At 58.6% G+C, this 56755-nt stretch carries 53 protein-coding genes, 1 other RNA gene and 1 riboswitch (1 of these 55 cut by a window edge); of the genes, 37 read left to right on the top strand and 17 right to left on the bottom strand.

Going from position 1 to position 56755, the window contains the following annotated elements; translation table 11 throughout:
- Positions 1-583: the 3' portion of a ribonuclease T2 family protein gene (locus ACR0AD_RS18485; protein WP_480488860.1), read on the top strand. The gene continues 47 nt to the left of window position 1, outside the view; only the last 583 of its 630 coding nucleotides appear in the window; the start codon falls outside the window, past its left edge; its stop codon occupies positions 581-583.
- Here the strand turns inward: ACR0AD_RS18485 and ACR0AD_RS18480 are convergent.
- The 5 genes from ACR0AD_RS18480 to ACR0AD_RS18460 all read right to left on the bottom strand — a co-directional run bounded on the left by ACR0AD_RS18480 (position 580) and on the right by ACR0AD_RS18460 (position 4811).
- Positions 580-1068, bottom strand: a complete 489-nt coding sequence (locus tag ACR0AD_RS18480; protein WP_480488861.1) for a hypothetical protein — start codon at positions 1066-1068, stop codon at positions 580-582. The genes ACR0AD_RS18485 and ACR0AD_RS18480 overlap by 4 nt on opposite strands.
- A 137-nt stretch (positions 1069-1205) precedes the next feature.
- Positions 1206-1745, bottom strand: a complete 540-nt coding sequence (locus ACR0AD_RS18475; protein ID WP_480484703.1) for a histidine phosphatase family protein — start codon at positions 1743-1745, stop codon at positions 1206-1208.
- Positions 1746-1849: 104 nt separating this feature from the next.
- Positions 1850-2443 (bottom strand): recombination mediator RecR, encoded by a 594-nt coding sequence (gene recR, locus ACR0AD_RS18470; RefSeq protein WP_209598291.1) that lies wholly within the window; start codon positions 2441-2443, stop codon positions 1850-1852.
- A gap of 61 nt (positions 2444-2504) precedes the next feature.
- Positions 2505-2858 (bottom strand): YbaB/EbfC family nucleoid-associated protein, encoded by a 354-nt coding sequence (locus tag ACR0AD_RS18465; protein WP_209507712.1) that lies wholly within the window; start codon positions 2856-2858, stop codon positions 2505-2507.
- 189 nt (positions 2859-3047) lie between these two features.
- Positions 3048-4811 (bottom strand): DNA polymerase III subunit gamma/tau, encoded by a 1764-nt coding sequence (locus tag ACR0AD_RS18460; protein ID WP_480484673.1) that lies wholly within the window; start codon positions 4809-4811, stop codon positions 3048-3050.
- 172 nt (positions 4812-4983) lie between these two features.
- On the opposite strand from ACR0AD_RS18460, the gene ACR0AD_RS18455 reads away from it, so the two are divergent.
- The gene (locus ACR0AD_RS18455) at positions 4984-5496 is read left to right on the top strand and encodes a protein-tyrosine phosphatase family protein (RefSeq protein WP_480488864.1); all 513 of its coding nucleotides are present in this window, start codon (positions 4984-4986) and stop codon (positions 5494-5496) included.
- Here the strand turns inward: ACR0AD_RS18455 and ACR0AD_RS18450 are convergent.
- Complete coding sequence (locus ACR0AD_RS18450) at positions 5488-5895, bottom strand: hypothetical protein (RefSeq protein ID WP_480484675.1); 408 nt, start codon at positions 5893-5895, stop codon at positions 5488-5490. The two genes, ACR0AD_RS18455 and ACR0AD_RS18450, sit on opposite strands and share 9 nt — an antisense overlap.
- 90 nt (positions 5896-5985) lie before the next feature.
- Positions 5986-6204: riboswitch (cobalamin riboswitch) on the bottom strand.
- Positions 6205-6336: 132 nt separating this feature from the next.
- Here ACR0AD_RS18450 and ACR0AD_RS18445 point away from each other — a divergent pair.
- A complete protein-coding gene (locus ACR0AD_RS18445; RefSeq protein ID WP_480488866.1) occupies positions 6337-7194 on the top strand; it encodes an alpha/beta hydrolase family protein in 858 nt (285 codons plus the stop codon).
- Between the two features lie 35 nt (positions 7195-7229).
- Here the strand turns inward: ACR0AD_RS18445 and rsgA are convergent, their stop codons facing one another.
- From rsgA to ACR0AD_RS18430, 3 genes are all read right to left on the bottom strand, one after another.
- Complete coding sequence (gene rsgA, locus ACR0AD_RS18440; protein ID WP_480488868.1) at positions 7230-8258, bottom strand: ribosome small subunit-dependent GTPase A; 1029 nt, start codon at positions 8256-8258, stop codon at positions 7230-7232.
- Between the two features lie 158 nt (positions 8259-8416).
- An RNA gene (gene ffs, locus ACR0AD_RS18435) (signal recognition particle sRNA small type) lies at positions 8417-8515 on the bottom strand.
- Between the two features lie 40 nt (positions 8516-8555).
- Entirely contained in the window at positions 8556-10424 is a 1869-nt protein-coding gene (locus tag ACR0AD_RS18430) for a bifunctional 2',3'-cyclic-nucleotide 2'-phosphodiesterase/3'-nucleotidase (protein ID WP_480488869.1), read from the bottom strand.
- Between the two features lie 183 nt (positions 10425-10607).
- Here ACR0AD_RS18430 and nudC point away from each other — a divergent pair, with 183 nt between their 5' ends.
- The 3 genes from nudC to ACR0AD_RS18415 are packed head-to-tail and all read left to right on the top strand — an operon-like array spanning position 10608 to position 12602.
- Positions 10608-11591, top strand: a complete 984-nt coding sequence (gene nudC / locus ACR0AD_RS18425) for an NAD(+) diphosphatase (RefSeq protein ID WP_480488871.1) — start codon at positions 10608-10610, stop codon at positions 11589-11591.
- 38 nt (positions 11592-11629) lie between these two features.
- Positions 11630-12097: an SRPBCC family protein gene (locus ACR0AD_RS18420; protein WP_267363541.1), complete on the top strand. Its 468-nt coding sequence runs from the start codon at positions 11630-11632 to the stop codon at positions 12095-12097.
- On the top strand, positions 12087-12602 hold the full coding sequence (locus tag ACR0AD_RS18415; RefSeq protein ID WP_480488873.1) for an N-acetyltransferase family protein: 516 nt from the start codon (positions 12087-12089) through the stop codon (positions 12600-12602). Before ACR0AD_RS18420 ends, ACR0AD_RS18415 begins: the two co-directional genes overlap by 11 nt.
- A 118-nt stretch (positions 12603-12720) precedes the next feature.
- On the opposite strand, the gene ACR0AD_RS18410 is transcribed toward ACR0AD_RS18415, so the two are convergent.
- Positions 12721-13554: a prephenate dehydratase gene (locus ACR0AD_RS18410; protein ID WP_209507731.1), complete on the bottom strand. Its 834-nt coding sequence runs from the start codon at positions 13552-13554 to the stop codon at positions 12721-12723.
- Positions 13555-13674: 120 nt separating this feature from the next.
- Between ACR0AD_RS18410 and ACR0AD_RS18405 the strand changes: the two genes are divergently transcribed.
- The 5 genes from ACR0AD_RS18405 (at position 13675) to ACR0AD_RS18385 (ending at position 20039) form a co-directional block, all read left to right on the top strand.
- Positions 13675-14187, top strand: a complete 513-nt coding sequence (locus tag ACR0AD_RS18405; RefSeq protein ID WP_209507801.1) for a c-type cytochrome — start codon at positions 13675-13677, stop codon at positions 14185-14187.
- Positions 14188-14357: 170 nt separating this feature from the next.
- On the top strand, positions 14358-16262 hold the full coding sequence (locus ACR0AD_RS18400; RefSeq protein ID WP_480488875.1) for an extracellular solute-binding protein: 1905 nt from the start codon (positions 14358-14360) through the stop codon (positions 16260-16262).
- Between the two features lies 1 nt (position 16263).
- Positions 16264-17358: a microcin C ABC transporter permease YejB gene (locus tag ACR0AD_RS18395; RefSeq protein ID WP_267363536.1), complete on the top strand. Its 1095-nt coding sequence runs from the start codon at positions 16264-16266 to the stop codon at positions 17356-17358.
- Entirely contained in the window at positions 17359-18465 is a 1107-nt protein-coding gene (locus ACR0AD_RS18390; RefSeq protein WP_480488877.1) for an ABC transporter permease, read from the top strand.
- Positions 18462-20039 (top strand): ABC transporter ATP-binding protein, encoded by a 1578-nt coding sequence (locus tag ACR0AD_RS18385; protein ID WP_480488879.1) that lies wholly within the window; start codon positions 18462-18464, stop codon positions 20037-20039. Before ACR0AD_RS18390 ends, ACR0AD_RS18385 begins: the two co-directional genes overlap by 4 nt.
- A gap of 24 nt (positions 20040-20063) precedes the next feature.
- On the opposite strand, the gene ACR0AD_RS18380 is transcribed toward ACR0AD_RS18385, so the two are convergent.
- Both ACR0AD_RS18380 and hemN read right to left on the bottom strand, forming a co-directional pair.
- Positions 20064-21992, bottom strand: coding sequence for an elongation factor G (locus ACR0AD_RS18380; RefSeq protein WP_480488881.1), 1929 nt, complete (start codon positions 21990-21992; stop codon positions 20064-20066).
- A gap of 213 nt (positions 21993-22205) precedes the next feature.
- Complete coding sequence (gene hemN, locus ACR0AD_RS18375; protein ID WP_480488883.1) at positions 22206-23561, bottom strand: oxygen-independent coproporphyrinogen III oxidase; 1356 nt, start codon at positions 23559-23561, stop codon at positions 22206-22208.
- A 61-nt stretch (positions 23562-23622) separates the two neighbouring features.
- Here hemN and fnrL point away from each other — a divergent pair, with 61 nt between their 5' ends.
- Together fnrL and ACR0AD_RS18365 are read left to right on the top strand one after the other, a co-directional pair.
- The gene (fnrL, locus tag ACR0AD_RS18370; RefSeq protein ID WP_267363531.1) at positions 23623-24366 is read left to right on the top strand and encodes a transcriptional regulator FnrL; all 744 of its coding nucleotides are present in this window, start codon (positions 23623-23625) and stop codon (positions 24364-24366) included.
- A gap of 73 nt (positions 24367-24439) precedes the next feature.
- Positions 24440-24694 carry a GlsB/YeaQ/YmgE family stress response membrane protein gene (locus ACR0AD_RS18365; protein WP_209598278.1) on the top strand — a complete coding sequence of 85 codons (255 nt, stop codon included), beginning with the start codon at positions 24440-24442 and terminating at the stop codon, positions 24692-24694.
- A gap of 39 nt (positions 24695-24733) precedes the next feature.
- Here ACR0AD_RS18365 and ACR0AD_RS18360 read toward each other — a convergent pair whose 3' ends face one another.
- Positions 24734-25573: a universal stress protein gene (locus ACR0AD_RS18360; protein WP_480488885.1), complete on the bottom strand. Its 840-nt coding sequence runs from the start codon at positions 25571-25573 to the stop codon at positions 24734-24736.
- A gap of 201 nt (positions 25574-25774) precedes the next feature.
- On the opposite strand from ACR0AD_RS18360, the gene ccoN reads away from it, so the two are divergent.
- From ccoN to ccoP, 4 genes are read left to right on the top strand one after another with little or no spacing between them, the layout of a single operon-like run.
- Positions 25775-27382 (top strand): cytochrome-c oxidase, cbb3-type subunit I, encoded by a 1608-nt coding sequence (gene ccoN, locus ACR0AD_RS18355; RefSeq protein ID WP_480488886.1) that lies wholly within the window; start codon positions 25775-25777, stop codon positions 27380-27382.
- 16 nt (positions 27383-27398) lie between these two features.
- Positions 27399-28127: a cytochrome-c oxidase, cbb3-type subunit II gene (ccoO, locus tag ACR0AD_RS18350; RefSeq protein WP_209507754.1), complete on the top strand. Its 729-nt coding sequence runs from the start codon at positions 27399-27401 to the stop codon at positions 28125-28127.
- 12 nt (positions 28128-28139) lie between these two features.
- Entirely contained in the window at positions 28140-28325 is a 186-nt protein-coding gene (locus ACR0AD_RS18345; protein WP_209507756.1) for a cbb3-type cytochrome c oxidase subunit 3, read from the top strand.
- Positions 28322-29185: a cytochrome-c oxidase, cbb3-type subunit III gene (gene ccoP, locus ACR0AD_RS18340; protein WP_480488888.1), complete on the top strand. Its 864-nt coding sequence runs from the start codon at positions 28322-28324 to the stop codon at positions 29183-29185. The genes ACR0AD_RS18345 and ccoP overlap by 4 nt, the downstream gene beginning before the upstream one ends.
- 152 nt (positions 29186-29337) lie before the next feature.
- Here the strand turns inward: ccoP and ACR0AD_RS18335 are convergent, their stop codons facing one another.
- The gene (locus ACR0AD_RS18335) at positions 29338-29496 is read right to left on the bottom strand and encodes a hypothetical protein (protein WP_480488890.1); all 159 of its coding nucleotides are present in this window, start codon (positions 29494-29496) and stop codon (positions 29338-29340) included.
- Between the two features lie 100 nt (positions 29497-29596).
- On the opposite strand from ACR0AD_RS18335, the gene ACR0AD_RS18330 reads away from it, so the two are divergent.
- The 8 genes from ACR0AD_RS18330 (at position 29597) to ACR0AD_RS18295 (ending at position 37100) form a co-directional block, all read left to right on the top strand.
- Positions 29597-30472: a LysR family transcriptional regulator gene (locus ACR0AD_RS18330; protein WP_480488892.1), complete on the top strand. Its 876-nt coding sequence runs from the start codon at positions 29597-29599 to the stop codon at positions 30470-30472.
- Between the two features lie 102 nt (positions 30473-30574).
- Positions 30575-32002, top strand: a complete 1428-nt coding sequence (gene ccoG / locus ACR0AD_RS18325) for a cytochrome c oxidase accessory protein CcoG (protein WP_480484692.1) — start codon at positions 30575-30577, stop codon at positions 32000-32002.
- 2 nt (positions 32003-32004) lie between these two features.
- Positions 32005-32463 carry a FixH family protein gene (locus tag ACR0AD_RS18320; protein ID WP_209507766.1) on the top strand — a complete coding sequence of 153 codons (459 nt, stop codon included), beginning with the start codon at positions 32005-32007 and terminating at the stop codon, positions 32461-32463.
- Positions 32464-32466: 3 nt separating this feature from the next.
- Positions 32467-34644 carry a heavy metal translocating P-type ATPase gene (locus ACR0AD_RS18315; protein ID WP_480488894.1) on the top strand — a complete coding sequence of 726 codons (2178 nt, stop codon included), beginning with the start codon at positions 32467-32469 and terminating at the stop codon, positions 34642-34644.
- Positions 34645-34649: 5 nt separating this feature from the next.
- Complete coding sequence (gene ccoS / locus ACR0AD_RS18310; protein ID WP_209507770.1) at positions 34650-34808, top strand: cbb3-type cytochrome oxidase assembly protein CcoS; 159 nt, start codon at positions 34650-34652, stop codon at positions 34806-34808.
- Positions 34809-34907: 99 nt separating this feature from the next.
- Entirely contained in the window at positions 34908-35105 is a 198-nt protein-coding gene (secE, locus tag ACR0AD_RS18305; RefSeq protein WP_170427365.1) for a preprotein translocase subunit SecE, read from the top strand.
- A gap of 195 nt (positions 35106-35300) precedes the next feature.
- Positions 35301-35834 carry a transcription termination/antitermination protein NusG gene (gene nusG, locus ACR0AD_RS18300; protein ID WP_209507773.1) on the top strand — a complete coding sequence of 178 codons (534 nt, stop codon included), beginning with the start codon at positions 35301-35303 and terminating at the stop codon, positions 35832-35834.
- Positions 35835-35990: 156 nt separating this feature from the next.
- Positions 35991-37100: a sugar-transfer associated ATP-grasp domain-containing protein gene (locus tag ACR0AD_RS18295; protein ID WP_480484694.1), complete on the top strand. Its 1110-nt coding sequence runs from the start codon at positions 35991-35993 to the stop codon at positions 37098-37100.
- 281 nt (positions 37101-37381) lie between these two features.
- Here ACR0AD_RS18295 and ACR0AD_RS18290 read toward each other — a convergent pair whose 3' ends face one another.
- Positions 37382-38593 carry a peptidoglycan-binding domain-containing protein gene (locus ACR0AD_RS18290; RefSeq protein WP_480484695.1) on the bottom strand — a complete coding sequence of 404 codons (1212 nt, stop codon included), beginning with the start codon at positions 38591-38593 and terminating at the stop codon, positions 37382-37384.
- Between the two features lie 97 nt (positions 38594-38690).
- On the bottom strand, positions 38691-38903 hold the full coding sequence (locus ACR0AD_RS18285; RefSeq protein WP_480484696.1) for a hypothetical protein: 213 nt from the start codon (positions 38901-38903) through the stop codon (positions 38691-38693).
- 137 nt (positions 38904-39040) lie between these two features.
- Here ACR0AD_RS18285 and rplK point away from each other — a divergent pair, with 137 nt between their 5' ends.
- Positions 39041-39490, top strand: a complete 450-nt coding sequence (rplK, locus tag ACR0AD_RS18280; RefSeq protein WP_010440985.1) for a 50S ribosomal protein L11 — start codon at positions 39041-39043, stop codon at positions 39488-39490.
- Position 39491: 1 nt separating this feature from the next.
- Entirely contained in the window at positions 39492-40190 is a 699-nt protein-coding gene (rplA, locus tag ACR0AD_RS18275; RefSeq protein ID WP_209507781.1) for a 50S ribosomal protein L1, read from the top strand.
- Positions 40191-40247: 57 nt separating this feature from the next.
- On the opposite strand, the gene ACR0AD_RS18270 is transcribed toward rplA, so the two are convergent.
- Positions 40248-41018, bottom strand: coding sequence for a class II glutamine amidotransferase (locus tag ACR0AD_RS18270; RefSeq protein WP_480488896.1), 771 nt, complete (start codon positions 41016-41018; stop codon positions 40248-40250).
- 447 nt (positions 41019-41465) lie between these two features.
- Between ACR0AD_RS18270 and rplJ the strand changes: the two genes are divergently transcribed.
- From rplJ to ACR0AD_RS18220, 10 genes are all read left to right on the top strand, one after another.
- Positions 41466-41984 carry a 50S ribosomal protein L10 gene (gene rplJ / locus ACR0AD_RS18265; protein ID WP_209507785.1) on the top strand — a complete coding sequence of 173 codons (519 nt, stop codon included), beginning with the start codon at positions 41466-41468 and terminating at the stop codon, positions 41982-41984.
- Positions 41985-42063: 79 nt separating this feature from the next.
- The gene (gene rplL / locus ACR0AD_RS18260) at positions 42064-42441 is read left to right on the top strand and encodes a 50S ribosomal protein L7/L12 (protein WP_209507787.1); all 378 of its coding nucleotides are present in this window, start codon (positions 42064-42066) and stop codon (positions 42439-42441) included.
- Between the two features lie 250 nt (positions 42442-42691).
- Positions 42692-46828: a DNA-directed RNA polymerase subunit beta gene (rpoB, locus tag ACR0AD_RS18255; protein ID WP_480488898.1), complete on the top strand. Its 4137-nt coding sequence runs from the start codon at positions 42692-42694 to the stop codon at positions 46826-46828.
- A gap of 106 nt (positions 46829-46934) precedes the next feature.
- The gene (rpoC, locus tag ACR0AD_RS18250) at positions 46935-51176 is read left to right on the top strand and encodes a DNA-directed RNA polymerase subunit beta' (RefSeq protein WP_480488900.1); all 4242 of its coding nucleotides are present in this window, start codon (positions 46935-46937) and stop codon (positions 51174-51176) included.
- 211 nt (positions 51177-51387) lie between these two features.
- Entirely contained in the window at positions 51388-52167 is a 780-nt protein-coding gene (locus ACR0AD_RS18245) for a hypothetical protein (RefSeq protein WP_480488901.1), read from the top strand.
- A gap of 138 nt (positions 52168-52305) precedes the next feature.
- Positions 52306-53175, top strand: coding sequence for a DMT family transporter (locus ACR0AD_RS18240; protein WP_209598266.1), 870 nt, complete (start codon positions 52306-52308; stop codon positions 53173-53175).
- A gap of 435 nt (positions 53176-53610) precedes the next feature.
- A complete protein-coding gene (gene rpsL, locus ACR0AD_RS18235; RefSeq protein WP_005621086.1) occupies positions 53611-53982 on the top strand; it encodes a 30S ribosomal protein S12 in 372 nt (123 codons plus the stop codon).
- 15 nt (positions 53983-53997) lie between these two features.
- Positions 53998-54468: a 30S ribosomal protein S7 gene (gene rpsG / locus ACR0AD_RS18230; RefSeq protein WP_039529242.1), complete on the top strand. Its 471-nt coding sequence runs from the start codon at positions 53998-54000 to the stop codon at positions 54466-54468.
- Positions 54469-54486: 18 nt separating this feature from the next.
- Positions 54487-56604, top strand: a complete 2118-nt coding sequence (gene fusA / locus ACR0AD_RS18225) for an elongation factor G (RefSeq protein WP_480484702.1) — start codon at positions 54487-54489, stop codon at positions 56602-56604.
- 60 nt (positions 56605-56664) lie between these two features.
- The coding region (locus tag ACR0AD_RS18220; protein ID WP_215675807.1) for a GTP-binding protein at positions 56665-56755 on the top strand (91 nt) is incomplete at its 3' end.

Raw genomic sequence — 56755 nt, 5'->3', positions numbered from 1 at the left:
CGAAGGTGAAAAAGCAGGTGAGTTCGACTATTACGTCCTGTCGCTTAGCTGGTCGCCCAACTGGTGCGCCCGTGAAGGGGACGCGCGCGGGTCAGACCAATGTGACGACCGGCACGACCACGGATGGATCCTGCACGGGCTCTGGCCGCAATTTCATCAGGGCTGGCCATCCTTCTGCCGCTCGCCCGAGGCGCCGCCAACACGCCGCATGACGCGGGAAATGGAAGATATTCAGGGTAGTGCGGGCCTTGCATGGCATCAGTGGAAGAAACACGGCACCTGTTCGGGGCTTTCTGCGCCCGACTATTTCGCCCTGTCCCGGCGTGCCTATGACGCTGTCGAACGCCCGCAGGTCTTCCGCAAGCTGGACGCATCCGTCAAACTGCCGGCTTCGGTGGTCGAGGATGCGTTTTTGAAAGCCAATCCGGAACTGGAGCGCGATATGATCACGGTCACCTGCAAACAGGGCTATATCGAAGAGGTCCGCCTATGCCTGTCGCGCGACCTTGATCCGGTGCCATGCGGCCGCGATGTAATTCGCGACTGCACCGCCAAGGACGCGCTGTTCGATCCGATTCGTTAAAGCTTTTTGTTCTGGCAGTCCCGCGCATAGTCCAGCGCCTTGGCGGTGCCTTTCAGATCAATCGCCATCACCACCTCGCCTGCGGGATTGTAAACTGTCATCGTCTTGTTCTGGGCAATCGCGGTGACGAAATTCCGGTCGGTAAAAAACACCGTCGCACCGGGCACTTTGCGTTCATTGAACCCGATAGCGGTGGCATCAAAGCTCTTGCCGTCCAGTTCGAACCGGATGGGATAGCTCTCACCTTGCTTAATGTCGCCCCAGGCTTTGTTGTACACGGCGAAATACCCGCGATTGCCCAACGCGTCGTAACCCAGCCTGACCACCGAGAGATCCTGATACACCGTCTGGATCAGACACCCGTTCCCAAGCGCGGGGTCCATCATAATGTTCCAGCCTTCGACGAAGCCCTTGTCGACGAGTTCCTGCGACAGGGCAGCGGTTGCGGTGAAGGCGGCGACGGTAATGGCGAGAAGGCGGGTCATGGGCGGCTCCAAAATAATCGCTGAGTTTACCTATCCTTAGAGTAGTTCCATGGTCATCCAAAGTCGCTTTTTTGTCACCGCGACTGTTCTGACAACGATGATGAGTACAACATGAGTTTCGAGCCCAAGCAATTTGTTCAGGTCACTATGGTTTCAACTCCGTTTGAAAGATGAAACACGCAACCCTGAGTTCGGGGTAGCTGTAGCAACTTGTCCAGATCGAGACCCAACCAAAGCCCTCTCAGCACCAAGGACGTGACGCCGTGGGTTACTATGATCGCAGGTTCATCTTGTTCCTTCAGAAATGAGTCTACTCTACCGCAGATGTCATCAAAGCTTTCCCCACCCGGGCTGCGGAAGAACCAATGATAGCTTTCATAGGAACAATCGATTTGCTCTCGGATGAAATCACGCGTTGCGCCTTCCCATTGCCCAAACGCGATTTCCATAAGCCGTTCATCATGTATCAACTCATGATGAGGCGTCGTTGCCAAGCGGGCGGTATGCATTGCTCTCTTTTGCGGGCTGACGAAAACGCGCAAAGGTGCATTCGGTATTCGCCTGAGTATCTCATTTTGTTTCCGGGCCTGAGACTTGCCAATTTCCGTCAACGGCGAATTCTTGCGCCCTTGGAACTTCCCCAGTGTGTTCCATTCGGTTTCGCCATGTCGCAGCACAAAAAGATCTGGATACTTGTTCAAGATGTGTACCTGAATTGAATACCGTTTGAGGTGCCGTTCTTGTTGCCTCTTTTTAAGGACGCTGATTTATAGATGCTGACCTAAATTTCCTTGCGCGCCCGGAGCGCCGCCGTGATCGTCCCGTCATCCAGATAATCCAACTCTCCACCGATGGGCACGCCTTGCGCCAGTGAGGTCAGGCGCACCTGGCCTTCCAGCTGATCCGCGATGTAATGGGCGGTGGTCTGGCCGTCGACGGTGGCGTTCAGGGCAAGGATCACTTCGGTGATCCCTTCGGCCAGGACCCGATCCCTGAGGCGGGGAATGCGCAGCTCGTCCGGGCCGACCCCGTCCAGTGCAGACAGCGTGCCACCCAGCACGTGATAGCGGCCTTTGAAGACCCCTGACCGCTCCATCGCCCAGAGGTCGGCGACGTCTTCGACCACGCAGAGTTCGCCGGTCGCTCGGGCCTCGCTATTGCATATGTCACAGATATCCGTGGTGCCCACATTGCCGCAATTCAGGCATTCGCGGGCGGTGACGGCCACTTGCTGCATGGCGTCTGACAGGGGCGTCAGCAGCAGAGCGCGTTTGCGGATCAGGTGCAGCACCGCGCGGCGGGCCGAGCGCGGGCCCAGCCCCGGCAGTTTGGCCATCAGATCGATCAGATTGTCGATTTCGCTGTTCGTTCCCATGGCCTGTCCTGCTTTGCACCGGAGGAAGCCTCCGGCGGGAGTATTTGGGAAAAGATGAAGCTCAGAACGGTAGCTTGATGTCTTTGGGCAGGCCCATGCTTTCGGTCAGCTTGCCCATCTCTTCCTGTGAACGTTCGGCAGCTTTGGCCTGAGCGTCTTTGATGGCGGCCAGGATCAGGTCTTCGACCACTTCCTTGTCGTCGCCGTTGAAGATGGACGGGTCGATGTCCAGCCCCTTGAGTTCACCCTTGGCTGTGGCCGTTGCCTTGACCAGCCCTGCACCGGATTCGCCGACAACCATCATGTTGTTCAGCTCTTCCTGCATTTCGGTCATCTTGGTTTGCAGGTCTTGTGCGGATTTCATCATCTTTGCCATGTCGCCCAGTCCGCCAAGCCCGCCGAGTCCTTTCAGCATCAGTCGTCTCCTGTGTTTCTGTTTGGTTCTAAATACGGACCGCAGGCAGGTGGCACAAGAGGTCTCCCGCCTGTCCAGATCAGAGCGTCGCGGACCGATCATTTATGCGCCTGCAATCCCTCCCTCAGTTGCATGGTGGAGGGGCGTGAGTATGCCGGTTTCTTGAAACGTGGACCCACGGGCTGAGGCCTAATCCTCTTCGAACGGGTCCCATTCCTCTTCGACTTCGGGAAGGGCTTCGGTCACAACCTTGGCGGCGCGCTGCTCCGGTGTTTCGATCCGAATGATCTTTGCCTTGGGGAATTGCGTCAGCACGGCCTGAACCAGCGGGTGTTCTTCGGCCTCGGCTTTCAGGGCCAGCTCGGCCCGGTCCCGCACTTCCGCGATGGTCGCGGCATCCCCGTCCGAGACAATGGAGACGGCCCATCGATTGCCGGTCCAGCGTTGCAGGGCAGAGCCCAATCGCGACGCCAGATCCGACGGTGCCTGAGGTGTCTGGGTGAATTCGATCCGGCCAGGCTGGTACGACACAAGGCGCACGCCGCTTTCCACCTCGACAAGCAGTTTCACATCGCGGTTTGTGCGGATCAGTTCCACCACATGCCCGAAGGTTGGATAGCGGGCCAGGGCCGTCTGTGCATCCTGCGCCAGTGCAGCAACCGGTGCGCCACCCGCGCCGCGCGGGGGCGATGTATAGGCAGGCGGCGGGGTCGCGTTGGATTGCGTTGCCACCGGGGCCTGCCGGGACGGTGACATGCCCCCGCCCGGCCCGCCGGGTGGCGAAGGTGGGGCGTCTTGCAGCCGTTTGATCAGCTCTTCGGGGCTGGGCAAATCGGCGACATGCGTCAGTCGGATAACAGCCATTTCGGCGGCCATCATCGCGTTGGGCGCGGCAGAGACTTCCTCCAGCGCCTTCAGCAGCATTTGCCACATCCGGGTCAGAACCCGCATCGGCAAGGCCTCGGCCATGTGCTGGCCCCGTGTGCGTTCGTCGGGGGAAACCGTCGGGTCCTGGGCCGCGTCAGGTGTGATCTTTACGACGGACACCCAATGCGTGATTTCGGCCAGATCGCGCAGCACGGCCAGAGGGTCGGCGCCTTCCGCATATTGACCGCTCAGTTCAGTGAGCGCCCCTGCCGCGTCACCGCGCAGGATCATGTCCATCAGGTCCAGAACCCGTCCACGATCGGCCAGACCCAGCATCGCACGGACCTGATCTGCCGTCGTCTCTCCGGCCCCGTGCGAGATTGCCTGATCCAGCAATGAGGTCGCGTCGCGGGCCGATCCTTCTGCGGCGCGGGTGATCAACGCCAGCGCATCGTCGGCGATCTGCGCGCTCTCGGCCCCGGCGATCTTGCGCAGCAGGCCGATCATGTCTTCGGGCTCGATCCGGCGCAGGTCAAAGCGCTGACACCGCGACAGAACCGTGACCGGCACTTTGCGAATCTCGGTGGTCGCGAAGATGAATTTCACATGTGCGGGCGGTTCCTCGAGCGTCTTGAGCAGCGCGTTGAATGCGCTGGTCGAGAGCATGTGAACCTCGTCGATGATGTAGATCTTGTAGCGTGCACTGGCGGCGCGATAGCGGACACTGTCGATGATCTCGCGGATATCGTTGACGCCGGTACGGCTGGCCGCATCCATTTCCATCACATCGACATGGCGACCTTCCATGATTGCGACGCAATGCTCGCACTGACCGCAAGGCTCGGTTGTCGGTCCTCCGGTTCCATCCGGTCCGATGCAGTTCATGCCTTTGGCGATGATCCGCGCCGTGGTGGTTTTTCCCGTTCCGCGAATGCCGGTCATGATAAAGGCCTGCGCAATCCGGTCGGCCTCGAAGGCGTTTTTTAGGGTGCGCACCATAGCATCTTGACCCACCAGGTCGGCAAAGGTTTCCGGGCGGTATTTGCGGGCGAGAACCTGATAGGCGGGGCTTGGTGTGTCTGTCATGTCTTCTCGCTCGGATTCGGTGCTTCGGCACAGCGTAGTGGCGGCGGCACTCCGCGTCCACTGTGGGGCGTGATGATTTTTTGTTTCAGAAACGGGCTGGTTTCCAACTAAACTGGTCCAGCGGATTTAATGACTCATTTCTTAAAGAGTACCTTGGGGGAGGACGCACTTCATGTCGCAGCTGGTCATTTTTGCTCTGCAGGTCGGAGGCGGAACGCTTGCCCTTACTTCAATGCCCGGGCGTGGCGGGGATTACGTCGGCGATCTGGATATGATTGCGGCTTGGAAACCGGGCCTTGTGATTTCAATGACGACGGATGTTGAAATGCTTCAGGATGGCGCGCAGCACTTTGGCAGCGACATCCAAAGCCGTGCCAGCCGGTGGGTTCACCTGCCGATCGAAGATTTTGGAGCACCGACGCAGGCGGTTCAGAAGGCCTGGCCAGAGGTCAGCGCCACGGCCCGACATGCGCTGTCGGGCGGTGGCCGGGTTCTTGTGCATTGCCGTGGGGGGTGCGGCAGATCCGGGATGATTGTTCTGCGACTGATGGTTGAATGCGGTGAACGCGCCAGCGACGCACTGGACCGCCTGCGGGCCGTGCGCCCCTGCGCTGTCGAAACCGATGCGCAGCTGGCCTGGGCGTCCCGGATCACCCCGGCACAGGTGGAAGTGGGATCAAGCTGACAGCTGCTGGGGTGCGTAGCCGGTTTTCCGGGGCCGGATCGTTGAAACCTCGATCATGGCGCAAGGCGGGTTCGCGACAATGCCCGAGGGCAGCGTGCTGAATGTAGGTCCGAAGATCAAATCGGCATAGGCATCAAGGTCCCGAATTGCCGTATCAGGGTGCGCCCCGCAGAAAACGCGAACGCTGTCGGATCGCGCTCGGATCGTTGCCATGCACCCTTCCGCGCAATGTGACAGCGCGCTGTTGCCTTCAAATTCGAAATCTTCGCTGGTGGCCGAAACCGCCTGCGCCATGGCTTCGGAAATCGAGCGGGCCAGTCGCGCCAAAGCCGGGCAGGTATTGCCCGTCCGCTGGCACACAGTTGCGCTGTATTCGTGTGACTTTGTCTTCCAGATCATCCTGCGCCCTCCGCGCGTGGTGGGCTGGATATTGGGGCAGGTGGGACAGCATCTCGCTGTCAGGACCTGCCCGGACACCCCGCCCGAGTTTCGGTTTCAGTTCCGATGGCAGGTCTCCTGACTTGCGGGTCATTGCTCTGCCGACCTTCCCAGCCCGTGGGCCAGTGGTATTTCGGCATTGCTTACCGCTTACAGTTGCGGGGGCAGTCGCGGACTTGGTTGATATCTGTGTGACCAGACAAACCGCACCGTGTTCCCTTTTCATCCCGACCTCTTGTTGGGGCCGGAAACCATCACACAACCGCTAGCGCCTGATCGCGTTCCGAGTCAAGCCGATCTTTAGGCCGGACGTTTGGTCATGCTGGATGCGGTTTACGTTCCGGCTTAGTTTCGTCGGCATCGAAGGCAGGCAAACCATTGTTTCAGCGAAAGCCGGGGATCATGTTGGATACGGAACAGACGGTGTTGATCGAAGATTTCCGCTTTCCGTCAGGGTCCGTGACCTTGTCGGCACGGCTGTACCGGCCAGTGGGTGAGCCGGAAACCGTTGTCGTACTTAACAGTGCCACGGGTGTGCCGCGTGACTATTATCAACACTTTGCGCGATGGCTGGCTACCGAGCGGGGGATAGCTTGCCTGACCTATGACTATCGGGACTACGGGCTTTCTTTGGTCGGCCGCCTGAAAGACGCAACTGCAACAATGGCGGATTGGGCGTTGATCGATATGCCAGCGGCACGGGCCGAAATGCGCAGGCGGTTTCCAAAGGCGCAGCAGTGGACCATCGGCCATTCCGTCGGTGCGATGCTGGGGCCGGTGCAGCCGGATATCGACCAGATCGACCGAATGATCGGTGTGTGTTCGGGGCTGGTGACTTTGAAAGATCACCCATGGCCCTATCGGGGGTTGGCAGGGCTGTTCTGGTATGGCCATGCACCGCTGATGGTGCGGGCACTTGGCTATCTACCCGGCAAAGCAATCGGGTTTGGTTCGGACCTGCCCGCCTCGGTCTACTGGCAATGGCGCAAATGGTGTACAGCCCCTCTTAGCTACGTTCCCGAGATCGGGCAGAATTTGCCTGATGCGCATTGGGGCAGTTCTGGAACACCAGTGGATCTGTTCACGTTCGAAGATGACCAGATGGCTCCGCCCGAGGCGGTTTGGCGCCTTGCTGATTTGTATGGCCCCGAGGCCAGACGCCACCTTCTGAAGCCTGCTGAATTCGGACTGCCGGAAATAGGCCATATCGGAGCATTTGCCCGTCGCAATGCAGCGGTCTGGCCGCGCCTGATCGCCTGATCAGACGCGACGCAGGTTTTCCTAACACCTTGCAGTTATGGCCGTTTGCGAAGCTTCTTGTCCTGCATGACACCGCGCACCATCTTGCCGAACGCCTTGTCCCGCGCCCGCGATTGGGCAACGGTTTCCGAGTTTCGCTGATCTTCACGCCGCAGCTTGCGCCAGCGGTCCAGCCGCGCCGGATCAAGAACGCCTTCGTCGATTGCGTTCTGCACGGTACAGCCGGGCTCGGTCTCGTGCTGACAATCCGAAAAGCGACAGCTTTGGCCAAGCTCCGTGATGTCCGAGAACACGTTGTCGATCCCGTCCTGAGCGTCCAGCAAACGCAGTGCGCGCATTCCCGGCGTGTCGATCAGCCAGCCACCGTTACCCATCCCGTGCAACGCGCGCACCGTTGTCGTGTGTCTGCCCCGTGCGTCGTCTTCGCGAATTCCAGACGTGGCGAGGTTTTGATCCGTCATGGCGTTGCTGAGCGTCGTTTTACCTACGCCCGACGACCCGACCAGCGCGCCGGTCTGGCCTTTGGGGCACCATGCCAGAACCTTTTCGACATCTGCCGGGTCCAGCGCATTGATCGCCAGCACCGACAGAAAAGGGTCCAGAGATTGCACTTGTCCCGAGAAACTGCCGGGGTCATCCGACTGGTCAGCTTTCGTCAGGACGACGACCGGATAACATCCGGCCTGATGCGCCAGCGCCAGATAACGTTCCAGCCGAGGCAGGTTGAAATCGGCGTTGCACGAGCTGACGATGAACAACACATCGACATTAGCGGCAATCAGTTGTGTTGTGGCACCTGTACCGGCAGCCCTGCGTTGCAGCAGGCTGCGCCGGTCCAGAAGGCGACGTACGCGGTATTCGGCGTCCGCAAGAATCCAATCCCCGACGGCATATGAACCGGTCGGACTATCCGGTGTCAGCAAAGGGATTTCACCATTCGGGCTCAGCCCGATCAGACGGTCCCGATGAACCGAGGTAACGCGAAAGGGCGTGTCGGAAGGAAAAGCCGCGTGTTGCGCGGCAAAGTGAGAGGACCATCCCAGGTCCGAAAGCGTATAAGACATTTATCTGCCTGTTTTCAGAAACAGCAATGCCAACGGATGGCAATCGCGCATCCGCAGGTCGTGTGTTCAGGCAGTCCGGTGATTCCGGTGAATCAGAACCAGTCTGCCCGAAGGGTTTTCACTACAATCATAAAGCCCTCCTGCGGCTGTGGTTCACGAAGTGAGAGGTTGGACATCGACCCAAGCGGGGCTCGTTGTGGCTGCTTCCTTCCGGACCTGACCAGGTTGGCGAGGCGCTCGCCCGCGCCAACCTCTCGAGTCCGAGATATAGGGAAGGCATCGGGAAAAGACAACCCATCAGAGCGTCAGGCGAATGCGTTCAAATCCCCTGCCATCCGAGCCCAGCGACACGGGATCGAACCTGTGCAACTCATCCAGATATTTCAGGGCACCCGGACCTGTGCGAAGAATTGTTGTCACGCCCCGTTGCGGCATCAGCGAGAACGGGTAGGGCTGCGTGGCGATCGGGTCGGGCGGAAGGTGCTGCGCCAGGTAAACCTGCACAAGGTCCTTGATGCTCAGCGGTGGCAGGCTGATCAGCTCAGACGTTGTCGCATGCGGGAAATGCCCGCCTCCGCTGGCGCGGTAATTGTTCAGCGCCATAACGAACATCTGCTCCGGTCGTACGGGACGGCCTGCATATGTCAGATCGCTGATCCGCTTTTGGTCGGGGCGGATTATTTTCCCCTGCGCATCGTAACGAGGCGGCCGCGTGGGATCGATCTGATAAGACAGTCCAAACACGATGTCGAAATTGTATCCGGCCCGTTCAGGGTTGATCAGCTCGGGTTCGGAACCGGGCTTTAACTGGTTGAATACGCTGGCCGACATCTCCAACCAGTCCAGCAAATGCGCGCCGCTGATCCGGATTGCACGCAACTCGTTGGGAAACACATGCAGATCCGCGACATGGCGCAAACATATTTCTCCGGCGGGTACCTCGGTATAATGGCGCGGGCCTGAGCGTCCGCCGGATTTGGCAGGCGAAACAACCGACAAAATCGGCAGATCCGCCAGGTCTGGTCCCTGCAAAAACGGGCGCAGTGCGGCGGCTTGCGCCGCAGCTACAAGGGTCAGCCCGCGATCCGGCGCACAGCAACTGAAATAGCTGTGCAATGTATCCGGGATATGTGCCACCGGTGCGGCAACGGATTGACGGGTCATACGATGTGCCACCTCACACAAGCCCGCAATTTCACTGTCTTCCCCGACGGCTGTGCCGTTGCTGATAACCGGGCGCAGTTCGACGCAGCAATCCCGGATTTGCACTTTGCCGTCCGGCCCGGCGGTCACGGCCAAATCGATAACCCCCAGGTAAGAGCCCGCTGATCCCGGCATGACAACGGGTGTTCCATGTACCAGCCCCGTCAGGTGATCGACCATCGGGGTATTGGCATGGCCCTCTCCTGGAAGTGTCAGGTGAGTGTGCCCGGCCACAATGGCATCGATGCCTTTGATCGCGGCCAAGGGTATCACGGCGTTTTCCATCCCTGCCACCGGTTCGTTGCCCCCAAGGCCGGAATGAGCAAGCGCCACGATGATATCACACCCCTCGTCGCGCAATGTCTGCGTCAGGGACTTTGCCGCAACCAGGATATCCTCGACGACGATATCGCCATCCAGATTATGCGCCTCCCAACAGGCCGTTTGCGGCGGAAGAACCGAGAAGATGCCGATGCGAACGGGAATGTCTTCACCGTTCAAAGATACAGTGCGGTCCAGAACGGCGTATCGCTGCCAGAGCTGTGGGCCGCGCGTGCGATACAGGTTGCTGCAAACGACCGGACAGGGGGCTTGCGTCAGGATGTTGCCCAATGACACCAGCCCGAACCCGAAATCATGGTTGCCCAGCCCGATCGCGTCATAATCCAGGGCTTCGAACGCCTTCATCATCGGATGGGCAGTGCCACTCTTTGCCGCCCAATCGCCCATTGGGGTTCCCTGCAACGAATCCCCGTTGTCAAACATCAGCACCAGCGCGTCCTTGGCCTCTTGTCGGGCAGCGCGGATCAGGCTGGCAGTGCGCGTTAATCCAACCGTCTGGTCTGGCGTGTCAGTGTAATAGTCAAAACCGGTGAGGTTCATATGCAGGTCGGTTGTGGCCAGAATGCGAATTTTCCCAATGTCACCAATGGGCTGTACCTGCGTCGAGGAGGGGATCTTCACTTTGAGTATTCTGCTATTGAATGTGTGTATTGATTAAATCCATCAAAATTCACTCTAGATGATTTTTCCGAGGCCACCATGCGGCTTTTCAGCGGCAGGGTGGTGGATTTTCTATCCCTGAATAGCCATTGCAACACGGGCTGAGACGTGGCAGCCCTGTGCGCAAGACCAAAAGGAAATCCAATGAAAAACGCAGAGCAGGTAACCTTCGGGGGTTCGGGCCTTGATCGGGCGGCGCAGTATCGCGGAGATGCGGACAAGCTGGCCGAGGCGATGCACAACCCGGCCGCCCGCTGTGTCTTGCTGTGGCGTGGAAAACTGCTGGTACAGGGTGAGGGGCTGGACCAGCTTGCCATGATCCCGATGACGCACTCGCTGATCAGCAATGGTCCCGGTGGCGTCATTGAATCCCCGGTGTTTTTGGGTCTGAGCGCTGACAGCGCCCCCGTGTTTGCCGTTGATTTTTCCGCATGGACAGCCGAGGGGCTGGATCTGACCAGTCTGGGCGCCTTCGTGGACAAGTCCGAACAACAACACCCGGATTTACCGCAAGGCCACGTGTTTGCCGAACTGCGCCGGATCATGACACGGCTGTCGGCGCGCGACGCGGAACTGGCGGCAACGTCAAAGGCAATAATCGGCTGGCATGAAACGCATCGCTACTGTGCCCGATGTGGTGCCGCCAGCGAGGTGTCGCAGGGGGGATGGCAGCGCAGTTGCCTGTCCTGTGGCGGGCAACACTTTCCGCGCACCGATCCGGTTGTGATCATGTTGATCACGCATGGTGACAGCGTGCTGATGGGCCGGTCTCCGGGCTGGCCTGACGGGATGTTCTCCTTGCTGGCGGGATTTGTTGAGCCCGGCGAAACGCTTGAGGCAGCAGTGCGCCGCGAAGTGATGGAAGAGGCGGGCGTGCCGGTAGGTGCGGTTTCGTACCTGTCCAGCCAGCCCTGGCCGTTCCCGGCCTCATTGATGTTTGGATGTGCGGGTGAGGCGCTGTCACGCGACATCGTGATCGACCCGGTCGAGATAGAAGAGGCGATGTGGGTCAGCAAATCCGAAATGATGCAGGCCTTTGCCGGTGATCATCCTAGGCTATTGCCAGCGCGCAAAGGGGCAATCGCTCATTTTCTGCTTCAGAACTGGCTTGCAGATACTCTGGACTGAGGAAACATTAGCTCAGCAATAAAACAGCAAAGGTCATTATGCAGTTTTCAGCGCGCGAAGATATCGAGGCCCCCATCCAATCGGTGTTCGACATGGTGTCGGATTTCGAACGATTCGAGCGTATGGCAATGCGCCGTGGCATCGATGTGCGCCGTTTGGGCGGTGGCGCGGCGGTGACGGCCGGAACCGAGTGGAATACGGAGTTCAAACTGCGCGGAAAGCCGCGTCAGATGTCGGTGGTGATGACGGATTTCGACAGGCCTTCGCAAATGCGATTTGACGCTGCCAGCAAGGGTATCACCGGGTTCACGACCGTGGATTTTCTGGCCCTGTCCCCGCGCCGGACGCGCCTGAGCGTTGAAATGTCACTCGCCGCCAAGTCCCTGCCGGCACGGTTGCTGTTGCAATCCATGAAGCTGGGGCAGTCGAGGTTTCGCAAGCAGTTTCAGGTGCGTCTCAGCGAATTCGCACGCGAGTTGGAGCAGAGGCACCTGCATGGCGGGTAAGACACAAGATCGCACTGCAGGTGTGAAGGGATCGGACCACCTGAGTTTCAAATCGGCATCCGCCAGCGATGCCGAAGGGGTCGCTGGCGTCCTTCACGATCTGGTCCTGGCTGGCAAGCGGCGCAAAGCCCACGATGTCGATTTTGCCCTAAGGCACTATATTCGCCACCCGGATCAATTACGATGTACAATCGCAACGGACCCGAATGGTCACGTGCTCGGGTTCCAATCCCTGAAATATGCGGTCGAAAACAACCCCTACGGCGTGTCAGTGGGGTGGGGCGTGATTGGAACCCATATCCGACCATCAGCCGCCCGGCTCGGGATCGGGCGCGCACTTTTCGCGCACACTCTGGACGCGGCCCTAGCGCAGGGTCTCCCTGCTATCGATGCAACAATTGGCGCAGGCAATACTGAAGGTCTGGCCTATTACGAAGCCATGGGTTTCCGGACGTACCGCACACAAGATGGGTCTGTGTCAAAGGTCTACCGGATTAACCGCTAGAGAGCGACGATTCCAGGCGCAGCGGCACGAGACATGGGGGGCCACCGGCATTGCAAACAGCTTCGAAAAAACGGGCAACAACGAAACAAGCCCAAAGGAATGCCATGGCGAACCGTGATTATCCGCGCGGATGTGCTGCCGGATAGACGCCCAGAACCTCGACATTGGTCGTGAAATGCTCAAGCTCGTCCATGGCCAGCTGCACGTTGCGGTCTTCGGGATGCCCGACGATATCCGCGTAAAACTGCGTCGCGGTAAAGGAGCCGTCGACCATATAGCTTTCCAGCTTGGTCATGTTGATCCCGTTGGTGGCAAAGCCGCCCATCGCTTTGTAAAGCGCGGCAGGGATGTTGCGGACCTGAAACACAAAGCTGGTGATCATCCCGTGATCGCCCCGGCGGGACAAATCCGTTTCGCGCGACATGACAAGAAAGCGGGTCGTATTGTCGTCATTATCCTCGATATGGCGGGCCAGCACGTTCAGGTTATAGATCTCACCGGCCAGCTCGCTGGCCAGCGCGGCTGAATGCGGATTGCCTTCCTCGGCCACTTCGCGGGCGGCGCGGGCGTTATCGGGGCTGACGCGGCCGCGGATGCCGTGTTCCTTAAGGAAACCCGCACATTGCGGCAGCAGCACCAGATGCGAATGCGCCTCGGTTATGTCTTCCAGTTTTGCACCCGGCACGGCAAGAAGGTTGATATGAACCCGGACAAAGGCCTCATCGATGATATGCAGCCCGCTGTGGGGTAACAGCCGGTGAATATCGGCCACCCGCCCATAGGTCGTGTTCTCGACCGGAAGCATTGCCAGATCCGCATCGCCTGAGCGGACCGATTCGATCACATCCTCGAAAGTGCGGCAGGGCAGGGCTTCCATATCTGGCCGAGCGTTGCGGCAGGCCTCGTGACTGTAGGCGCCGGGTTCCCCCTGAAAAGCAATGCGATTGGTCATTTGGTCGATTCCATGCAACAAGTTCGCGATTTGGTCGTTTCGTCGCGGTGTCTATACCTTGCCTCTCGCAAGGGGAAGCCTTAGACAGCTGCCCAGACAGCTGAAATGGACTCGCGATCAATGTTCGACACGATGACAGTAACCAAGGCCGCCGCAGGCCTGTTCGGCACATTCCTGGTGCTGCTTCTGGCCAAGTGGGGGGCGGATGTCCTCTATTCTTCCGGTGGCCATGGCTCGGCTGAGGCCGCCTACATTATCGAAACCGAAAGCTCGGGCGAAAGCGCCGACGGTGAAGAAGTGGTCTTTGAGGACCTGCTGGCCGCCGCAGACGTCGAGAGCGGCGCAAAAGTGTTCCGCAAATGCACCGCGTGCCACAAGCTGGAAGACGGCGCAAACGGCACCGGCCCTTACCTGTACGGTGTGGTTAATCGCCCCGTCGCCTCGGCCAACGGCTTCACCGGTTACTCGGCCGGTATGCAGGCGCATGGCGGCAACTGGACACCCGAAGCGCTGGACGCCTTCCTGACCAAGCCCGGCAGCTATATCTCGGGCACATCGATGAGCTTTGCCGGCCTGAAAAAGCCGCAGGATCGCGCCGACGTGATTGCCTATCTGCAGACAATCGGCAACTGATTGCCTGACCGATCAGAACCATTCAAAGCCGCTGCCGCAACGCAGCGGCTTTTTTGTCTGAAGAAACCTTCACAAAGTGCTCACGCATTCTAAACTTGAATCTGCACGTGCTGGCACTTTAGCTAGCGGTTACGACATTGACGGTGACAATGACCGAGAGGATGAGCAATATGATATCCCTGATGCCTGCTGCACGTGATCTTGAGGTAAGGCCATGGGTTGGCATTTTGGGGCTCTGCGCCGCTCTGATTGCTCCGCATGCAGCACAGGCGCTGGATGAAGGCGTCACCCGCAGTCACGGGTATTCGTATTTCGGAAATCTGGATTACCCGGCGGATTATTCGCATCTGAATTATGTGAATCCCAACGCCCCCAAGGGTGGCGAGCTTTCGCTGGCAGCCTCTGGAACGTTCGATTCTCTCAACCCCTATTCACGCAAAGGGCGCGCCGGTGCGCTGACCACATTGCAATATGACCGTCTGTTTGAAAGTGCCGAAGACAGTGTGGGGCAGTATTACGGCGTAGTTGCGGAAAGTCTGGAATATGACGAAGGGCGCAACTATGTCATTTTCCATTTGCGCCCCGAAGCAACCTTTTGGGATGGCACGCCTGTCACAGCGGAAGATGTTGTCTACAGCCACCGTTTGTTCATCGAACAGGGCCTGCCGTCTTATGCGCAGGCCGTTGGCCGTATGGTGACAGGAGCCGAGGCGTTGGATGACCATACCGTAAAATTTACCTTCAATCCCGAAGTCACCCGCCGCAGCCTGATCGAAACCGTCGGCTCAACTCCTGTTTTCTCAAAAGCATGGTTCGAGGCGGATGAGACACGGCGACTGGATGAACCGCGGCTGGAAGTGGCGGTAGGCTCTGGCCCCTACAAGCTCGACAGCTACGACATCAATCGCCGCATCGTTTACAAACGCCGGGACGATTATTGGGGCAAGGACCTGCCTTTCAATGTCGGGCGCAACAACTTTGATACAATCCGGGTTGAGTATTTCGCCGATCAAACGGCAGCGTTCGAGGGTTTTAAGGCGGGTGAATACACATTCCGGATCGAAAGTGACCCTAAGCTTTGGGCGACCGGGTATGATTTCCCAAAGCTGGATGAAGGCACAGTTATTCGGGATGAGATCGCGGATGGCAGCCCGCCGACACCTTCGGGCTTTGTCTTCAACCTTGGAAAGCCGCAATTTGCCGACAAGAATGTTCGCAAGGCCCTGGCCCTGGCCTTCAATTTCGAATGGACGAACGAGTCATTGTTGTTCGGCCTTAACACGCCGCGGAATTCTTTCACGCAAGGAACCCCGATCGAGGCGCAAGGCCTGCCTGAAGGGGCGGAGCTGGCGTTCCTGCAGGCGCTTGGCGACGTTGTTTCCGAAGATGTCCTGACGGAACCCGCTGTTGTGGCGCACGAATCAAACCCTGCACGCCTGAATGACCGAAAAAACCTGCGCAAAGCTGCCAACATGCTGGATGAGGCAGGCTGGTCCGTCGGCGAAGGCAATATTCGTCGCAATGCCGAAGGGCAGACTTTGAAGGTGAATATTCCATATCCTTCAAACCTGCCGACCTCGACTGCAACGATGATCGAAACCTATGTCCAGAACCTGCAATCCATCGGGGTGGATGCCTCGACCGAGAAAGTGGATCCGGCGCAATACACGTTGCGCAGCCGCGAGCGGGATTATGACATGGTCTATTCCACGCGCTACGGATCGTTCTTGTCTACCGGGGGCGGTCTGAGCCAGATGTACGGATCGGAAGAAGCGGCCTTTAGCCTGTTCAATCCGGCAGGTCTGGCCAGCCCCTTGGTCGACGCAATCATCGAAGCGTCCTTTGAAACGGACAATCAGGCCGATCAGGACACGGCGTTGATGGCTTTGGATCGCGCCTTGCGGTACGAGTTTTTCGTAATCCCCGTGGGGTACATCGCAGAATACTGGACAGCATATTACGATATGTACGAATACCCGGAAAACCTGCCGCCCTATTCGCTGGGTTATCTTGATCTGTGGTGGATCAATCCGGAAAAACAGGCTGCGTTGAAAGCGAAAGGCGCGCTGCGATAACATGGGCGCCTATATACTAAGACGCTTATTGCTGATCATTCCGACCCTTCTGGGTATCATGATCGTCAACTTCACGCTGGTCCAGTTCGTACCTGGCGGGCCGGTCGAACAGATCATCGCGCAAATCGAAGGTCAGGGTGACGTGTTCGCCGGGTTCGCCGGTGGGGGCGATGCCGGAGCGGGTTCCGAACCGGCGGGCGGTGTCTTCGACGACAAATATGTCGGCGCACGCGGCCTTCCGCCCGAGTTTATTGCCGAACTTGAAAAAGAATTCGGCTTCGACAAGCCCCCGCTTGAACGGTTCGTGATCATGATGGGCAACTATCTGACGTTTGATTTCGGCGAGAGTTATTTCCGCTCGATCAGTGTGATCGACCTGGTGCTGGAAAAGATGCCGGTCTCGATCTCGCTGGGGCTGTGGTCGACCCTGATTGCCTATCTGGTCTCGATCCCGCTGGGTATTCGAAAGGCGGTCAAGGATGGATCGCAATTCGATACCTGGACAAGCGGGGCGATTATTGTGGCCTATGCCATTCCGGGCTTTCTGTTTGCGATCCTGCTGCTGGTGCTTTTTGCTGGCGGGTCATACTGGCAAATCTTCCCGCTGCGCGGCCTGACGTCGGACAATTGGGATAGCCTGAGTTTCTTTGGCAAGATCACGGATTATTTCTGGCACATAGCACTGCCGACGATTGCGCTGACGATATCTGCCTTTGCGACGCTGACCCTGCTGACCAAGAACTCGTTTCTGGATGAGATCAAGAAACAGTATGTCATGACCGCCCGTGCCAAAGGGCTGAGCGAGCGCAAGGTTCTCTATGGTCATGTCTTCCGCAACGCGATGCTGATCGTGATTGCAGGGTTCCCGGCCGTGTTCATCGGGGTGTTTTTTGGCGGGTCGATCATCATCGAGACGATCTTCTCGCTGGATGGTTTGGGCCGATTGGGGTTCGAGGCCGCCGTGGCCCGCGATTACCCGGTGATCTTCGGCACGCTGTTCATCTTCGGTCTGATGGGGCTGGTCGTTGGCATCATCAGCGACCTGATGTATGTGCTGGTCGACCCGCGCATCGATTTTGAAAAGCGGGAGGGGTAAATGGCTTTTTCCCCGCTAAACCAGCGCCGCTGGAGCAATTTCCGCCGCAACAGACGGGCCTTCTGGTCGCTGATCATCTTCGCGGTATTGTTCGGCCTGTCGTTGTTTGCCGAGTTCATCGCCAACGACAAACCCATCCTTGTAAAGTATCGGGGAGAGTACTTTACGCCGGTTTTCAACTTCTATGCCGAAACCGAATTTGGCGGTGATTTCCAGACCGAAGCGATCTATCGCGACCCCGAGGTTCAGTGCCTTATCGACAGCGGTGGATTGGAAGACTGTTTCGACGATCCCGAAGGCATCATCGAACAGATCGACGCCGGTACATTCCAGGCCGAGGGTTTTGAACGCGGCTGGTCGCTCTGGCCGTTGATCCCCTATTCCTTCAATACCTCGGTGGATCGGCCCGGCGCGGCGCCCCTGCCGCCCAACGGCCAGAACCTGCTGGGTACCGATGATACCAAGCGCGACGTGCTGGCCCGCGTGATTTACGGCTTTCGCCTTTCGATCCTGTTCACGCTGCTTGTGACGGGCGCGGCAAGCCTTATCGGGATTTTCGCGGGCGCCATACAAGGGTTCTTTGGTGGGTGGCTGGACCTGATCTTTCAGCGGATCATCGAGATCTGGTCCGCAACCCCGTCGCTTTATGTCATCATCATCATGTTTGCGGTGCTGGGGCGAAGTTTCTGGTTGCTGGTCGCGCTGATGATCCTGTTCAGCTGGACCGGGCTGGTTGGCGTGGTGCGCGCCGAGTTCTTGCGGGCGCGGAACCTTGAATATGTGCGCGCCGCGCGGGCGCTGGGCGTGGGCAACATGACGATCATGTTCCGCCATATGCTGCCCAATGCGATGGTGGCCACGCTGACCTTCATGCCGTTCATCGTCACCGGAACCATCGGCGGGCTGGCTTCGCTGGATTATCTGGGCTTTGGCCTGCCATCCTCGGCCCCCTCGCTGGGAGAGCTGACCTTGCAGGCCAAGCAGAACCTGCAGGCCCCATGGCTGGCCTTCACCGCCTTCTTCACCTTTGCCATCATGCTGTCGCTGCTGGTCTTCATATTCGAAGGCGTGCGCGATGCGTTTGATCCCAGAAAGACCTTCTCATGAGCTTGCTGGATGTGAAAAACCTCAAGGTCTCGTTCCGTCAGGATGGGCAGATCAACGCGGCGGTCAAAGGCGTGTCCTTCACCGTGGACCGCGGTGAAACCGTCGCGCTGGTGGGTGAATCCGGATCAGGAAAATCCGTGACGGCGTTATCGACCGTTTCCCTGCTGGGCGACAGCGCCTTGGTCGAAGGCTCGGTCACCTATGACGGGCAAGAGATGATTGGCGCCTCGGAACAGCGTCTGATGGATGTGCGGGGCAACGACATCAGCTTTATCTTTCAAGAGCCGATGACGTCGCTGAACCCTTTGCACACGATCCAGAAACAGATGGCTGAATCGCTGGCCCTGCATCAGGGTGTGGCTGGCGATGTGGCACGGGACAGGATTGTCGAATTGCTGACCAAGGTCGGTATCCGCGATCCTCAAGACCGGCTGGACAGCTATCCGCATCAGTTGTCAGGCGGTCAGCGGCAGCGGGTGATGATCGCCATGGCCCTTGCCAACAAACCGGACATCCTGATCGCGGATGAGCCGACAACGGCACTGGATGTGACCATTCAGGCGCAGATCCTCGAGCTGCTGGCTGAATTGCAGAAATCGGAAAACATGGGGATGCTGTTTATCACTCATGATCTGGGCATCGTGCGCCGCATCGCCGACCGGGTCTGTGTGATGAAAGACGGCGAGATTGTCGAGACCGGCGTGACGGCCGAGATATTCGAAAACCCGCAGCACCCCTATACCCGCAAACTACTGGCGGCAGAACCGTCGGGTCAGCCTGAACCCGTTGCCACAGATGCGGAAGAGGTCGCACGCACCGACCACCTTAAGGTCTGGTTCCCGATCCAGCGCGGGTTTCTGAAGCGTACGGTTGGATATGTGAAAGCGGTGAACGACGCGACCCTCAGCGTGCGCGCGGGTGAGACGTTGGGGATTGTTGGCGAAAGCGGGTCGGGCAAGACCACACTGGCACTGGCCATAATGCGGCTGATTGCGTCCGAGGGTGGCATCACCTTTCGCGATCAGGACGTGCGCAAATGGTCCACGCGGGAACTGCGCCGGTTGCGCAAGGACATGCAGATCGTGTTTCAGGACCCGTTTGGCAGCCTCAGCCCGCGGATGACCTGTCAGCAGATCATTGCGGAAGGTCTGGCCATTCACAAAGTCGACCCGGACCGTGCGCCACGCGAACTTGTGGCCGAGGTGATGACCGAAGTGGGGCTGGATCCGACAACGATGGATCGATACCCGCACGAGTTTTCCGGCGGTCAGCGTCAGCGCATCGCCATTGCCCGCGCGATGGTTCTGCGGCCCAAACTGCTGGTCTTGGACGAGCCGACCAGCGCGCTGGATATGACCGTTCAGGTTCAGATCGTCGATCTGCTGCGCAATCTGCAACAGAAATACGGGCTGGCCTATCTGTTCATCAGCCATGACCTGAAAGTGGTCCGGGCCATGTCGCACAACGTGGTCGTCATGCGCAACGGCGATGTGGTCGAAATGGGCGCGGCCGAGGATTTGTTCGAAAATGCCCAGACCGACTATACCCGCGAATTGATCGCAGCGGCGGGCTGAGAACAGCCCGCCCGGTGTCGCGCGTCAGGCGCTGGCTTTTTCCCGTGCAGATGACTGGGGCACAGGCCCGCGCAGTTCCTCGTAGTGATCAAAGCTCAGCTTGACCCACCCGGTCCCGCGCGTGGCACTGGCAAGGGTGCGGTGCAGTTCGTCCTCGGCAACGGCGGGCAACTGGGCGTTGAATATCTCCCAGCCCGTCGCATTCGGGTTGCCCTCAAATCCCAGAACCTGCCCCTGAAGGGTGCTGATCGTTGGTACGAGATCGCCCACAAAGGCCGAGGGTAAGTGTATCTCGGCGCTCAGGATCGGTTGCAGGACCACAGGTTTGGCTTGCGGCAATGCCTCGCGCACGGCGTTCTTGCCTGCGGTCCGGAAGGCATAATCCGAACTGTCCACATTGTGGTGTTTGCCATCGCTCAGGGTCACTTTGACATCAACCACCGGAAAGCCCTCGGGGCCTTGTTCCAATGCGTCCTTGGCCCCGTGTTCCACCGACGGGATGTAGTTCTTGGGAACGGCACCGCCCTTGACCACCTCATCGAACTGGAACCCCGATCCGCGCGGCAATGGCGCAACCGAAATCACCACATCTGCGAATTGCCCCGCGCCGCCGGACTGTTTGCGATGGCGATGGCGATGCTCAACCGTTGTGCGAATGGTTTCGCGATAGGCGGTTTCCACCTGTTCCGCCTCGATCTCGATCCCGAAATCCTCGGCCAGCTTGGCGGTCACGCGGCGCATATGTTGCGGTCCCTGCGAGCCCAGAATCGAATGACCGCTCATCTCATCCTGTTGCAGGTGCAGGCCCGGATCGATTTCGGCCAGACGGCTCAGGGCGTTTGACAGGCGCACATCGTCCCGCTCATGCGCGGGCGAGACGACCTGACGATGCGCAACCGGATGAGAAGACGCCCATTCCGGCAGTTCCGTCGCAGAAGAACTGTCATAAATGTATCCGGGGTTGAGGTGATCGGATTTGACTGCCAGTCCGATCTGCCCGGCCTCCAGCGTAGCGATCTGGGTCTTGGCGTCCAGAGTTGTCAGGTTGCCGACCGTTTCACCGCCCAACGCCTCATGCGCTTTTACCCCGTCCCCAAGGCCGCGCAGAACGATGATCTTTCCGATATGCTTTTTGACATCCGCAAAGCCCGCGATGGCACGGGCGCTTTCGGCGGCCTCGTCCCGTCCGGCGGCGATATCAAACTCGGGGGCCTCATGACGCAGCGCTTTCATCAGGCGCGTCAGCCCGTTGCCGTGGCTTGCGGCGCCCAGACAGGCGGGGATCAACTGATGATTCTGCAGAACTTGCGCGGCCAGCTCATAAACCTCATCGCTTGGGGGCTGTTTGTCTTCAATCAATTGTTCCAGCAGGTGATCATCGAAATCGGAAAGCGTCTCAAGCAACTCGGTCCGGGCTTCCTGCTCGCGATCCTCGACAGATTTGGGTAGCTCAATCAGGGCCGACGGCTGGCCCTCCTGATATTTCCACGCCCGTTCCGAGATCAGATCGACCGCGCCGATGATCGTGTCGCCCTCGCGGATCGGAACCTGACGCAGGGCGATGTGGTGCGTGCAATAGGTTTGCAGCGCCGCGATGATGTCGCGGATGCGGCCATTGGGGTTATCCATGCGGTTGATGAAAAGAAAACAGGGAATGGCCGCCTCTTCCACCAGCCGAAGATAGGGCGCGCACAGCACGGCGGCATTTGGATCGGGTGGTACCACGATAACGGCAGCATCCGAGATTGCCATGGCAGGGCCGACATAAGCGAGGGAATCGCCACCCCCATCCACGTCGACCGCGCACCAGGGCTCGTCCAGGTAAGAAAAACCGTGCAAGTGCACGGTTCCGGAAACATCGAATGTGGTCGGGCGCCCGTCGAGGCGGCTGATGGCCTCCACTAGGGTAGATTTGCCCGACTGGCTGGGCCCGAGGACGGTGAATACGCGCATGAGTGTTGTCCCTCTTTCAGGTTGCAGAATGGCTGCACGAAAAGGGCCGTCCGACGCAGTCGCGTCAGCTAGGACTGTCTGTAATTTGCCCGCCTCAGGCCGCAGGGTGAAACATCACCCCACAGCTTGAGTGTGGGAAAAACCGCAGGCGTGCGTCAAGCCCCCGATGTGTTTTGTGCTTTACGGGCTGAATGTTGCCCGCAAAAAGAGAGGTCAGATCGCCGAGCTGTGCCCGGCTTTGCTGAGGTCGTATGCGTCAAAGCTGCGGGCAACCATCCGGGTCAGCGCGCGCGCCTCGGGGGGGATAAACAGCCCCTCGTCGCTGATTTGCAGCAGCCCGTCGAATGAGGCGTTGGCGGCACGATACATCTCGTTCAGCGCTGCGGCCGAGATATCGTGATCGCGCAGGATTTCAGCCGAATCGATCCGGAAATCGCACATCAGTGCTTCGATCAGACGAGCGCGCAGAATGTCCTGACCTTTGAACAGGTGCCCGCGGGATGTCGAGAACTGCCCGTTGCGAATGGCCTTGGTATGAGCAGACGTAGCCGGGGCATTCTGCGCATAGCCTTGTGGAAAGCGCGAGATCGAGCTGGCCCCGACACCGATCAGCACATCGGCCTGATCGTCGGTATAACCCTGAAAGTTCCGCTTCAGACGACCCGCGCGCAGGGCATGGGTCAGCCCGTCATCCTGCGTGGCAAAATGGTCGATGCCGATCTCGGCGTAGTTGTCCCACAGGAACAGGCGGCGGGCGGTGTCGAACAGTTCCAGCCGTTGTTCGGGCGTTGGCAGTGCGTCCGACGGGATCAGTTGCTGCCGTTTGGCCATCCACGGCACATGGGCATACCCATAAAGCGCCACGCGATCCGGGTTGAGCGACAAAAGCTTCTGCACGCTTTCCGTCATCCGGGCCTTGGTCTGATGCGGCAGCCCGTAAAGGATGTCCGCGTTCAGGCTGGCAATGCCACGTGCGCGGATCATGTCGATTGCATCGCGCGTGGTATCGTAGCTTTGAATGCGGCCAATGGTTTTCTGGATTTCATCGTCGAAATCCTGCACCCCGATCGAGGCACGGTTCATGCCTGCCTCTGCCAGCGCATCCAGACGTGCCTCGTCAATCTCGTTCGGATCGATTTCAACCGAGAATTCGGCATCCGGCCCCATGGGGACGATCCCCAGAATGTGCTGTGCCAGATCGCGCATCAGCTGGGCATTCAGCAACGTTGGCGTACCGCCGCCCCAGTGCAGGCGCGACAGGACCACACCCGCGGGCAGACGCGCCGCCAGCAGGTCCAGCTCGGCTTTCAGAACATCCACATAGGCAATCACCGGATTGTCGGTTTGTGTGCCTTGCGTTCTGCAGGCGCAAAACCAGCACAGCCTGCGGCAGAACGGGACGTGGATATAAAGGGATATGGCGCTGCCGGGTTTGATTCCCGAAATCCAGTCGCCAAACATGTCCGCCCCCACGTCATTGTTGAAATGGGGCGCTGTGGGATAGCTTGTGTAACGCGGTACTTTCGCGTCAAAAAGTCCAAGCTTTGCCAATTGTGGTTTCACTATCATGACGATACCCTTAGGGGGCAGGCGACTTAGGTGCTTTGACGGAGATCAAGTGGAAACGCAGATGACAATAAAAGCACAGTTCGATCACTCAAATTGCGAAGACTGCCCGATACGACATCGCGCGGTCTGCGCCCGCTGTGACGCGGACGAGCTGGAAGCGCTTGACGGCATTAAATATTACCGCAGTTTCGAAGCGGGTCAGACCATCATCTGGTCGGGCGACCAGATGAACTTCGTCGGCTCGGTCGTATCGGGAATCGCATCGCTGACGCAAACCATGGAAGACGGGCGCACCCAGATGGTCGGTCTGCTTCTGCCCAGCGATTTCGTCGGTCGCCCGGGGCGCGACGTTGCGCCTTACGATGTGCAGGCGACAACGGATGTCGTGATGTGCTGTTTCCGCAAGAAACCATTCGAAGAGCTGATGGACGAAACGCCTCACATCGCGCATCGCCTGCTGCAGATGACATTGGACGAGCTTGACGCCGCCCGCGAATGGATGCTGGTTCTGGGTCGCAAGACAGCGCGCGAAAAGATTGCCAGCCTGATTTCGATCATTGCCCGGCGGGATGCGTCGATTGGTCAAAAGGGCCTGTCAGGACCGATCGTGTTCGATCTGCCCCTGACCCGAGAAGCCATGGCGGATTATCTGGGACTTACGCTTGAGACGGTCAGCCGCCAGATTTCAGCTCTGAAAAAGGACGGTTTGATCTTACTGGAAGGCAAACGTCACGTGACCATCCCCGATCTTGGGCGACTCATGGAAGAAGCAGGCGACGATTCCGATGGCGGGTTTCTGGTCTGACCAGTCTTTCGTTCGGCAGAGTTCGCTTACCGCGACCAGCCGGTCGGTTCACGTACTAACATAGGAGTGTGGCATGGGGTTCAGCAGTCTGTTGGCAATGCTGTTCATTGGCGCAATCGCCGGATGGCTTTCGGGAAAGATCATGGAAGGCCGTGGGTTCGGCCTGATCGGCAACATCATCGTCGGCATCGTAGGCGCGTTCCTGTCGGGCATGATTTTTCCGGCGCTTGGTTTTTCCGTTGGAGGGGGCCTGTTCTCGTCGATCCTTTTCGCGACAATTGGGGCGGTGATCCTGTTGTTCCTGATCGGCCTCATCCGCCGGGGGTGAAAAAGCCGCCTGTCGAGGCGGCTTTTTAACTTGATTGGGTCAGTGCGCCAGGAACACCGGAACCGAGGATTGTTCCAGCATGTTCCGGGTCGCCCCTCCCAGAATGGCTTCGCGAAAGCGGGAATGGCCATAAGCGCCCATCACGATCATGTCCGATTCGGTATCCGTCGCGTGGCGATTAAGGATATCCGAGACTCGGGTCATGGTCTTGCTGAGCACGTCGATCTCGCATTTGACACCATGACGGGCCAGCATCTGGGACAGCATCCCACCCGGGTCTGACCGGTCCGGCCCATGCTGTGGCGGGTCGATGACCACAATACGGACGATCTCGGCCTGTTTGAGGAAGGGCAGGGCCCGCCGGATGGCGCACATGGCCTCGACGCTTTCGTTCCAGGCGATCATGATGTTGCCCGGCGCTTTCAATGGCGCGCCGCTGTCGGGAACTACAAGAACCGGGCAATGTCCTTCGAACATGGCCGCTTCGATAATGGGTTCGGCCTCGGCCCCCCGACCATCACCATACGGATGCGGCAGGATCACAAGGTCGGAAAACCGGGCCCGGTGCGCGACGTGGCGCCCGATATCAGCAATCTGTGCAACGCCGTGTTCGGCGGACCAGCGTACGCCGGATTTGCCGAGATAATCATTGGCAAAGGTCAGCAAATCCTGTGCCTCGGCATTGGCCCGGTTCAGCGTTTCCTGAACGATCAACGCATTGGCACCCGCATAATAATAACCTGTCTGACTGCGATCGACACCCAGACACAGGACTTCGGCATGGGCATCCTGAGACTCGGCCAGGGCCACAATCTGCGCCAAAGCAGCCTGTGCAGTCTGCGTTTCGGTCATGACTGTGAGAAGAGATTTATACGCCATTTTGACCTCATGTTTCGGGCAATTGGTCTCATGTGACCTGTTAGCCCTTTTCTACTACCATGCGTGTCATAGAAAACGCTGGACTGTCTTGATACAGATCAAAGCAATGAAGGTGGCCGTGCTTCAGAACGGCAGCCAGTCAAATGGGTTTCGCGCGTCATAAGAATCAAAAGCGCGCGGGGCATGGCAAAGGGACGCAATATGTCGAATTACATCAAGCTGATCGTGCTTGGTCTGATCGCGCTGTTTGCAGCGATCGGAACCAATTATGCACGCGATTTGGCGTATCAGGTACATGCGCTGCTGGTGATGCTCATCGCCGGTGGCCTGTTCATCTGGACGCTTCGAAACACTGACGAGCCAGGTAATCAGATCGACCGCTCGGGCGAATACATGGATGGCGTGATCCGCTATGGCGTGATCGCAACTGCCTTCTGGGGCGTGATCGGGTTCCTCGCCGGGACCTTTATCGCGTTTCAGCTGGCGTTTCCGGTACTGAACTTCGAATGGGCGCAGGGTTATCTGAACTTTGGTCGTTTGCGTCCGTTGCACACCTCGGCAGTCATTTTTGCCTTTGGCGGTAACGCATTGATCGCAACCTCGTTCTACGTGGTTCAGCGTACCAGCGCGGCGCGGCTTTGGGGCGGAAACCTCGCGTGGTTCGTGTTCTGGGGCTATCAGCTGTTCATCGTGCTGGCCGCAACCGGTTATGTGCTGGGCGGAACGCAGTCCAAGGAATATGCCGAACCAGAATGGTATGTCGATCTGTGGCTGACCATTGTTTGGGTCGCCTATCTGGCTGTCTACCTGGGTACGATCATCAAGCGGAAAGAACCCCACATCTATGTGGCCAACTGGTTCTATCTGGCCTTTATCGTCACCGTCGCCATGCTGCATCTGGTCAACAACATGACCATCCCGGTCAGCATCTGGGGTTCGAAATCGGTCATCGTCTGGTCAGGCGTGCAGGATGCCATGATCCAGTGGTGGTATGGCCACAACGCTGTGGGCTTCTTCCTGACCGCGGGTTTCCTGGGCATGATGTACTATTTCATCCCGAAACAGGCCGAACGTCCGGTGTTTTCCTACAAGCTGTCGATCATCCACTTCTGGGCGCTGATCTTCCTGTATATCTGGGCCGGTCCACACCACCTGCACTATACCGCGCTGCCTGACTGGGCGTCGACGCTGGGCATGGTGTTCTCGGTGATCCTGTGGATGCCGTCCTGGGGTGGTATGATCAACGGTCTGATGACCCTGTCGGGGGCCTGGGACAAGCTGCGCACCGATCCGATCATCCGCATGATGGTCATCTCGGTCGGCTTCTACGGCATGTCCACCTTTGAAGGTCCGATGATGTCGATCCGTGCTGTGAACAGTCTCAGCCACTACACCGACTGGACCATTGGTCACGTGCATTCTGGCGCGCTGGGCTGGAACGGCATGATCACCTTTGGTGCACTGTACTTCCTGGTGCCTGTCTTGTGGAAACGCGAGCGTCTGTACTCGCTGCAAATGGTCAGCTGGCACTTCTGGCTCGCCACGATCGGCATCGTGCTTTACGCCGCGTCGATGTGGGTCACAGGTATCATGGAAGGCCTGATGTGGCGTGAAGTGGATGCCAACGGCTTCCTGGTGAACTCGTTCGCTGACACCGTGGCCGCCAAGTTCCCGATGTACGTGGTGCGTGCGCTGGGTGGCGTGATGTTCGTCGCTGGTGCGCTGATCATGTGCTACAACCTGTGGATGACTGTGCGGAAAGCGCCGGCCAAAGAGGCCAGCCTGACCGTCGCGGTCCCGGCTGAATAGAGGGAGGGCCGGAGCAATGGCAATTCTCGACAAACATAAGATCCTCGAGACCAACGCGACCCTCCTGCTGATCTTCAGCTTTCTGGTCGTGACCATCGGTGGCCTGGTGCAGATCACCCCGCTGTTCTATCTTGAGAACACCATCGAGAAGGTGGAGGGCATGCGCCCTTACACCCCTCTCGAAATGGCGGGGCGTGAGATCTACATCCGCGAAGGCTGCTATGTCTGCCACAGCCAGATGATCCGCCCGATGCGGGACGAGGTCGAGCGTTACGGTCACTACTCGCTGGCGGCTGAGTCGATGTATGATCACCCGTTCCAGTGGGGATCAAAGCGTACCGGACCTGATCTGGCGCGTGTCGGTGGTCGCTATTCGGATCAGTGGCAGATGGACCACCTGCGCGACCCTCAGTCTGTGGTGCCTGAATCGGTGATGCCGAAATACGGCTTCCTCGAACATCGCAAGATCGACGGCAAGTATATCGGTGACATCATGGCGACCAATGCGGTTGTCGGCACCCCATATACCGAGGAGATGCTGGAAAACGCGGTTGCCGATTTCAGCGCGCAGGCCGATCCTGACAGTGACTACGACGGTCTGCTCGAGCGGTACGGTGACAAGGTCAACGTGCGCAACTTCGATGGTCAGCCTGAACTGACCGAAGCCGATGCGCTGATCGCCTATTTGCAGATGCTGGGTACGCTGGTCGATTTCTCGACCTTTACCCCGGATGCAAGCCGTTAACAGGAGGGTGTGATGGAAGAATACACACTGCTTCGACAGTTCGCGGATAGCTGGATGCTGCTTGTGTTGTTTGCCTTCTTCGTTGGCATCGTGATCTGGGTTTTCCGCCCCGGTGCCAGCAAGGAATACAAGGACACCGCCAACATCCCCTTCCGGCATCAAGACAAACCCGCCACACCCAAGGAGGCGCGGCAATGAGCAAGACACCTGATAAACAGCCGGGCGATCCGAACACAACCGGGCACAGCTGGGACGGGATCGAGGAATTCGACAATCCCATGCCGCGCTGGTGGCTATGGACTTTCTACGCCACCATCTTCTGGGGCGTGATCTACACGATCATGTTTCCGGCCTGGCCCCTGGTCCATGGCGCGACAGCCGGTGTGCTGGGATGGTCAACCCGTGAAAACGTACAGCAGGACATGGTTGCCTTCGAAGAGGCAAACGCGCCCTGGAACGCCAAGCTGGTGGAAACTTCGCTGGAAGACATCGCCAAGGATGCAGAGCTTCAGCAATATGCCGTGAACTCGGGCGGTGCGGTGTTCCGGACCTGGTGCGCACAATGCCATGGTTCGGGTGCGCAGGGTGCGCCGGGTTTCCCGAATCTGCTGGATGATGCCTGGCTGTGGGGCGGAACGCTGGACGATATCGTCTACACCGTCAGCTACGGTGTGCGGAACGAAGAAAGCGACGATGCGCGCTATTCCGAGATGCCGGCATTTGGCGAAATCCTCGAACACGACGAAATCACGCAGGTGGTTCAGTACGTCATGTCGCTGAGCAATGCCCAGACCGACGATGCGGCGGCGCAGGCAGGTAAAGTTGTCTTCGAAGACAACTGTGCGGCCTGCCACGGCGAGGATGGCACAGGCGATATCTTCCAGGGTGCGCCGAACCTGACTGACGCGATCTGGCTTTACGGTGGCAGCGAAGAAACGCTGACGGAAACCGTAACTTACAGCCGCTTTGGTGTCATGCCGAACTGGGATACCCGCCTGACCGAGGCGCAGATTCGCGCCGTATCTGCCTATGTCCACCAGTTGGGTGGCGGTCAGTAAGATCTAAAGAACACCTTCGGGCGGTTCGCCGCCCGAAGGCTGGGGCACCGGCTGTTCCATCTGTTCGCGCGTTTCCTGAACAGCCGGTGCTTTTTTCCCACAATAAGGCCACTTAAACCTGTGGTCCAGATTCAGGTTTACTGTTCCCTGCGTCAAAAGTTGCTCGGATCCACCTCGCGCGGGTTTTTAATCCACCAATGACCTTCCGGCAGCCAACGGCGTTTGTGGCGACCCGGCTTTGGCGCATCGCGAATATGCGGTGCATTGATCCGGGTTGCGGTCATGAAAGATCTGGCAAAAACAGTCAGCATGGTTGGTCTCCTCTGCATGGGTATCTCTGCAATAAAGATTGACCTTTGAGGTGCTGAATGCGACTCAAATACCATTCCATGGTGTAAGTCAGGGTTACATATGAATTGGTTGTCGCTTCCCCCGTTGGCCGCGCTGAGGGCGTTTGCGGCATTTTCTGAGAAGCGCAATGTGGTCGAAGCTGGGGCTGCGCTAAACGTAAGCCATGCGGCGATTAGCCAACAGTTGCGCGTACTTGAGAAACATCTGGGTGCTGCCTTGCTGGATCGAACCGGCAAAGCCCTGACCCTGACCGCCGATGGTGAACACCTGGCCCGAGCCCTGCAACTGGGGTTTGGCGCGATCGAGGCGGCAGTGGGGGATTTGGCGCGGTCTGGTCAGGATCGCCCGGTCCACGTGTCGCTGACATCCTCTTTTGCAGCCTCATGGCTGATGCCGCGCCTACCGGCCTTTCGCGATACCCACCCCGAGGTGAACCTGATCCTTGATCCCACCGCGGAAATTGTCGAACTGCGACCGGGTGGGATCGATATTGCCATTCGGTACGGCCCCGGCGGTTGGACCGGTGTGCAATCTGAAATGCTGTTGCAGTCGCCCGTGGTCATCGTCGCCGCCCCGAAACTGCTGGGGGAAAAGACATCATGGACTCCGACCGAGCTGGCCCGGCTGCCCTGGCTTGAGGAAATCGGAACCACCGAGGCGACGACCTGGCTGGCCGAACACGGTGCTGGTCCCGAACGCGGCGCCGGGCGCACCGAGTTGCCGGGAAACCTGGTACTGGACGGACTGAGGGCCGGGCAGGGGGTCACTGTCACAGTGCGACATTTCGTCGAGCCGGACATCAAGGCCGGTCGTATTGTCGAGCTTTATGCAGAGCCGGATACGCGCGGTTACCATATTGTGACGCCAAATTCGGCACTTAGACCCGCAGTCAGGACATTTGTGACGTGGTTGAGGCGTCAGGCTCGGGAAATGTGATAAAAGGTGTCTGTACGATGCGCGTTTTGACCCATGTCAAAGTTGCTATGCACGTGATCTGGAAGAACACACACTCAGAAGAGCCAGTACCGGAGCCAGCCTGTGAGCGATTCCAACCCCACCCCCAGCCTATACGCCGCACGAGAACCGATCTTTCCGAGACGCGTTTCCGGGCCATTTCGAAACCTGAAATGGATCATCCTCATCGTGACACTGGGCATTTACTACGTTACGCCCTGGATCAGATGGGATCGTGGCCCCAGCCTGCCGGATCAGGCCGTGCTGCTGGATCTGGCAAACCGGCGCTTCTATTTCTTCTGGATCGAAATCTGGCCGCACGAGTTCTATTTCGTGGCGGGCCTGCTGATCATGGCGGGGCTGGGTCTGTTTCTGTTTACTTCTGCGCTGGGGCGGGTCTGGTGCGGGTATGCCTGCCCGCAAACGGTCTGGACTGACCTTTTCATTCTGGTCGAGCGCTGGATCGAAGGTGACAGGAACGCCCGTCTGCGCCTGCATCGTCAGGAGAAGCTGGATTTCCGCAAGGCACGGCTCCGGGTGACGAAATGGGTAACCTGGTTCCTGATCGGTCTGGCCACCGGCGGTGCCTGGGTGTTTTATTTTGCGGATGCGCCGACGCTGCTCCGCGATCTTGTGACGGGTAACGCGCATCCCGTCGCTTACACGACGATGCTGGTTCTGACCGGCACGACCTTCTTTTTTGGCGGGTTCGCCCGCGAACAGATTTGTATCTACGCGTGTCCTTGGCCGCGCATTCAGGCCGCGATGATGGATGAAGACACGCTGGTCGTGGGATACCGCGAATGGCGCGGCGAGCCGCGCGGCAAAGGCAAGCGAACAGCCGATTCCGAGTTGGGGGATTGCATCGACTGCATGGCCTGCGTGAATGTCTGCCCTGTTGGGATCGATATCCGGGATGGTCAGCAGCTTGAATGTATCACCTGTGCCCTGTGTATCGACGCGTGTGATGACATGATGGCCAAGATCGGCAAACCGCGCGGGCTGATCGACTATATGGCGCTCAGCGACGAGCCACGTGAACGCTCAGGCCAACCGCCCAAGAATGTCTGGAAACACATCTTCCGGCCCCGCACGATCCTGTACACCTCGTTGTGGTCACTGGTGGGGTTTGCGCTGCTGTTCGCCCTGTTCATTCGCTCTGACATCGATCTGACCGTAGCGCCCGTGCGCAACCCGACCTTTGTCACCCTGTCAGACGGCACCATTCGGAACACCTATGATGTCAGACTGCGCAACAAGCACGGCGAGGACCGCCTGTTCAAGTTGTCTCTGGCGGGCGATCCGTCGATGCGACTGGAAATTGAGGGAACCAAGATCGATACTGTGAATGTCACGGCGGATACGGCACAATTGACCCGTGTATACATTGTGGCATCCCGTGACAGCGGTCCGGCGGCAGCAGAAGCGACACCAGTGCGGATCTGGGTCGAAGACCTCAGCAGCGGCGAACGCGCTTACAAAGACACCACGTTCAACGGACGGGGGAACTGATCATGGCCGAACGTAAATTCACCGGAAAGCACGCTCTGGCGGTGTTTGTCGGTGCCTTTGGCGTGATCATCGCGGTGAACCTTGTGCTGGCTTATAATGCGGTGAAAACGTTTCCCGGGCTGGAGGTCAAGAATTCCTACGTTGCCAGCCAAGAGTTCAACGATCGCCTGAAAGAGCAGCAGGCATTGGGCTGGACGGTTCGGGCAGAAACCAAAGGTGGCCTTCTGATCCTGCATATTACGGACGCGACCGGTGCACCGGTTCAGGTCAGCGAGTTGCAGGCGGTGGTTGGCCGCGCAACCCATGTGCGGGACGATTTTGCACCGGATTTCACCTTTGACGGCGCGGCCTATGCCACACCTGCCACGCTGGGCAAGGGCAACTGGAATATCCGGTTGGTCGCGCGTGATGGCAGTGGCGCCGAGTTTTCGCAGCGCGTTCCGCTGTACGTGAAAGGGTAGCCGATGACGGCGCAGCTTTCATCCGGTACGGCGGCCTGTCCGGGGTGTCTGGCAGCACCAGCAGAACCCGCGCGCCCGATTCCGGAAGATGTGCAGATTGCCTTGTCCTTGCCGGGCATCCACTGCTCGGCCTGTATCACGACGGTCGAACGTGAACTGAACGCCCATCCCGGTGTCGAAGACGCGCGGGTCAACCTGACTCTGAAACGGGCGATGATCAAAGCCGCGCCGGAAACCCGAGCGGCCGATCTGATCCCGGTGCTTGAACGGGCAGGTTTCGAAGCGCACGAGCTTGACCCCGGCGCTTTGTCGGCAACACAGGCGGACAAGGCGGGACGTGACCTGCTGATGCGACTGGCCGTCGCCGGGTTTGCATCCATGAACGTGATGCTGTTGTCGGTGTCGGTCTGGTCCGGCGCAACAGACGCGACGCGCGACATGTTCCACTGGATTTCCGCTGCAATCGCGCTGCCTGCCATTGCCTTCTCGGCGCAACCGTTCTTTGCCAACGCCTGGAGCGCCCTGCGGGTGCGGCGGTTGAACATGGATGTGCCGATCACGCTGGCGATCCTGCTGGCGCTGGTCACCTCTCTGTGGGAGACCGCACTGAGCGGAGAGCACGCCTATTTCGATGCCGCGCTGACCCTGACTTTCTTCCTGCTGGCGGGCCGGTATCTGGATTACCGCACCCGCGCCGCAGCCCGATCCGCCGCAGAAGAGCTTACCGCCCTGGAAGTGCCGCGCGCGATCCGCATCTTGGATGGGGTGGCGGCCGAAGTTGCGGTGGCCGATCTGAAGGTCGGTGATCTGATCCTTGTGCGCCCCGGTGGCCGAATGCCGGTGGACGGTCAGATCGTGTCTGGTCAGTCCGAACTGGACCGTTCGCTGTTGACGGGTGAAACCCTGCCGGTGTTTGCCGAAGCCGGCCAGCTGGTCAGCGCGGGCGAGGTCAACCTGACAGGTCCGCTGACCCTGCGCGCCACAGCAGTGGGTCAGGATACGTCGCTGCACCGGATGGCGGATCTGGTGGCCATCGCTGAATCGGGGCGATCCCGCTATACCTCGCTGGCCGACAAGGCCGCCAAGCTTTATGCGCCCGGTGTCCACATCCTTTCGGCGCTCAGCTTTGTGGGGTGGTACATCTATTCGGGCGATTTGCGCACCGCTCTGAACATTGCCGCAGCGGTTCTGATCATCACCTGTCCCTGCGCCTTGGGTCTGGCTGTTCCAGCAGTGACCACCGCTGCCTCGGGCCGGTTGTTCCGCAAGGGTATGCTGATCAAGCACGCAACCGCGCTCGAACGGTTGTCCGAGACCGACACCGTGGTGTTTGACAAGACGGGCACACTGACCTCGGGTGCGCCGGAACTGGTCAATCTTGGCGACCACGCCCGCGCACAGGTCGAGGTCGCGCTGGCCCTGGCCGAGGCCTCCGCGCATCCCTTGTCTGTCTCATTGGCAAAGGCCGCGCGACAGGCCGGGATCAAACCTGCTAACGTCCGGGACATAACCGAAGTGCCGGGATACGGCACCCAAGGGGAATACCGCGGTCAACGCGTTCGTTTGGGCCGGGCCGCATGGCTCGGCGCACAGCAGGGCGCGGAAACGTCTGCCTGGCTTGCAATTGGCGACGATGCGCCCTTGGCGTTCCGTTTCTCGGACGCGCTTCGCCCGGGCGCGGACGAGGCAGTGGAAGCGTTGCGCGCGTCGGGCAAGCATGTGCTGTTGATCTCGGGGGATTCGAAAGGTGCCGTGCGCGCATTGGCCGAGAAGCTGGGAATAGAGGATTGGGTCGCCGAGGCTTTGCCGCAGGACAAGGCACAGTGCATTCAGGACCTCAGGGACCAGGGCCGCAAAGTTCTGATGGTGGGGGATGGCCTGAACGACACGGCTGCTTTGGCGGCGGCACATGTGTCGATCTCTCCGGCCTCGGCGCTGGATGCGGCGCGGGTTGCCTCGGACATCGTTCTTCTGGGTAATGACCTTCTGCCCATAGCGGATGCCTGCGATACGGCCATCAAGGCCACCCGTCGCATTCGCGAGAACTTCCAGATCGCAACCGTTTACAACGTGATTGCCGTTCCGCTGGCCGTGATCGGACTGGCGACACCGCTGATCGCGGCCTTGGCGATGTCGACCTCGTCGATTACCGTATCGCTGAACGCATTGCGGCTGAGGTAACCCTGATGGAAGTGCTTGCCTATCTGATCCCGATTTCCCTGTTTCTGGGGGGCGTTGGTCTGGTCGCCTTTATCTATACCGTTCGTTCCAATCAGTACGAAGACCCCGATGGCGATGCGCGCCGCATCCTGAGTGACGAGTGGGACGACAAACCCAAACCCTGACCAATCGCCCGATACGCGCAGAGTTCATCCAAGCGCCCTTGAAATTGCCGCAATGCCCGGCTATGTCCGGCCCATCCGCAAGCAGAGAGAACACGCCAAATGGCCACCACCAACCCGATCCAGTTCATTCAGCAAGTCCGTGCCGAAGTTTCCAAGGTCGTCTGGCCGACCCGGCGCGAAGTGCTGTTGACCACGGTCATGGTCTTCATCATGGCGGCGCTGACAGCTGTGTTTTTTGCTTTGGTCGATCTGGGTATCCGGGGCGGCCTTCAGCTGATTCTGGGCGCTTTCGGCTAAGCCGGTTCAGGCGAGGGCAAATACGACTGCCCCTTGCACCTCGCGCGATGTCAGAGTAGGTGACGCATATTCGGAATGGGCGTGTGGCGATTCGGGTCACGCGCCGCTTTTTATTCCGGATGACGTGACAGGATTTAAATGACGGGTGTGTCCGCAATATGTGATGCCCCGAAGACAAACAAGGACGACAGGTTCATGGCGAAACGGTGGTACTCGGTCAGCGTTCTTTCGAATTTCGAAAAGAAGATCGCAGAGCAGATCCGCACGTCGGTGGCTGAACAGGGCCTTGAGAACGATATCGACGAAGTTCTGGTGCCCACCGAAGAGGTGATCGAAGTGCGCCGGGGCAAGAAGGTCACCACCGAACGCCGCTTTATGCCGGGTTACGTGCTGGTGCATATGGAAATGTCGGATCAGGGCTATCACCTGATCAACTCGATCAACCGCGTCACCGGTTTTCTGGGTCCGCAGGGCCGCCCGATGCCGATGCGCGACGCCGAGGTGAACCAGATCCTCAACCGCGTTCAGGAAGGCGAAGAAGCGCCCAAGCTGATGATCACCTTCGAGATCGGCGAGAAGGTCAAAGTCAACGACGGCCCGTTCGAGGATTTCGACGGCATGGTCGAAGGCGTGGACGACGAGGCGCAGAAGCTGAAAGTATCGGTCTCGATCTTCGGCCGCGAAACGCCAGTTGAGCTGGACTTTACTCAGGTCACGAAGCAAAGCTAAGCGCGCTTCCAAAGAAATTCGAAACGCCGCGATGTGAAAGCATAGCGGCGTTTTCGTATCTGTGCCGCAGAAAGCACAACGATCTACCTGCGCCAAAGTATCGACACAATTTGTTGATTATTTCCAGAACGGCGACAATTGAGGGATTACTTGAAAATGACAGCTTTTGCGCAAGATGTGTTGGCCGTCAAAAGCAAAGAAACACCCAATGTTTCCAGTCTTCTTGTCGAAGTTGCTCGACGGACCGGGAGAAGTCCATTTTCGCTGGCCTTTGACTTTTTCAAGCTTCGCAAGAAACGCGGAAAGCTGAGGTTTTACGAGTACTTTCTTTACGAGCTTTATGATCGGGAGCGTTGGTCTGATATTGAGCGTGAGGAGTTCGTTTCATCTCATGTCCACTGGCCGCTTGTAAATGCTTGCAACAACAGTCAATGGCAGGCCCTCACCGAAGACAAATGGTTGTCTGCGTGTTTCCTCGAACACAACAGGCTGCCCGTGCCGAAAACTTTGGCTGTCTTTGATCGCAGCGCGCGCCAGTTCGGTGGAACGCCAAAACTGACAAACGCCGAAGACTTGAAGTCCTTCTTTTCGACCCACGCGTCATGCTCGGCTTTCGCGAAACCTATCGTCGGGATGTGGAGCGCAGGTGCCATGCGCATTTCGGGGCATACTGATACGCATGTCATTCTGGACGGGCAGGAACCTCAAACCTACGAGGACTTCGCAAATTCGACACTTGGTGAAATCCCCTACATCTTTCAGGACTGTCTGAAACCACATGGTTTTTTTGACGGTATTACCGACGCTATTGCGACCGTGCGCAGTTTGAACATTATCGACGACAATCAACTTTCCGTTCCGTTTACAATGCTAAAGCTGCCACTTGCGGGGAATGTTGCGGACAACTTCTGGCGGCCCGGCAACCTTCTTTGCAACCTGAACCCGGAAACCGGCGAGGTTAAGGCCATAGCCTCAGTTGAAGACGGTCGCCGAGTTGAACTTAGCTCTCTGCCGGAATGCGACCGCACTCTTATTGGTGAAAAACTGCCATTCTGGGCTGAACTGAAAAAGCTGAACCAAGAAATCGCTTTGTTGCACGCAGAAAATCACTTTGGATCAACGGATATCGCTCTTACTGAGAATGGCCCGGTTGTGGTTGAAGTGAACAATGGCTGCGCTTTTGAACTTGTGCAAATTGCGACTGGTAAAGGGTTTCTCGACGAAAAAATGAAAGAGTTCTTTAGCAAACACAATGTGAAATTCTAGAATATTGGCGAATGCGGCCTTCAACGTTGTCGGATAAGTTCCACTCGCACGTGATTTCAGGGCTCGTATTCTTGTGTCAGATCATTGTGATAAGCCAGAGGGGCGTACAGCCAGCAATGTTTCGCCCCAAAGAACGCCCAGCAAGCTTTTGACGACCAGAACGCAGTGCCTTTTGTAGGCCGGGTTCTTGTTTGATTATGGAAGCGTAACACCGCGGTGCATTTGGCACCGCGGCGGTTTAGTTTAAGACGCGGAGTCTCGACGCCGTTTCGCGTTTGGGCTTACTGCGACTGAACCATGGCTGCGCGCAAAAGCTGCGGGCGGTCGGTCTGGGACGGCAGGAAGACCGCCTGCGACCCGGCATCCAGCGCCGAAAGGCTTGCATCATACCATTGCATCGCAAGATCGCGGCGCGCCTGAACACCAAAGCCTTCGCGCAGATGGTGACCGACCAGTTCTCCGTATGCGGGTTCACCCATGGCAACCAGCATCAGCGCAGACCCAACTGCGGTATCCATGTTGTCCTGACGATATCCCATCGCAAGGCAGACCTTGCTGGTTGCGGCAAGATCAGCAGGGCTAAGACCCGAATCCAAGGCAAGCTTGCGCACCTGGGTTTCAGCCTCTGATTTCGAGTTGATAGACAGCGCGTCAACTTGCGGTGCCAACATGTCGCCAAAGGCGGCGCACTGGTCTGCGACCTGATCGGGTGTAAGACCCTGAATGCCCTGCATCAGCTCTTCGCCCTGTGCCATCGCATAGCTGCGGGCAAGGCAGAATTGTTCGCTGAGCGCAAAGTCAGGATCGGACATGTTAGACAGGGTCGTATAGCCGCCATTGGTCGACGTTTGCAGCATGACCCCGCTGCACCGATTGGCCAGCGACGGGCCTCCGGTTCCGCCGGAAAACAGGCTCGGCAGGCTGGCTGTCGTGGTTTCAGTGGCGCTTGTTGCGGGTTCGGCCTGTTGAGGCGTGATAACCGGGATGGCCGGTGCCTGGGTCTGAGGTGCAGCCGCCAAGGCAGAGCCGGTTTGCACCTGTTGGCGATAGGCCATCAAAAGCGGTTGACCCGAAAGCTGGGTTGCCGCCTGCCCACCGCTTGTCGCCCAGTAATAGGCCTGCATCAGAAAGTCATACTGATAGGGCTGGAAGTCATAGCCATTCACAGGATAGCCCATGGACACCTGGTAGCGTTCGATCGCCGACCGGGTTCCATGCCCGACCTGCCCATCGACACGCCCGGCGTTATAGCCGAAATAGTTGAGCGCGGTCTGCGTTTGCGCCCCTTGCGAGGTCGATGGAATGCCCGACCGGTAGGTCTGGCTCGAAGACCGGGACTTTTTCTTTTGCTGGTCTTTGCCGATCGCGTATCCGACGACCCCGCCAACGACAGCACCGCCGATAAAGTCGCCCGCATCGGCCCGCGCGGTCTGGGGAACGGCCGCTGCAAAAGACAGCGCAGCGATTAGAGTAGTTAATAAACGAAATATCATGACGAACCTCCGAACAAATTTGTTCTGCCCAAGTATAGCACAGCTACGGCATGGCTCGGTCATTTATACTACTTCAAAGATCGACGCCCTGAGGGGATTACCGCCAAGCGACGGATTCGCCGATATTGCTCAAGCGATTTAAGCCTTTAACATCCAGTGATACCTTGGGGTTCATGCCGACTTGTAACTCCTTGGGTTGGCCGGAAAGGGTGGCAGTTTCTTGCCCACGGGTTTCAATGATGTTGGTCATCGACTTTAAACTCGATTCGGTGATCCCGAATTGAAAGGCAGGCCACTTGCCAACCCCCATGATCCCCTGTAAACGCCGCCTCTATCGTCTTCGGGCGAGATTCTCTCGTGGGAGGTTACCGGGGTCGCGATCCCGGGCCGGACCACGCAACAAAATCCGGGTGAGACGCGTTTCACCCTAGTTGAAAGGAAAACCAAATGGCCAAGAAGCTTGCTGGTACAATGAAACTGCAGGTTCCTGCAGGTCAGGCGAACCCGTCGCCGCCAGTTGGTCCGGCGCTGGGTCAGCGCGGCATCAACATCATGGAATTCTGCAAGGCGTTCAACGCCAAGACCGCAGATATGGAGCCCGGCGCGCCGTGCCCGACCGTGATCACCTACTATCAGGACAAGTCCTTCACCATGGACATCAAGACGCCGCCCGCGTCTTATTACCTGAAAAAAGCTGCTGGTCTTAAGCCGGTCGGTAAGCGTAACCGCCCCCGCGGCGCGGAAAACCCAGGTCGCGAGACCGTGGCAACCGTGACCTCCAAGCAGGTTCGTGAAATCGCCGAAGCCAAAATGAAAGATCTGAACGCCAACGACGTCGAAGGCGCAATGCAGATCATCCTGGGCTCGGCCCGCTCCATGGGCATCGAGGTGAAGTAAGATGGCAAAACTCGGTAAACGTACCCGCGCTGCGCGCGAAGCCGTCGCTGGCAAGGAAAACCTGTCGGTGGACGAAGCTGTTGCCCTGGTCAAAGCCAATGCAACTTCGAAATTCGACGAGACTATCGAAATCGCGATGAACCTGGGCGTTGACACCCGTCACGCAGACCAGATGGTGCGCGGCGTTGTCGGCCTGCCGAACGGAACAGGCAAAGACATGCGCGTTGCTGTGTTCGCACGTGGCGCGAAGGCTGACGAAGCGAAAGAAGCAGGCGCGGATATCGTTGGCGCAGAAGACCTGATGGAAACCATTCAGGGCGGTACCATCGAATTTGATCGCTGCATTGCAACCCCGGACATGATGCCGATCGTCGGTCGTCTGGGTAAGGTTCTGGGCCCCCGCAACCTGATGCCGAACCCCAAGGTTGGCACCGTGACCATGGACGTGAAAGCAGCCGTGGAAGCAGCCAAAGGCGGTGAAGTTCAGTTCAAGGCGGAAAAAGGCGGCGTTGTACACGCAGGTGTTGGTAAAGCGTCGTTTGACGAAGCCAAGCTGGTCGAAAACATTCGCGCCTTCGTCTCGGCTGTTGCCCGGGCCAAGCCGTCGGGTGCCAAAGGCACCTACATGAAGAAAATCGCGCTGAGCTCGACCATGGGCCCCGGCGTGACCGTTGATGTGGCAGAAGCTTCGGGCGAATAAGTCTGATCTTCGTCAAAGCAATGTTGCGGGCGGTCCAAACGGACCGCCCGTTTTCGTTTAACTGAACGGCAACGCGGTGTGGCTGGCTGTATCTCCGGTCAGGGTGAAGAAGCTCCGGTCTTCAATGGGCGTCCATTTTCCTGTGCCCTTGTCCAGCGGCTCGGACGCAATGACCTTGCCGCCGTGGTCCAGACCTTCCCCGAAATACAGGGACGGGCTGCGCTGATCGCTGGAATACCGAAAGGCATACAGGTTCTGCCCATCCGAAAAGGCGACGGCCATGCGATCCGGTTGCGTCCGATGACCGTCAAGCGCATCGATCTGACGCAGAGTTGCGACAACAGCGTCCTGCGGCGCATCATCCAGCCCGTTTGCCAGCAGGAGCAGAAACAGAAGCTCTGAATCCGTCGACCCGCGCCGCGCCGCATAAAGTTCGTCCGGCAGTGAGGATTCAAGCCGTCTTCGCAAACGCCCGAACTCGCCAATCTGGCCATTATGCATGAAGGACCATTTGCCAAACGTGAAAGGGTGGCAGTTTGCGCGCGACACTTCGCCGAACGTCGACGCGCGGACATGGGCCAGAAACAGCGAGGATTTTATCATCCTGCAAAGATCGACCAGGTTACCATCCGACCACGCGGGCAGGACATCCCTGTACAGGCCGGGGCGATCCTGGTCTGCGTACCAGGCCATACCAAAGCCATCGCCATTGACGGCAAGTTTAGCTTCGGCCGCGTGCTGGCTTTGCTCCAGCAAGGAATGCTGGGGCCGGATGACGATGTTTTCAAGCGGGATACTTGGTCCGCAATAGGCGGCAATTCTGCACATTTGTTCTGATTCTTCTTGTTTCTGAGAAAAATTGTCGGGTTATAGTCTTGAACTTGGAACAATGTCACGAACTATTTTGCGCTCAGCCCTGAAATTCGACCAAATCAATTGCTCGTCACCGCACTTAATCTTGTGGTTCTGGTCATCCCTTGTTGCGTCTGATTAATCCCAATTTACCTCTTGGAAACCCCGGCCATCTGTCCTAAGTAGACCTGCGGAATAAAGCGTGCGATTCGTCGTGCGCTTTATTTTGTTTCGTCCAAGACGGCGGGTGGTGCCATATGGCCCCTTAATTCCCTGCCTGAGACGGGTAAGACCAAAGAATTCTGAGGGTCCCACCCTCGGGCGAGTTTTGGCCAATCCCGTAACAACGGACCTGAACGCCGGGGCGCAAGCCGCGGCAAATATGAGCCGGGGTGAGAACTCACCCCTAACTTGGAGAGAACTGTGGATAGAGCCCAGAAAGAGAAAGTGGTCGAGGAACTCGGCCAAATCTTCGAAAGCTCTGGCGTCGTAGTGGTTGCCCACTACGCCGGTCTGACAGTTGCCGAGATGCAGGACCTTCGCGCACGTGCACGTGACGCGGGTGGCTCCGTGCGTGTTGCCAAGAACAGGCTCGCCAAAATCGCCCTCGAGGGTAAGCCGTGTGCAAGCATGGCCGACCTGCTGACAGGGATGACCGTTCTGACCTATTCCGAGGACCCCGTGGCAGCAGCCAAGGTGGCCGAGGACTTCGCCAAGGATAACAAGAAATTTGAAATCCTCGGCGGTGCAATGGGCGAGAACGCTCTGGACCGCAAAGGCGTTGAAGCCGTTTCGAAAATGCCGTCTCGCGAGGAGCTTATTGCTTCGATCGTGGGCTGCATTGGCGCACCTGCTTCGAACATCGCCGGCGCGATTGGCGCACCTGCAAGCAATATCGCAAGCATCCTTTCCACCATCGAAGAGAAGGCGGAAGCTGCGTAAGCGGTTGGCACTGAATGATCTGCGTAGGGTACCTACCCTGACGTTGGAACACACATTGTAAACGGAAAGAGCTGATAAAATGGCTGATCTGAAAGCACTCGCAGAAAGCATCGTGGGTCTGACCCTGCTGGAAGCACAAGAACTGAAAACCATCCTCAAAGACGAATACGGCATCGAGCCCGCAGCTGGCGGCGCCGTAATGGTCGCAGCAGCTGGTGGCGACGCCGGTGGCGCAGCTGAGGAAGAAAAAACCGAATTCGACGTCGTTCTGAAGAACGCCGGCGCTTCGAAAATCAACGTGATCAAAGAAGTTCGCGGCATCACCGGTCTGGGCCTGAAAGAAGCCAAGGAACTGGTCGAAGCCGGCGGCAAGATCAAAGAAGGCGTGTCGAAAGACGAAGCCGAAGACGTCAAAGCCAAGCTGGAAGCAGCTGGCGCCGAAGTCGAGCTGGCCTAAGCCTGGTCTCAGGCGCATCGCTGATGCGCCGAAAATTTTGGCTGGATCCGGAGAAATCCGGGTCCAGCCGAACCTGTCTTAGAAAGGGCCTCACGGAATGGGGCGTTTTCTAAGACACGGTTTTCGGATCGGGAGGCCGCCTTCGGGACGGTGGCCACGAATTGATCCGGACGTGTTGTCTCGATTGTGCAAGATGCCGGGGCCCGACGGTGTCTTTGCCCGCTGAGAACATCGAAAGGTGACATCTGACATGGCTCAAACGTTCCTTGGCCAGAAACGTCTTCGTAAATATTACGGCAAAATCCGCGAAGTACTGGAGATGCCGAACCTCATTGAGGTACAGAAATCTTCTTATGATCTTTTCCTGCGCTCCGGCGATGCAGAACAGCCCACAGACGGCGAAGGCATCAAAGGCGTGTTCCAATCGGTTTTCCCGATCAAGGATTTCAACGAAACCTCTGTTTTGGAGTTCGTGAAATACGATCTGGAGAAACCCAAATACGACGTCGAAGAGTGCATGCAGCGCGACATGACCTACAGCGCACCGCTGAAGGTTACCCTGCGCCTGATCGTGTTCGATGTTGATGAGGACACCGGCGCGAAATCGGTAAAAGACATCAAGGAACAGGATGTCTTCATGGGCGACATGCCCCTGATGACCCCGAACGGCACCTTTGTCGTCAACGGCACCGAGCGTGTGATCGTCTCCCAGATGCACCGCTCGCCCGGTGTGTTCTTTGACCACGACAAGGGTAAAACCCATTCCTCGGGCAAGCTGCTGTTTGCCTGCCGCATCATCCCGTATCGCGGCAGCTGGCTGGACTTCGAGTTTGATGCCAAGGATATCGTGTTCGCCCGTATCGACCGCCGCCGCAAACTGCCTGTGACAACCCTGCTTTATGCGCTGGGTCTGGATCAGGAAGCGATCATGGACGCGTATTACAAAACCGTGTCCTACAAGCTGGACAAGAAGAAGGGCTGGGTCACGCCGTTCTTCCCCGAGCGTGTTCGCGGCACCCGTCCGACCTATGACCTGATCGACGCGAAATCAGGTGAGGTGATTGCCGAGGCAGGCAAAAAAGTCACCCCGCGCGCGGTCAAGAAGCTGATCGACGAGGGCACCGTCACAGAACTGCTGGTTCCGTTCGATCACATCGTTGGCAAGTTTGTCGCCAAGGACATCATCAACGAAGAAAACGGCGCGATCTATGTCGAAGCCGGTGACGAACTGACGCTGGAATATGACAAGGATGGCGACCTGATCGGCGGTACCGCGAAGGAACTGATCGACGCGGGCATCACCGATATTCCGGTTCTCGACATCGATAACGTCAATGTCGGACCCTACATGCGCAACACCATGGCGCAGGACAAGAACATGAACCGCGAAAGCGCGCTCATGGATATCTACCGCGTCATGCGTCCGGGTGAACCGCCCACCGTCGAAGCGGCGTCGGCCCTGTTCGACACCCTGTTCTTCGACAGCGAGCGGTATGACCTGTCCGCCGTTGGCCGCGTGAAGATGAACATGCGCCTGGCACTGGACGCGCCGGATACCCTGCGTACCCTGCGCCGCGAAGACATCGTGGCCTGCGTCAAGGCTCTGGTCGAACTGCGCGACGGCAAAGGCGACGTGGACGATATCGACCACCTCGGCAACCGTCGTGTGCGTTCGGTCGGTGAACTGATGGAAAACCAGTACCGCGTCGGTCTGCTGCGCATGGAGCGCGCGATCAAAGAGCGTATGTCGTCGGTCGAGATCGACACCGTCATGCCGCAGGACCTGATCAACGCGAAACCGGCTGCTGCTGCTGTGCGTGAATTCTTCGGCTCGTCGCAGCTGTCGCAGTTCATGGACCAGACCAACCCGCTGTCGGAAGTCACCCACAAACGCCGTCTCTCGGCGCTTGGCCCCGGTGGTCTGACGCGTGAGCGTGCGGGCTTTGAAGTGCGCGACGTGCACCCGACCCACTATGGCCGGATGTGCCCGATTGAAACGCCGGAAGGCCCGAACATCGGTCTGATCAACTCGCTGGCCACCTTCGCCCGCGTGAACAAGTATGGCTTCATCGAAACACCTTACCGCGTCGTCAAGGACGCCGAGGTGACCGATGAGGTTCACTACATGTCCGCGACCGAGGAAATGCGTCACACCGTGGCGCAGGCGAACGCGACGCTGGATAAGAACGGCAAGTTCATCAACGATCTGGTTTCGACCCGTCAGGCAGGCGACTACACCCTTGCTCCGCGCGAGAATGTGGACCTGATCGACGTGTCGCCGAAACAGCTGGTTTCGGTTGCTGCATCGCTGATCCCGTTCCTTGAAAATGACGACGCCAACCGCGCTCTGATGGGCTCGAACATGCAACGTCAGGCGGTTCCGCTGCTGCGGGCCGAGGCACCGCTGGTCGGTACCGGGATCGAGGAGAAGGTCGCGATCGACTCGGGTGCTGCGATTCAGGCGAAACGCGCCGGTATCATCGACCAGGTCGATGCCCAGCGTATCGTTATCCGTGCCACCGAGGATCTGGAACTGGGTGACGCTGGCGTTGACATCTACCGTCTGCGTAAGTTCCAGCGTTCGAACCAGAACACCTGCATCAACCAGCGTCCGCTGATCAAGGTGGGTGACACCGTCCAGAAGGGCGAGGTCATTGCCGACGGTCCGTCGACCGATATGGGTGAACTGGCCTTGGGTAAGAACGTGGTCGTCGCGTTCATGCCGTGGAACGGTTACAACTACGAAGACTCGATCCTGATCTCGGAACGTATCGCGCGTGACGACGTCTTTACCTCGGTCCATATCGAGGAATTCGAAGTCGCCGCCCGTGACACCAAGCTGGGCCCGGAAGAGATCACCCGCGACATCCCCAACGTCGGTGAAGAAGCGCTGCGCAACCTCGACGAGGCGGGCATCGTTTACATCGGCGCGGATGTTGAGCCGGGCGATATTCTGGTCGGCAAGATCACTCCGAAGGGCGAAAGCCCGATGACCCCGGAAGAAAAGCTGCTGCGCGCCATCTTTGGTGAAAAAGCATCTGATGTGCGCGACACCTCGTTGCGCGTGAAGCCGGGCGATTACGGTACGGTCGTCGAGGTTCGCGTCTTCAACCGTCACGGTGTCGAGAAAGACGAGCGTGCGCTGCAGATCGAGCGTGAGGAAGTCGAACGTCTGGCCCGTGACCGGGACGACGAGCTGGCGATCCTTGACCGCAACATCTATGCGCGTCTGCAAGGTCTGATCCTGGGTAAAACCGCTGTCAAAGGCCCGAAAGGTGTCAAGGCAGGGTCGGTGATCACCGAGGATCTGCTGGACACCCTGACCCGTGGTCAATGGTGGCAGCTGGCGCTGGAAGACGAGCAGGACGCACAGATCGTCGAGGCCCTGAACGAGCAATACGAAGTGCAAAAGCGCGCTCTGGACGCCCGTTTTGAAGACAAGGTCGAGAAAGTCCGCCGTGGCGACGACCTGCCGCCGGGTGTGATGAAGATGGTCAAAGTCTTCATCGCCGTGAAGCGCAAGTTGCAGCCGGGCGACAAGATGGCCGGTCGTCACGGGAACAAAGGTGTGATCTCCAAGGTTGTTCCGATGGAAGACATGCCGTTCCTGGCCGATGGGACCCCGGTCGACTTCTGTCTGAACCCGCTGGGTGTGCCTTCGCGTATGAACGTTGGTCAGATCCTTGAAACCCACATGGGTTGGGCCGCGCGCGGTCTGGGTCTGAACATCGATGAAGCTCTGGGTGAATACCGCCGTTCCGGCGACCTGACCCCGGTGCGCGAGGCGATGAAGCTGGCCTATGGCGAAGATGTCTACGAAGAAGGCATCACCGGCATGGACGAGGAAACGCTGGTCGAAGCAGCGGGCAACGTGACCCGCGGTGTTCCGATCGCAACCCCGGTCTTTGACGGTGCCAAAGAGGCTGACGTCAACGACGCGCTGGTGCGTGCGGGCTTCTCGGAAAGCGGACAGTCGGTTCTGTTCGACGGTCGTACGGGTGAGCAATTTGCGCGTCCGGTGACCGTGGGCATCAAGTACCTGCTGAAACTGCACCACCTTGTGGACGATAAGATCCACGCGCGTTCGACCGGCCCCTACAGCCTGGTTACCCAGCAGCCGCTGGGTGGTAAGGCGCAGTTCGGTGGTCAGCGCTTTGGTGAGATGGAGGTCTGGGCTCTGGAAGCTTACGGCGCCGCCTACACCCTGCAAGAGATGCTGACGGTGAAGTCGGATGACGTCGCCGGCCGGACCAAGGTCTATGAGTCGATCGTCAAGGGCGAGGATAACTTTGAAGCGGGCGTACCGGAATCGTTCAACGTTCTGGTGAAAGAAGTCCGCGGCCTCGGCCTGAATATGGAACTCCTGGATGCGGAGGTCGATGAGTGACGAAGGGATGCCGGGCTGAAGCCCGGCCTACCATCTGATCCGGCGTAGGCCGGGCTTCAGCCCGGCTTTGCGTGACCCCCGCACCCTCTAACTCTGAGGTAAAGAGATGAACCAGGAAATCACCAACAACCCGTTCAACCCGCTGACGCCCCCGAAGGTTTTCGACGAGATCAAGGTCTCGCTGGCGTCGCCCGAGCGGATCCTGTCTTGGTCCTATGGCGAGATCAAGAAACCTGAAACCATCAACTACCGGACGTTCAAGCCTGAACGCGACGGTCTGTTCTGCGCGCGTATCTTTGGCCCGATCAAAGATTACGAATGTCTGTGCGGCAAATATAAGCGGATGAAGTATCGCGGCGTTGTCTGCGAGAAATGCGGTGTGGAAGTCACTCTGCAGAAAGTCCGCCGCGAGCGTATGGGCCACATCGAACTGGCCGCGCCCGTTGCACATATCTGGTTCCTGAAATCGCTGCCGTCCCGCATCGGTCTGATGCTGGACATGACGCTGCGCGATCTGGAACGCGTTCTGTACTTTGAAAACTACGTCGTCATCGAGCCCGGTCTGACCGACCTGACCTACGGCCAGATGCTGACCGAAGAAGAGTATATGGATGCGCAGGATGCCTTTGGCATGGACGCGTTCACCGCCAATATCGGTGCCGAAGCCATCCGTGAGATGCTGGCCCAGATCGATCTGGAAGCCGAAGCCGAGCAGCTGCGCGCTGATCTGGCCGAAGCCACAGGCGAGTTGAAGCCCAAGAAGATCATCAAGCGTCTGAAGGTTGTTGAATCCTTCCTCGAGTCGGGCAACCGTCCCGAATGGATGGTCATGACCGTGATCCCGGTCATCCCGCCGGAACTGCGTCCGCTGGTTCCGCTGGATGGTGGCCGTTTCGCGACGTCGGATCTGAACGATCTTTATCGCCGCGTGATCAACCGGAACAACCGTCTGAAACGTCTGATCGAACTGCGCGCGCCTGACATCATCGTCCGCAACGAAAAGCGGATGTTGCAGGAATCCGTTGACGCCCTGTTTGACAACGGCCGTCGTGGCCGGGTGATCACCGGCGCCAACAAGCGTCCGCTGAAATCGCTGTCGGACATGCTGAAAGGCAAGCAGGGTCGCTTCCGTCAGAACCTTCTGGGGAAACGCGTCGACTTCTCGGGCCGTTCGGTCATCGTGACCGGACCGGAGCTTAAGCTGCACCAGTGTGGTCTGCCCAAGAAGATGGCGTTGGAGCTGTTCAAGCCGTTCATCTACTCGCGCCTTGAAGCCAAAGGTCTGTCTTCGACCGTGAAACAGGCGAAGAAACTGGTCGAGAAAGAGCGTCCCGAAGTTTGGGATATCCTCGACGAGGTGATCCGCGAACACCCTGTCATGCTGAACCGTGCGCCGACACTGCACCGTCTTGGCATTCAGGCGTTCGAACCGGTCCTGATCGAAGGCAAAGCGATCCAGCTGCACCCGCTGGTCTGTTCGGCCTTCAACGCCGACTTCGACGGCGACCAGATGGCCGTTCACGTCCCGCTGAGCCTTGAGGCACAGCTGGAAGCCCGTGTTCTGATGATGTCGACGAACAACGTTCTGTCGCCTGCAAACGGCGCGCCGATCATCGTTCCGTCGCAGGACATGATCCTGGGTCTGTACTATGTGTCGCTGGAACGTGCGGGCATGCCGGGCGAAGGCAAGGTCTTTGGTTCGATCGACGAAGTTCAGCACGCGCTGGATGCGGGTGAGGTGCATTTGCACACCAAAATCACCGCGCGGATCACGCAGATCGACGAAGAAGGCAACGAAGTTCAGAAGCGCTATGAAACCACTCCGGGCCGTCTGCGTCTGGGTGCCCTGCTGCCGATGAACAACAAGGCACCGTTCGATCTGGTCAACCGCCTGCTGCGGAAGAAAGAAGTGCAGCAGGTTATCGACACCGTCTACCGCTACTGCGGTCAGAAAGAGTCGGTTATCTTCTGTGACCAGATCATGTCGATGGGCTTCAAAGAAGCGTTCAGGGCGGGCATCTCGTTCGGCAAGGACGACATGGTCATTCCAGACGACAAATGGGGCATCGTTGATGACACCCGCGATCAGGTGAAAGACTTCGAACAGCAGTACATGGACGGCCTGATCACTCAGGGCGAAAAGTACAACAAGGTTGTCGATGCCTGGTCGAAGTGTAACGACCGTGTGACCGAGGCGATGATGAGCACCATCTCGAACGTCGCCAAGGCCGAAGACGGGTCTGACATGGAACCGAACTCGGTCTACATGATGGCCCACTCCGGTGCGCGGGGCTCGGTCACTCAGATGAAACAGCTGGGCGGTATGCGCGGCCTGATGGCCAAGCCGAACGGTGACATCATCGAGACGCCGATCATCTCGAACTTCAAGGAAGGTCTGACCGTTCTTGAATACTTCAACTCGACCCACGGTGCCCGTAAGGGTCTGTCGGATACCGCTCTGAAGACGGCGAACTCGGGTTACCTGACCCGTCGTCTGGTGGACGTGGCGCAGGACTGCATCGTTCGTGAGATCGATTGTGGCACCGAACGCGCAATCACGGCCGAAGCCGCAGTCAACGACGGTGAGGTTGTCGCCTCGCTGGCCGAGCGTATCCTGGGCCGTGTGGCGGCTGACGATATCCTGCGTCCGGGTACGGATGAGGTGCTTGTTGCGGCTGGTCAGCTGATCGACGAACGTATGGCAGACACCATCGACGAAGCGGGCGTTCAGTCGACCCGCATCCGCTCACCTCTGACCTGCGAGTCTGAGGAAGGCGTCTGTGCCACCTGCTACGGTCGTGACCTTGCTCGCGGTACCATGGTGAACACGGGTGAGGCTGTCGGCATCATCGCCGCCCAGTCCATCGGTGAACCCGGTACACAGCTGACGATGCGGACCTTCCACATCGGTGGTGTTGCGCAAGGTGGTCAGCAGTCGTTCCAGGAAGCCAGCCAGGCTGGCGTCGTATCCTTCGAGAACCCGCAGATCCTGGTCAATGCCGCAGGCGAAAGCCTTGTCATGGGCCGCAACATGAAGCTGGTGATCAAGGACGATCACGGCGAAGAGCGCGCCAGCCACAAGCTGGGCTACGGCTCCAAGCTGTTCGTCAAGGAAGGCACCAAGGTGGCCCGCGGCGACAAGCTGTTCGAATGGGATCCCTACACCCTGCCGATCATCGCCGAGAAAGCCGGTACCACCAAATACGTCGATCTGGTTTCGGGCCTTGCCGTCCGTGACGAGACCGACGAAGCAACCGGCATGACCCAGAAGATCGTGATCGACTGGCGCGCCGCCCCCCGTGGCAGCGACCTCAAGCCCGAGATCATTCTGGTCGGTGACGATGGCGAACCGGTCCGCAACGATGCGGGCAACCCGGTTCACTATCCGATGTCGGTGGATGCGATCCTGTCGGTCGAAGATGGCCAGAAGATCGAAGCCGGTGACGTTGTTGCGCGTATTCCGCGTGAAGGTGCCAAGACCAAGGACATCACCGGTGGTCTGCCGCGTGTGGCCGAACTGTTCGAAGCCCGCCGTCCGAAAGATCACGCGATCATCGCAGAAGCTGATGGTTACGTGCGCTTTGGCCGCGACTACAAGAACAAGCGCCGCATCAGCATCGAACCGGCTGACGAGTCGCTGGAACCCATCGAGTACATGGTACCCAAGGGCAAGCACATCCCTGTTGTCGAAGGCGACTTCGTTCAGAAGGGCGACTACATCATGGACGGTAACCCGGCCCCGCATGACATCCTGTCCATCATGGGTGTCGAGGCGCTGGCGAACTACATGATCGACGAAGTGCAGGACGTGTATCGTCTGCAAGGCGTGAAGATCAACGACAAGCACATCGAAGTCATCGTGCGCCAGATGCTGCAGAAGTGGGAGATCCTGGATTCAGGCGACACCACCCTGCTGAAAGGCGAACATGTCGACAAGCAGGAGTTCGACGCAGCCAACGAAAAGACCATCGCCCGCGGTGGTCGTCCGGCACAGGGCGAGCCGATCCTTCTGGGGATCACCAAGGCTTCGTTGCAGACGCGTTCGTTCATCTCGGCGGCGTCGTTCCAGGAAACCACCCGCGTACTGACCGAAGCGTCCGTGCAGGGCAAAAAGGACAAGCTGGTCGGCCTGAAAGAGAACGTCATCGTTGGTCGCCTGATCCCCGCCGGTACCGGTGGGGCAACTCAGGCCGTCCGCCACATCGCCCAGTCGCGCGACAATGTGGTGATCGAAGCCCGCCGGGAAGAGGCCGAAGCGGCCGCTGCCCTGGCTGCGCCGATCATGGATGATGATCTGGTCGGGGATGAGCTGGACGTTCTGGTGGAAACACCCGAAAGCCGCGAGTAATCGCCCGATTGACAAGTTTAGGAAGGCCCCGCGATTTCGCGGGGCCTTTCGTTTTTGCAGGGCTGAAACGCGCACCACGCTTAAGGCGGTTCCAGACCACTGGAATATCGCGCTCGCCGTATGAGACCTGCAATAACAGTAGGGTTTTTCTGGTTTAGCCTAAACTGTGCTACCATCCGCCATGAGTTCACACAGGTGACGGGGGTGGATGATGAGAGCTGTCACAAAGTTGTCGCGCGTATTTTCGGTTTTCGGTCTGGGCCTGATGGCCGCCTGCACGGACTATGCCTATGTGGGGATGCCACCGGGCCAGCCATCGCGTGAGATCGTGATCCCGAACGGCACGACGCGCCTGATCCCGATCTCCGGATCGATCGTCGGGTTGGCTTATGATGAGCCGCGACGGCGGATCTTCCTGCGCAATCTTCCCGGCACCCAACTACAGGAGTTGGACCGAAATGGCCGTGTCCTGCGTACCTTTGCGGCACAGCGGGTTCCGGCCGGATGCGGTGGCATCACACCTGACGAGTTTCCCATCAAGGAATGCGGGTTGGCCCTTCGGGGAAGCGACGGGCATTTGTTCCTCGACCATCCGAACGGGGTGATGATCGCGGAACTGACCCGCGACGGGCAATTTGTGCGCAACATAACCCTCAGCCAGCCACAGGGGCCGATTGGCGGGCTGGCCTTTGATGAAACGACCGGCACGCTTTATGTGCTGTTCATCCGCAATCGCCTGATCGCCGAGGTGGATTTGAACGGCACGGTCCTAAGGACAATCCGGGCGACCAATCCATCGGTCGGCGCAGCGGTGCAGATCGAACGCTTTGGCCTTGGCATCAATTCCAAACGCCGCGAGCTTTATGTTGCGCTTCAGAACGGAAACCAGCTTGGCGTTCTGGACATGTCCGGCGGGTTGATCGCAACGTACACGCTCAGCGCCGGGGTGGCTGTGGAAGGGATCGGAGGCGGTCGGGTCTCCGGTCTCTGATACAGGTTCAGCGGGTGGTTTCGACACGCTCTGCACGCGTCGGAGCGTAATTCTTGCGCTGATCTGATTTGATGCGTTGACAGGCGGCTGTCCGATTGGGCCAATGGCCCGATCACTCTGCGCAGGGCCAAATCTGACATGAACCCAAACACCAAAGGTGCCTTGCTGATGATGGGCAGCATGGCGGCCTTCACCCTGAACGACACTTTGGTCAAGGTCGCGCTTCGGGATCTGCCATTGTTCCAACTGGTGGCCATGCGGGGCGTCCTGGCCGTTTTCCTTGTCTACGGTCTTGCCCGTTATCTGGGGGCGCTGCACCTCAATTTCTCAAACCACGACCGGTGGCTGGTTGCGCTGCGCAGTCTGGCCGAACTGTCGGCCACCTTCTTTTTCCTGACAGCGCTCAAGAACATGCCGCTTGCCAATGTGACGGCCATTCTGCAGGCGCTGCCCCTGACCGTGACGCTGGGCGCGGCGCTGGTCTTCTCCGAACAGGTGGGCTGGCGGCGCATATTGGCGATTGCCATTGGTTTTGGCGGCATGGTTTTGATCGTCAGACCCGGTCCTGACGGCTTCAGCCTGTATTCCATCTACGCGCTGATCGCAGTGGCTTCGATCACGGTTCGCGATCTGGTGACGCGACGCATGTCGCCCCAGGTTCCGTCAATGGTGGTGACGTTGGCGACCTCTCTCTCAATCACGGTGGCCGCAGCCATTGCATCGGTGTTTGAAGGATGGGTTCCGGTTTCCGGCGCTGCGGGTTCTCTGGTTGCGGCGGCGGCCGTGTTCGTCCTGATGGGCTATCTGTTCAGCGTCATGGTCATGCGTCAGGGCGATGTCGGGTTCATCGCGCCGTTTCGCTATTCCAGCCTGATCTGGGCCCTGGGGTTGGGCTGGGCCGTATTCGATGAATGGCCTGACGGTCTGACCATGCTGGGTGCGACACTTATCGTGGCCGCCGGATTGTTTACGCTGTTCCGGGAACGCGCGCGTCGGGAAGCGGCGTGAACCTGCGTGACACGGCTCTGAACACTGGTTATCCGAAGGCGAAACCCAGCCTCCGGTTGCGGGCTTGGTTCGGCATTGGCACTTCTGGTGCAGGGCGGTTTTATGAACCCGGTAAAGCCCGCGCACCCACTTCGGCACGGCCCGGATCAGCCTATTGCCGGGCAACCGGTATCGTGCTGTTGACACTCGGGCCGACTCCCCCTATTACGCGCGTCATCTCGGTGACGGGGGCCGCCCCATAGCCGATTCCAGTAATGAGCTGGTCAAGGCCCGGACAATTTTGCAGTTCGCGCCCTCTGAGAAACAACCGCGACGTTCACCTCGGAATGGGAACGCTCGTGGATTTTGCGCTTGTGGACGCATAAGCGCAGCGAAGTTAGCCGCACGCAGCCCGCGTGCATGTCATGTGTGTTGCAAAACGGGGAAGAAACCGGAATGCCAACTATTCAACAGCTGATCCGCAAACCGCGGCAGCCCAAAGTAAAACGCTCGAAGTCCATGCACCTGGAGCAGTGCCCGCAGAAACGCGGCGTCTGCACACGTGTTTACACCACCACACCGAAGAAACCGAACTCGGCTATGCGTAAGGTTGCCAAGGTGCGCCTGACCAACGGGTTCGAGGTCATCTCGTACATCCCCGGTGAAAGCCACAACCTTCAGGAACACTCGGTTGTTCTGATCCGTGGCGGCCGTGTGAAAGACCTTCCCGGTGTGCGTTACCACATCCTGCGCGGTGTTCTGGATACTCAGGGCGTCAAAGACCGTAAGCAACGCCGTTCGAAATACGGCGCGAAGCGTCCCAAGTAAGAAGGAGAGGCTGATATGTCACGTCGTCACGCCGCCGAAAAACGCGAAGTCCTGCCTGACGCCAAGTTTGGCGATAAGGTTCTGACCAAATTCATGAACAACCTGATGATCGACGGCAAGAAGTCGGTCGCCGAGCGCATCGTCTACAACGCCTTCGACCGCGTTGAGAACAAGATCAAGCGCGCGCCCGTCGAAGTGTTCCACGAAGCACTCGACAACATCAAACCGTCGGTCGAGGTTCGCTCGCGCCGGGTTGGTGGTGCAACCTATCAGGTTCCGGTCGAAGTCCGCCCCGAGCGCCGCGAAGCACTGGCCATCCGCTGGCTGATCACCGCTGCGCGCGGCCGCAATGAAAACACCATGGAAGAACGCCTCGCCGGTGAACTGCTGGACGCTGTACAGTCCCGCGGTACCGCCGTGAAGAAGCGCGAAGACACCCACAAGATGGCCGAGGCGAACAAAGCCTTCAGCCATTACCGTTGGTAATCCCAGAGGCTTATCCAAATGGCACGCGAATATCCGCTCGAACTATACCGTAACTTCGGTATCATGGCGCACATCGACGCAGGTAAGACCACCTGCTCGGAGCGTATCCTGTATTACACTGGTAAATCCCACAACATCGGTGAGGTGCACGATGGTGCAGCCACCATGGACTGGATGGAGCAGGAGCAGGAACGCGGCATCACCATCACTTCGGCTGCGACCACCACCTTCTGGGAACGCACCGAAGACGGTCAGACCGCCGATACCCCCAAGCACCGCCTGAACATCATCGACACCCCCGGCCACGTTGACTTCACCATCGAAGTCGAACGCTCGCTGGCGGTTCTCGACGGTGCCGTCTGCGTTCTGGACGCAAACGCCGGTGTTGAACCCCAGACCGAAACCGTGTGGCGTCAGGCTGACCGCTACAAGGTTCCGCGTATGGTTTTCGTCAACAAGATGGACAAGATCGGCGCAGACTTCTTCAACTGCGTTCGCATGATCGAAGACCGCACCGGCGCACGCGCTGTTCCGGTTGGTATTCCGATCGGTGCCGAAACCGAGCTGGAAGGCCTGGTTGATCTGGTCACCATGGAAGAGTGGCTGTGGCAGGGCGAAGACCTTGGTGCAAGCTGGGTCAAAGCTCCGATCCGCGACAGCCTGAAAGACATGGCTGACGAATGGCGCGGCAAGATGATCGAAGCGGCCGTCGAAGAAGACGACGACGCGATGATGGCCTATCTGGAAGGCGAAGAGCCCGACGTTCCGACCCTGCGCAAACTGCTGCGCAAAGGCACGCTGGCGCTGCATTTCGTTCCCGTTCTGGGTGGCTCGGCGTTCAAGAACAAAGGCGTTCAGCCGCTGCTCAACGCTGTGATCGACTATCTGCCCAGCCCGCTGGACGTTGTTGATTACATGGGCTTCAAACCCGGCGACGAGGAAGAAGTTCGTAACATCGCACGTCGTGCCGATGACGACATGGCCTTCTCGGGTCTGGCGTTCAAAATCATGAACGACCCCTTCGTTGGTTCGCTGACCTTCACCCGCGTTTACTCGGGCACCATGAACAAGGGCGACTCGATCCTGAACTCGACCAAAGGCAAGAAAGAGCGCATCGGTCGTATGATGATGATGCACTCCAACAACCGGGAAGAGATCGAAGAAGCGTTTGCAGGCGACATCATCGCGCTGGCGGGTCTGAAAGACACCACCACCGGTGACACTCTGTGCGATGCGAAGGATCCGGTGGTTCTGGAAACCATGACCTTCCCCGATCCGGTGATCGAGATCGCGGTCGAGCCCAAAACCAAGGGCGACCAGGAAAAGATGTCTCAGGGTCTGGCCCGTCTGGCCGCCGAAGACCCGTCCTTCCGCGTGGAAACCGACCTGGAATCGGGTCAGACCATCATGAAGGGCATGGGCGAACTTCACCTGGACATCCTGGTGGACCGTCTCAAGCGCGAGTTCAAGGTCGAAGCCAACATCGGTGCGCCTCAGGTGGCTTATCGTGAAACCATCTCGATGCCGGTCGAACACACCTACACCCACAAGAAACAGTCGGGTGGTTCGGGTCAGTTCGCCGAAGTCAAGCTGGAGATCCAGCCCACCGAGGCAGGCGAAGGTTACTCGTTCGAAAGCCGCATCGTTGGTGGTGCCGTTCCGAAGGAATACATCCCCGGTGTTGAAAAAGGCATCAACTCGGTCATGGACAGCGGCCCTCTGGCTGGCTTCCCGGTGATCGACTTCAAGGTTGCCCTGCTGGACGGTAAGTTCCACGACGTTGACTCGAGCGTTCTGGCGTTCGAAATCGCGGCCCGTATGTGTATGCGTGAAGGCATGCGCAAAGCTGGCGCGAAGCTGCTGGAACCGATCATGAAGGTCGAAGTGATCACCCCGGAAGAATATACCGGCGGTATCATCGGCGACCTGACCTCGCGTCGGGGCCAGGTGTCTGGTCAGGAACCGCGCGGCAACGCGATCGCGATCGATGCGTTTGTTCCGCTGGCGAACATGTTCGGCTACATCAACACCCTGCGTTCGATGTCGTCGGGCCGCGCCCAGTTCACCATGCAGTTCGACCACTACGATCCGGTTCCGCAGAACATCTCGGACGAGATCCAGGCGAAATACGCATAAGCGACGATTTGAGGGAGCGCCGTTCCGGGGCTCCCTTCATTACAGAAAAAGGAGGCCATCATGGCAAAGGAAAAGTTTGAGCGTACAAAACCGCACGTCAACATCGGCACGATTGGGCATGTTGACCACGGCAAGACGACGCTGACCGCAG

The organism is Ruegeria sp. BH8, assembly GCF_056538065.1.
The sequence above is the reverse complement of the archived record's forward strand: the minus strand, read 5'-3'. Positions and strand labels throughout refer to the sequence as shown.

Bases quoted from the DNA above. Each gene is read 5' to 3' on its own strand.
- rplL (WP_209507787.1), top strand. From the start codon at position 42,064: ATGGCTGATCTGAAAGCACTCGCAGAAAGCATCGTGGGTCTGACCCTG.
- ccoO (WP_209507754.1), top strand. From the start codon at position 27,399: ATGGCAATTCTCGACAAACATAAGATCCTCGAGACCAACGCGACCCTC.
- fusA (WP_480484702.1), top strand. From the start codon at position 54,487: ATGGCACGCGAATATCCGCTCGAACTATACCGTAACTTCGGTATCATG.
- ACR0AD_RS18380 (WP_480488881.1), bottom strand. From the start codon at position 21,992: ATGCGCGTATTCACCGTCCTCGGGCCCAGCCAGTCGGGCAAATCTACC.
- nusG (WP_209507773.1), top strand. From the start codon at position 35,301: ATGGCGAAACGGTGGTACTCGGTCAGCGTTCTTTCGAATTTCGAAAAG.
- ccoS (WP_209507770.1), top strand. From the start codon at position 34,650: ATGGAAGTGCTTGCCTATCTGATCCCGATTTCCCTGTTTCTGGGGGGC.
- ACR0AD_RS18420 (WP_267363541.1), top strand. From the start codon at position 11,630: ATGCAGTTTTCAGCGCGCGAAGATATCGAGGCCCCCATCCAATCGGTG.
- ACR0AD_RS18330 (WP_480488892.1), top strand. From the start codon at position 29,597: ATGAATTGGTTGTCGCTTCCCCCGTTGGCCGCGCTGAGGGCGTTTGCG.
- ACR0AD_RS18270 (WP_480488896.1), bottom strand. From the start codon at position 41,018: ATGTGCAGAATTGCCGCCTATTGCGGACCAAGTATCCCGCTTGAAAAC.
- rsgA (WP_480488868.1), bottom strand. From the start codon at position 8,258: ATGTCTTATACGCTTTCGGACCTGGGATGGTCCTCTCACTTTGCCGCG.
- ccoP (WP_480488888.1), top strand. From the start codon at position 28,322: ATGAGCAAGACACCTGATAAACAGCCGGGCGATCCGAACACAACCGGG.
- ACR0AD_RS18405 (WP_209507801.1), top strand. From the start codon at position 13,675: ATGTTCGACACGATGACAGTAACCAAGGCCGCCGCAGGCCTGTTCGGC.
- ACR0AD_RS18460 (WP_480484673.1), bottom strand. From the start codon at position 4,811: ATGACAGACACACCAAGCCCCGCCTATCAGGTTCTCGCCCGCAAATAC.
- rplK (WP_010440985.1), top strand. From the start codon at position 39,041: ATGGCCAAGAAGCTTGCTGGTACAATGAAACTGCAGGTTCCTGCAGGT.
- rpsL (WP_005621086.1), top strand. From the start codon at position 53,611: ATGCCAACTATTCAACAGCTGATCCGCAAACCGCGGCAGCCCAAAGTA.
- ACR0AD_RS18455 (WP_480488864.1), top strand. From the start codon at position 4,984: ATGTCGCAGCTGGTCATTTTTGCTCTGCAGGTCGGAGGCGGAACGCTT.
- ACR0AD_RS18480 (WP_480488861.1), bottom strand. From the start codon at position 1,068: ATGACCCGCCTTCTCGCCATTACCGTCGCCGCCTTCACCGCAACCGCT.
- ACR0AD_RS18445 (WP_480488866.1), top strand. From the start codon at position 6,337: ATGTTGGATACGGAACAGACGGTGTTGATCGAAGATTTCCGCTTTCCG.
- recR (WP_209598291.1), bottom strand. From the start codon at position 2,443: ATGGGAACGAACAGCGAAATCGACAATCTGATCGATCTGATGGCCAAA.
- ACR0AD_RS18315 (WP_480488894.1), top strand. From the start codon at position 32,467: ATGACGGCGCAGCTTTCATCCGGTACGGCGGCCTGTCCGGGGTGTCTG.
- ACR0AD_RS18365 (WP_209598278.1), top strand. From the start codon at position 24,440: ATGGGGTTCAGCAGTCTGTTGGCAATGCTGTTCATTGGCGCAATCGCC.
- rplA (WP_209507781.1), top strand. From the start codon at position 39,492: ATGGCAAAACTCGGTAAACGTACCCGCGCTGCGCGCGAAGCCGTCGCT.
- ccoN (WP_480488886.1), top strand. From the start codon at position 25,775: ATGTCGAATTACATCAAGCTGATCGTGCTTGGTCTGATCGCGCTGTTT.
- nudC (WP_480488871.1), top strand. From the start codon at position 10,608: ATGAAAAACGCAGAGCAGGTAACCTTCGGGGGTTCGGGCCTTGATCGG.
- ACR0AD_RS18290 (WP_480484695.1), bottom strand. From the start codon at position 38,593: ATGATATTTCGTTTATTAACTACTCTAATCGCTGCGCTGTCTTTTGCA.
- ACR0AD_RS18285 (WP_480484696.1), bottom strand. From the start codon at position 38,903: ATGGGGGTTGGCAAGTGGCCTGCCTTTCAATTCGGGATCACCGAATCG.
- ACR0AD_RS18360 (WP_480488885.1), bottom strand. From the start codon at position 25,573: ATGGCGTATAAATCTCTTCTCACAGTCATGACCGAAACGCAGACTGCA.
- rpoC (WP_480488900.1), top strand. From the start codon at position 46,935: ATGAACCAGGAAATCACCAACAACCCGTTCAACCCGCTGACGCCCCCG.
- ACR0AD_RS18335 (WP_480488890.1), bottom strand. From the start codon at position 29,496: ATGCTGACTGTTTTTGCCAGATCTTTCATGACCGCAACCCGGATCAAT.
- ACR0AD_RS18395 (WP_267363536.1), top strand. From the start codon at position 16,264: ATGGGCGCCTATATACTAAGACGCTTATTGCTGATCATTCCGACCCTT.
- fnrL (WP_267363531.1), top strand. From the start codon at position 23,623: ATGACAATAAAAGCACAGTTCGATCACTCAAATTGCGAAGACTGCCCG.
- ACR0AD_RS18385 (WP_480488879.1), top strand. From the start codon at position 18,462: ATGAGCTTGCTGGATGTGAAAAACCTCAAGGTCTCGTTCCGTCAGGAT.
- ACR0AD_RS18415 (WP_480488873.1), top strand. From the start codon at position 12,087: ATGGCGGGTAAGACACAAGATCGCACTGCAGGTGTGAAGGGATCGGAC.
- secE (WP_170427365.1), top strand. From the start codon at position 34,908: ATGGCCACCACCAACCCGATCCAGTTCATTCAGCAAGTCCGTGCCGAA.
- ACR0AD_RS18295 (WP_480484694.1), top strand. From the start codon at position 35,991: ATGACAGCTTTTGCGCAAGATGTGTTGGCCGTCAAAAGCAAAGAAACA.
- ACR0AD_RS18345 (WP_209507756.1), top strand. From the start codon at position 28,140: ATGGAAGAATACACACTGCTTCGACAGTTCGCGGATAGCTGGATGCTG.
- rpoB (WP_480488898.1), top strand. From the start codon at position 42,692: ATGGCTCAAACGTTCCTTGGCCAGAAACGTCTTCGTAAATATTACGGC.
- ACR0AD_RS18320 (WP_209507766.1), top strand. From the start codon at position 32,005: ATGGCCGAACGTAAATTCACCGGAAAGCACGCTCTGGCGGTGTTTGTC.
- ACR0AD_RS18245 (WP_480488901.1), top strand. From the start codon at position 51,388: ATGAGAGCTGTCACAAAGTTGTCGCGCGTATTTTCGGTTTTCGGTCTG.
- ACR0AD_RS18465 (WP_209507712.1), bottom strand. From the start codon at position 2,858: ATGCTGAAAGGACTCGGCGGGCTTGGCGGACTGGGCGACATGGCAAAG.
- ACR0AD_RS18240 (WP_209598266.1), top strand. From the start codon at position 52,306: ATGAACCCAAACACCAAAGGTGCCTTGCTGATGATGGGCAGCATGGCG.
- ACR0AD_RS18410 (WP_209507731.1), bottom strand. From the start codon at position 13,554: ATGACCAATCGCATTGCTTTTCAGGGGGAACCCGGCGCCTACAGTCAC.
- ACR0AD_RS18450 (WP_480484675.1), bottom strand. From the start codon at position 5,895: ATGATCTGGAAGACAAAGTCACACGAATACAGCGCAACTGTGTGCCAG.
- hemN (WP_480488883.1), bottom strand. From the start codon at position 23,561: ATGATAGTGAAACCACAATTGGCAAAGCTTGGACTTTTTGACGCGAAA.
- ACR0AD_RS18390 (WP_480488877.1), top strand. From the start codon at position 17,359: ATGGCTTTTTCCCCGCTAAACCAGCGCCGCTGGAGCAATTTCCGCCGC.
- rpsG (WP_039529242.1), top strand. From the start codon at position 53,998: ATGTCACGTCGTCACGCCGCCGAAAAACGCGAAGTCCTGCCTGACGCC.
- ACR0AD_RS18400 (WP_480488875.1), top strand. From the start codon at position 14,358: ATGATATCCCTGATGCCTGCTGCACGTGATCTTGAGGTAAGGCCATGG.